At 67.5% G+C, this 55,468-nt stretch carries 58 protein-coding genes (1 of these 58 cut by a window edge); 30 read left to right on the forward strand and 28 right to left on the reverse strand.

Annotated elements, in window-relative coordinates; translation table 11 throughout:
• From RM531_RS13990 to glnG, 3 genes are all read left to right on the forward strand, one after another.
• Positions 1-701 (forward strand): DUF4124 domain-containing protein (locus RM531_RS13990; protein WP_311660108.1); only part of this gene is annotated, 701 nt, incomplete at its 5' end.
• A gap of 122 nt (positions 702-823) precedes the next feature.
• Entirely contained in the window at positions 824-1,903 is a 1,080-nt protein-coding gene (gene glnL / locus RM531_RS13995; RefSeq protein WP_311660110.1) for a nitrogen regulation protein NR(II), read from the forward strand.
• On the forward strand, positions 1,896-3,332 hold the full coding sequence (glnG, locus tag RM531_RS14000; RefSeq protein ID WP_311660112.1) for a nitrogen regulation protein NR(I): 1,437 nt from the start codon (positions 1,896-1,898) through the stop codon (positions 3,330-3,332). The genes glnL and glnG overlap by 8 nt, the downstream gene beginning before the upstream one ends.
• A 38-nt stretch (positions 3,333-3,370) precedes the next feature.
• Here the strand turns inward: glnG and RM531_RS14005 are convergent, their stop codons facing one another.
• Positions 3,371-4,498, reverse strand: coding sequence for a glycerate kinase (locus tag RM531_RS14005; RefSeq protein ID WP_311660114.1), 1,128 nt, complete (start codon positions 4,496-4,498; stop codon positions 3,371-3,373).
• A gap of 154 nt (positions 4,499-4,652) precedes the next feature.
• Here RM531_RS14005 and RM531_RS14010 point away from each other — a divergent pair, with 154 nt between their 5' ends.
• The 5 genes from RM531_RS14010 (at position 4,653) to RM531_RS14030 (ending at position 9,113) form a co-directional block, all read left to right on the forward strand.
• Complete coding sequence (locus tag RM531_RS14010) at positions 4,653-6,086, forward strand: sigma-54 interaction domain-containing protein (RefSeq protein ID WP_311660116.1); 1,434 nt, start codon at positions 4,653-4,655, stop codon at positions 6,084-6,086.
• 279 nt (positions 6,087-6,365) lie between these two features.
• A complete protein-coding gene (locus RM531_RS14015) occupies positions 6,366-6,806 on the forward strand; it encodes a helix-turn-helix domain-containing protein (protein WP_311660118.1) in 441 nt (146 codons plus the stop codon).
• Positions 6,799-7,656 carry a MinD/ParA family ATP-binding protein gene (locus RM531_RS14020; protein ID WP_311660120.1) on the forward strand — a complete coding sequence of 286 codons (858 nt, stop codon included), beginning with the start codon at positions 6,799-6,801 and terminating at the stop codon, positions 7,654-7,656. The genes RM531_RS14015 and RM531_RS14020 overlap by 8 nt, the downstream gene beginning before the upstream one ends.
• A gap of 20 nt (positions 7,657-7,676) precedes the next feature.
• Positions 7,677-8,396 (forward strand): RNA polymerase sigma factor FliA, encoded by a 720-nt coding sequence (locus tag RM531_RS14025; RefSeq protein WP_311660121.1) that lies wholly within the window; start codon positions 7,677-7,679, stop codon positions 8,394-8,396.
• Positions 8,397-8,618: 222 nt separating this feature from the next.
• Positions 8,619-9,113, forward strand: a complete 495-nt coding sequence (locus RM531_RS14030) for a gamma-glutamylcyclotransferase family protein (protein WP_311660122.1) — start codon at positions 8,619-8,621, stop codon at positions 9,111-9,113.
• Here RM531_RS14030 and RM531_RS14035 read toward each other — a convergent pair.
• Positions 9,110-9,970, reverse strand: a complete 861-nt coding sequence (locus RM531_RS14035) for a sterol desaturase family protein (protein ID WP_311660123.1) — start codon at positions 9,968-9,970, stop codon at positions 9,110-9,112. The two genes, RM531_RS14030 and RM531_RS14035, sit on opposite strands and share 4 nt — an antisense overlap.
• Positions 9,971-10,101: 131 nt before the next feature.
• Between RM531_RS14035 and RM531_RS14040 the strand changes: the two genes are divergently transcribed.
• Positions 10,102-11,067: a calcium/sodium antiporter gene (locus RM531_RS14040; RefSeq protein WP_311660124.1), complete on the forward strand. Its 966-nt coding sequence runs from the start codon at positions 10,102-10,104 to the stop codon at positions 11,065-11,067.
• Positions 11,068-11,097: 30 nt separating this feature from the next.
• Here the strand turns inward: RM531_RS14040 and RM531_RS14045 are convergent, their stop codons facing one another.
• Together RM531_RS14045 and RM531_RS14050 are read right to left on the reverse strand one after the other, a co-directional pair.
• Complete coding sequence (locus tag RM531_RS14045) at positions 11,098-12,204, reverse strand: glycosyltransferase family protein (protein ID WP_311660125.1); 1,107 nt, start codon at positions 12,202-12,204, stop codon at positions 11,098-11,100.
• A gap of 71 nt (positions 12,205-12,275) precedes the next feature.
• A complete protein-coding gene (locus RM531_RS14050; RefSeq protein ID WP_311660127.1) occupies positions 12,276-13,223 on the reverse strand; it encodes a chorismate transformation FkbO/Hyg5 family protein in 948 nt (315 codons plus the stop codon).
• Between the two features lie 155 nt (positions 13,224-13,378).
• Here RM531_RS14050 and RM531_RS14055 point away from each other — a divergent pair, with 155 nt between their 5' ends.
• Positions 13,379-14,332 carry an alpha/beta fold hydrolase gene (locus RM531_RS14055; protein ID WP_311660129.1) on the forward strand — a complete coding sequence of 318 codons (954 nt, stop codon included), beginning with the start codon at positions 13,379-13,381 and terminating at the stop codon, positions 14,330-14,332.
• 19 nt (positions 14,333-14,351) lie between these two features.
• On the opposite strand, the gene RM531_RS14060 is transcribed toward RM531_RS14055, so the two are convergent.
• The 3 genes from RM531_RS14060 to RM531_RS14070 are packed head-to-tail and all read right to left on the reverse strand — an operon-like array spanning position 14,352 to position 17,423.
• A complete protein-coding gene (locus tag RM531_RS14060) occupies positions 14,352-15,440 on the reverse strand; it encodes a glycosyltransferase family 9 protein (RefSeq protein WP_311660131.1) in 1,089 nt (362 codons plus the stop codon).
• Positions 15,441-15,498: 58 nt separating this feature from the next.
• A complete protein-coding gene (locus RM531_RS14065) occupies positions 15,499-16,740 on the reverse strand; it encodes a sensor histidine kinase (RefSeq protein ID WP_311660133.1) in 1,242 nt (413 codons plus the stop codon).
• Positions 16,737-17,423 carry a response regulator transcription factor gene (locus RM531_RS14070; protein WP_311660134.1) on the reverse strand — a complete coding sequence of 229 codons (687 nt, stop codon included), beginning with the start codon at positions 17,421-17,423 and terminating at the stop codon, positions 16,737-16,739. The genes RM531_RS14065 and RM531_RS14070 overlap by 4 nt, the downstream gene beginning before the upstream one ends.
• Before the next feature lie 62 nt (positions 17,424-17,485).
• On the opposite strand from RM531_RS14070, the gene RM531_RS14075 reads away from it, so the two are divergent.
• The 8 genes from RM531_RS14075 to RM531_RS14110 all read left to right on the forward strand — a co-directional run bounded on the left by RM531_RS14075 (position 17,486) and on the right by RM531_RS14110 (position 24,710).
• Complete coding sequence (locus RM531_RS14075) at positions 17,486-18,307, forward strand: HAD-IIB family hydrolase (RefSeq protein ID WP_311660135.1); 822 nt, start codon at positions 17,486-17,488, stop codon at positions 18,305-18,307.
• Positions 18,308-19,519, forward strand: a complete 1,212-nt coding sequence (locus RM531_RS14080) for a glycosyltransferase family protein (protein ID WP_311660137.1) — start codon at positions 18,308-18,310, stop codon at positions 19,517-19,519.
• A gap of 90 nt (positions 19,520-19,609) precedes the next feature.
• The gene (locus tag RM531_RS14085; protein WP_311660138.1) at positions 19,610-21,154 is read left to right on the forward strand and encodes an amidase; all 1,545 of its coding nucleotides are present in this window, start codon (positions 19,610-19,612) and stop codon (positions 21,152-21,154) included.
• Positions 21,151-21,837 (forward strand): nitrile hydratase subunit beta, encoded by a 687-nt coding sequence (gene nthB / locus RM531_RS14090; protein ID WP_311660140.1) that lies wholly within the window; start codon positions 21,151-21,153, stop codon positions 21,835-21,837. Before RM531_RS14085 ends, nthB begins: the two co-directional genes overlap by 4 nt.
• A 12-nt stretch (positions 21,838-21,849) precedes the next feature.
• Positions 21,850-22,467: a nitrile hydratase subunit alpha gene (gene nthA, locus RM531_RS14095; protein WP_311660141.1), complete on the forward strand. Its 618-nt coding sequence runs from the start codon at positions 21,850-21,852 to the stop codon at positions 22,465-22,467.
• A gap of 31 nt (positions 22,468-22,498) precedes the next feature.
• The gene (locus RM531_RS14100; RefSeq protein WP_311660142.1) at positions 22,499-22,876 is read left to right on the forward strand and encodes a nitrile hydratase accessory protein; all 378 of its coding nucleotides are present in this window, start codon (positions 22,499-22,501) and stop codon (positions 22,874-22,876) included.
• A 10-nt stretch (positions 22,877-22,886) separates the two neighbouring features.
• On the forward strand, positions 22,887-23,498 hold the full coding sequence (locus RM531_RS14105) for a HupE/UreJ family protein (RefSeq protein WP_311660144.1): 612 nt from the start codon (positions 22,887-22,889) through the stop codon (positions 23,496-23,498).
• A gap of 9 nt (positions 23,499-23,507) precedes the next feature.
• A complete protein-coding gene (locus RM531_RS14110; protein ID WP_311660146.1) occupies positions 23,508-24,710 on the forward strand; it encodes a CaiB/BaiF CoA transferase family protein in 1,203 nt (400 codons plus the stop codon).
• A gap of 151 nt (positions 24,711-24,861) precedes the next feature.
• Here RM531_RS14110 and purT read toward each other — a convergent pair whose 3' ends face one another.
• The 4 genes from purT to RM531_RS14130 all read right to left on the reverse strand — a co-directional run bounded on the left by purT (position 24,862) and on the right by RM531_RS14130 (position 28,070).
• Positions 24,862-26,043 (reverse strand): formate-dependent phosphoribosylglycinamide formyltransferase, encoded by a 1,182-nt coding sequence (gene purT, locus RM531_RS14115; RefSeq protein ID WP_311660148.1) that lies wholly within the window; start codon positions 26,041-26,043, stop codon positions 24,862-24,864.
• 58 nt (positions 26,044-26,101) lie between these two features.
• Positions 26,102-26,566 carry an FKBP-type peptidyl-prolyl cis-trans isomerase gene (locus RM531_RS14120; protein WP_311660150.1) on the reverse strand — a complete coding sequence of 155 codons (465 nt, stop codon included), beginning with the start codon at positions 26,564-26,566 and terminating at the stop codon, positions 26,102-26,104.
• Between the two features lie 200 nt (positions 26,567-26,766).
• Complete coding sequence (locus RM531_RS14125; protein WP_311660151.1) at positions 26,767-27,750, reverse strand: MerR family transcriptional regulator; 984 nt, start codon at positions 27,748-27,750, stop codon at positions 26,767-26,769.
• A 110-nt stretch (positions 27,751-27,860) separates the two neighbouring features.
• Positions 27,861-28,070, reverse strand: a complete 210-nt coding sequence (locus tag RM531_RS14130; RefSeq protein ID WP_311660153.1) for a hypothetical protein — start codon at positions 28,068-28,070, stop codon at positions 27,861-27,863.
• Between the two features lie 540 nt (positions 28,071-28,610).
• On the opposite strand from RM531_RS14130, the gene RM531_RS14135 reads away from it, so the two are divergent.
• On the forward strand, positions 28,611-29,030 hold the full coding sequence (locus tag RM531_RS14135; RefSeq protein ID WP_311660155.1) for a hypothetical protein: 420 nt from the start codon (positions 28,611-28,613) through the stop codon (positions 29,028-29,030).
• 24 nt (positions 29,031-29,054) lie between these two features.
• Positions 29,055-30,071, forward strand: a complete 1,017-nt coding sequence (locus tag RM531_RS14140; RefSeq protein WP_311660157.1) for a 6,7-dimethyl-8-ribityllumazine synthase — start codon at positions 29,055-29,057, stop codon at positions 30,069-30,071.
• Positions 30,072-30,088: 17 nt separating this feature from the next.
• Here RM531_RS14140 and RM531_RS14145 read toward each other — a convergent pair whose 3' ends face one another.
• From RM531_RS14145 to RM531_RS14155, 3 genes are all read right to left on the reverse strand, one after another.
• Complete coding sequence (locus RM531_RS14145; RefSeq protein WP_311660159.1) at positions 30,089-30,739, reverse strand: GNAT family N-acetyltransferase; 651 nt, start codon at positions 30,737-30,739, stop codon at positions 30,089-30,091.
• A gap of 10 nt (positions 30,740-30,749) precedes the next feature.
• Positions 30,750-31,319, reverse strand: coding sequence for an SRPBCC family protein (locus RM531_RS14150; RefSeq protein ID WP_311660161.1), 570 nt, complete (start codon positions 31,317-31,319; stop codon positions 30,750-30,752).
• Between the two features lie 116 nt (positions 31,320-31,435).
• On the reverse strand, positions 31,436-31,648 hold the full coding sequence (locus tag RM531_RS14155) for a cold-shock protein (protein ID WP_311651329.1): 213 nt from the start codon (positions 31,646-31,648) through the stop codon (positions 31,436-31,438).
• Between the two features lie 273 nt (positions 31,649-31,921).
• Between RM531_RS14155 and RM531_RS14160 the strand changes: the two genes are divergently transcribed.
• Entirely contained in the window at positions 31,922-32,191 is a 270-nt protein-coding gene (locus tag RM531_RS14160) for a hypothetical protein (RefSeq protein WP_311660162.1), read from the forward strand.
• A 28-nt stretch (positions 32,192-32,219) separates the two neighbouring features.
• Here the strand turns inward: RM531_RS14160 and RM531_RS14165 are convergent, their stop codons facing one another.
• From RM531_RS14165 to RM531_RS14220, 12 genes are all read right to left on the reverse strand, one after another.
• Positions 32,220-32,792 carry a DNA-3-methyladenine glycosylase I gene (locus RM531_RS14165; RefSeq protein ID WP_349255450.1) on the reverse strand — a complete coding sequence of 191 codons (573 nt, stop codon included), beginning with the start codon at positions 32,790-32,792 and terminating at the stop codon, positions 32,220-32,222.
• 2 nt (positions 32,793-32,794) lie between these two features.
• Positions 32,795-33,427, reverse strand: a complete 633-nt coding sequence (locus RM531_RS14170; RefSeq protein ID WP_311660164.1) for a glutathione S-transferase family protein — start codon at positions 33,425-33,427, stop codon at positions 32,795-32,797.
• Positions 33,424-33,825 carry a nuclear transport factor 2 family protein gene (locus RM531_RS14175; protein ID WP_311660165.1) on the reverse strand — a complete coding sequence of 134 codons (402 nt, stop codon included), beginning with the start codon at positions 33,823-33,825 and terminating at the stop codon, positions 33,424-33,426. Before RM531_RS14175 ends, RM531_RS14170 begins: the two co-directional genes overlap by 4 nt.
• A 283-nt stretch (positions 33,826-34,108) precedes the next feature.
• The gene (locus RM531_RS14180) at positions 34,109-34,969 is read right to left on the reverse strand and encodes a hypothetical protein (RefSeq protein WP_311660167.1); all 861 of its coding nucleotides are present in this window, start codon (positions 34,967-34,969) and stop codon (positions 34,109-34,111) included.
• 69 nt (positions 34,970-35,038) lie between these two features.
• Positions 35,039-36,307, reverse strand: a complete 1,269-nt coding sequence (locus RM531_RS14185; protein WP_311660169.1) for a porin — start codon at positions 36,305-36,307, stop codon at positions 35,039-35,041.
• A 423-nt stretch (positions 36,308-36,730) separates the two neighbouring features.
• Positions 36,731-38,041: an MSMEG_0569 family flavin-dependent oxidoreductase gene (locus tag RM531_RS14190; protein WP_311660170.1), complete on the reverse strand. Its 1,311-nt coding sequence runs from the start codon at positions 38,039-38,041 to the stop codon at positions 36,731-36,733.
• A complete protein-coding gene (locus RM531_RS14195; RefSeq protein ID WP_311660171.1) occupies positions 38,038-38,325 on the reverse strand; it encodes an MSMEG_0570 family nitrogen starvation response protein in 288 nt (95 codons plus the stop codon). Before RM531_RS14195 ends, RM531_RS14190 begins: the two co-directional genes overlap by 4 nt.
• Positions 38,318-39,307 carry a sll0787 family AIR synthase-like protein gene (locus RM531_RS14200; protein WP_311660173.1) on the reverse strand — a complete coding sequence of 330 codons (990 nt, stop codon included), beginning with the start codon at positions 39,305-39,307 and terminating at the stop codon, positions 38,318-38,320. The genes RM531_RS14195 and RM531_RS14200 overlap by 8 nt, the downstream gene beginning before the upstream one ends.
• On the reverse strand, positions 39,307-39,861 hold the full coding sequence (locus RM531_RS14205; protein ID WP_311660176.1) for an MSMEG_0567/Sll0786 family nitrogen starvation N-acetyltransferase: 555 nt from the start codon (positions 39,859-39,861) through the stop codon (positions 39,307-39,309). Before RM531_RS14205 ends, RM531_RS14200 begins: the two co-directional genes overlap by 1 nt.
• Positions 39,862-39,876: 15 nt before the next feature.
• Positions 39,877-40,956: an MSMEG_0568 family radical SAM protein gene (locus RM531_RS14210; RefSeq protein ID WP_311660177.1), complete on the reverse strand. Its 1,080-nt coding sequence runs from the start codon at positions 40,954-40,956 to the stop codon at positions 39,877-39,879.
• The gene (locus RM531_RS14215) at positions 40,895-41,929 is read right to left on the reverse strand and encodes a Nit6803 family nitrilase (RefSeq protein WP_311660178.1); all 1,035 of its coding nucleotides are present in this window, start codon (positions 41,927-41,929) and stop codon (positions 40,895-40,897) included. The genes RM531_RS14210 and RM531_RS14215 overlap by 62 nt, the downstream gene beginning before the upstream one ends.
• 19 nt (positions 41,930-41,948) lie before the next feature.
• On the reverse strand, positions 41,949-42,431 hold the full coding sequence (locus RM531_RS14220) for an MSMEG_0572/Sll0783 family nitrogen starvation response protein (protein WP_311660180.1): 483 nt from the start codon (positions 42,429-42,431) through the stop codon (positions 41,949-41,951).
• 277 nt (positions 42,432-42,708) lie between these two features.
• On the opposite strand from RM531_RS14220, the gene RM531_RS14225 reads away from it, so the two are divergent.
• Positions 42,709-44,112, forward strand: a complete 1,404-nt coding sequence (locus RM531_RS14225) for an aminotransferase-like domain-containing protein (protein WP_311660182.1) — start codon at positions 42,709-42,711, stop codon at positions 44,110-44,112.
• Between the two features lie 80 nt (positions 44,113-44,192).
• Positions 44,193-45,017, forward strand: a complete 825-nt coding sequence (locus RM531_RS14230; protein ID WP_311660183.1) for an enoyl-CoA hydratase/isomerase family protein — start codon at positions 44,193-44,195, stop codon at positions 45,015-45,017.
• Between the two features lie 184 nt (positions 45,018-45,201).
• Here the strand turns inward: RM531_RS14230 and metE are convergent, their stop codons facing one another.
• Positions 45,202-47,481: a 5-methyltetrahydropteroyltriglutamate--homocysteine S-methyltransferase gene (gene metE / locus RM531_RS14235; protein ID WP_311660185.1), complete on the reverse strand. Its 2,280-nt coding sequence runs from the start codon at positions 47,479-47,481 to the stop codon at positions 45,202-45,204.
• A gap of 109 nt (positions 47,482-47,590) precedes the next feature.
• On the opposite strand from metE, the gene RM531_RS14240 reads away from it, so the two are divergent.
• Positions 47,591-48,490, forward strand: coding sequence for a LysR family transcriptional regulator (locus RM531_RS14240; RefSeq protein WP_311660187.1), 900 nt, complete (start codon positions 47,591-47,593; stop codon positions 48,488-48,490).
• 89 nt (positions 48,491-48,579) lie between these two features.
• On the opposite strand, the gene RM531_RS14245 is transcribed toward RM531_RS14240, so the two are convergent.
• Positions 48,580-49,413: a class I SAM-dependent methyltransferase gene (locus RM531_RS14245; protein ID WP_311660188.1), complete on the reverse strand. Its 834-nt coding sequence runs from the start codon at positions 49,411-49,413 to the stop codon at positions 48,580-48,582.
• A gap of 166 nt (positions 49,414-49,579) precedes the next feature.
• Between RM531_RS14245 and RM531_RS14250 the strand changes: the two genes are divergently transcribed.
• From RM531_RS14250 to RM531_RS14275, 6 genes are all read left to right on the forward strand, one after another.
• Positions 49,580-50,290, forward strand: a complete 711-nt coding sequence (locus tag RM531_RS14250; protein ID WP_311660189.1) for a winged helix-turn-helix transcriptional regulator — start codon at positions 49,580-49,582, stop codon at positions 50,288-50,290.
• A 304-nt stretch (positions 50,291-50,594) separates the two neighbouring features.
• On the forward strand, positions 50,595-53,039 hold the full coding sequence (hsdR, locus tag RM531_RS14255) for an EcoAI/FtnUII family type I restriction enzme subunit R (protein ID WP_311660191.1): 2,445 nt from the start codon (positions 50,595-50,597) through the stop codon (positions 53,037-53,039).
• A 71-nt stretch (positions 53,040-53,110) separates the two neighbouring features.
• Positions 53,111-53,347, forward strand: a complete 237-nt coding sequence (locus tag RM531_RS14260) for a hypothetical protein (protein ID WP_311651344.1) — start codon at positions 53,111-53,113, stop codon at positions 53,345-53,347.
• Positions 53,334-53,672 carry a type II toxin-antitoxin system PemK/MazF family toxin gene (locus RM531_RS14265; protein ID WP_311651346.1) on the forward strand — a complete coding sequence of 113 codons (339 nt, stop codon included), beginning with the start codon at positions 53,334-53,336 and terminating at the stop codon, positions 53,670-53,672. Before RM531_RS14260 ends, RM531_RS14265 begins: the two co-directional genes overlap by 14 nt.
• Entirely contained in the window at positions 53,669-54,028 is a 360-nt protein-coding gene (locus RM531_RS14270; RefSeq protein WP_349255452.1) for a HigA family addiction module antitoxin, read from the forward strand. Before RM531_RS14265 ends, RM531_RS14270 begins: the two co-directional genes overlap by 4 nt.
• Before the next feature lie 16 nt (positions 54,029-54,044).
• A protein-coding gene (locus RM531_RS14275; protein ID WP_311660194.1) for an N-6 DNA methylase crosses the window boundary here: on the forward strand, positions 54,045-55,468 show its 5' portion. 43 nt of this gene lie beyond the right edge of the window; the window shows 1,424 of its 1,467 coding nt (coding positions 1-1,424); its start codon is at positions 54,045-54,047; its stop codon lies off the right edge, out of view.

Consider the following 55,468-nt stretch of genomic DNA (forward strand, 5'->3'; position numbering starts at 1 on the left):
TGGGATTCCCGGAATCCCGTCGCGCCATTGCCGGGGGCGGCAACGTGGCCCCGTTGTTGTGGTCGAAGTCACGCAAGCTGCTACATTCCGGAATCATGAAGCTCGCAGTCACCCTTGTTGTGGCCACCCTGATCGCGGCGCCCGCCGGCGCCGAGGTCTACCGGTGGGTGGACGATCAGGGCGTGACCCATTACAGCGATCAGCCGGTCAAGGGCGCCAGCAAGCCCGACCTGCCCCGGTTGCAGTCGATGCAGGCGCCGGCCGCAGTCGCCGCGGATAAGAAGAAAGGCGCAACCACCGACGGCGATGCCGGCAGACTCAACCTGGTGCGACCCGGCACCGACGAGACCTTCCGCGACGCCCGTGGCCTGGTGCCGGTGCAGGTGGAGCTGGAGCGCGATCTGGCCGAGGGCGAAACCCTGCAGTACGTGCTCGACGGCGAACCGGTCCGGGGCACGGACGGGCGCCGTACCAGCCTCCAGCTACAGGGCGTGCCCCGCGGTACCCACGCCATCAGCGCGGTGATTCTGCAGGGCGAGGAACCGGTCGCCCGTAGCCAGGCGGTGACCTTCCACATGAAGCCCCCGTCAGCGCTGTCCCCGGCCAATCGCCAGGACGCCGATGCCGGCGCACCGACCTCGCCGGGCAGTACCGGTGCCGCCGGTGCGCCCGCGGCACCTCGCCTGGGTGGTGGCCCCTGACCCGATACTGCTAGTGCCTCGGCAGACCTGCCGGTTATGCACTAATATGGTGCGACGCGGCCCGTCGATCGTCGGTATCACGCCGTTTCCCGGCTGGCCCCGCTTTTGCTTGCGGATGAACCATGAGCGTGCCCGTGTCGTACCAAGCCCCGTCTGCCGACATCATGTTCGACAATCTCGCCACGGCGGTGATCTGCCTGGACGAGGACTTGCGGGTGTGGGCAATCAACCCGGCGGCGGAAGTGCTGTTCGGCGTCAGCGCGCGCCACAGCCGCGGGCTGCGCATCGACCGGGCCATCGTCGCCCTGGCCTGCCAGCGCGAGCGGCTGGAACAGGCCCTGAGCGAGGGCGCGGCCTACACCGAGCGTGAGCTGCGGCTGCCCCATAGTGGCAGCGGGGACGGCGTCACGGTCGATTGCACCGTCACCCCCTTTTCCCACGGGGACCAGCCGGCGCTGGCGCTGGAGTTCCTGGCGCTGGATCGTCATCTGCGCATTTCCCGCGATGACCAGATGCGCAACCAGAATCTGGCCAACCGCGAAATGCTCCGGGGACTGGCGCACGAGATCAAGAATCCGCTCGGCGGCCTGCGCGGGGCGGCCCAGTTGCTGGAACGCGAAATCGCCGATCGCGACCTGAGCGATTACACCGGCGTGATCATCCGCGAGGCCGACCGCCTGCAGAATCTGGTCGACGGGATGCTGGGGCCGCGGCAGCCGCCGGATCTGGTGGACCTGAACATCCACGAAGCACTCGAGCATGTACGCCGCCTGCTGGCGGCCGATCTGCCGCCGGGCGTGACCCTCACCCGCGATTACGATCCCAGCCTGCCGCGGCTGCGGGCGGACCGGGAGCAACTGATCCAGGTGTTGTTCAACCTGATCGGCAACGCCGCCCAGGCGGTGGGCGAGGCCGGCGGTATCCTGCTGCGCACCCGGGCCCAGCGGCTGTTCACCATCGGCGGCCATCAGCACCGGCTGGTGATCCGCATCGACGTGGCCGACGACGGCCCCGGCATCACCGAGGATCTGCTGCCCCGCATTTTCCTGCCGATGGTGACCTCGCGTGCCGAGGGCACCGGCATGGGCCTGCCCATCGCCCAGTACCTGGTGCATCTACACGGGGGCATTATCGAGTGCGAATCCCGCCCCGGTGACACCACGTTTTCGGTTTTCCTGCCCCTGGAGACGGCCGATGAATGAGCGGCCCCTCAGTACCTGGGTGGTGGATGACGACGATTCCATCCGCTGGGTGCTGGAACGCGCCCTGACCGGTGCCGGCATTGCCACCCGCAGTTTCGCCGGCGGTATCGAACTGCTGGAAGCCCTGGCCACCGAGCAGCCGGACGTCCTGATCACGGACGTACGCATGCCGGGTATCGACGGGCTGGAGCTGCTGGAGCGGGTATGCGAGTCCCATCCCGCGCTGCCCATCATCATCATCACCGCCCATTCCGACCTGGACAGTGCCGTTTCCGCCTATCGCGGTGGGGCCTTCGAGTATCTGCCCAAGCCGTTTGATCTGGACGAGGCGGTGGACCTGGTGCGTCGCGCCGCGGCCGCCTCGGACGATGGCGGCGCCCAGCTGCGGCCCGCGGTGGACGGCGGCCACGCCATCATCGGCGAGGCACCGGCCATGCAGGAGGTGTTTCGCGCCATCGGCCGGCTGTCCGGCTCCAATATCACGGTGATGGTTACCGGCGAGTCCGGCACCGGCAAGGAGCTGGTGGCCCAGGCGTTGCACGAACACAGTCCGCGGGCCGCCCAGCCGTTCATCGCCGTGAACACCGCCGCCATTCCCAAGGACCTGATGGAATCGGAGTTCTTCGGCCACGAAAAGGGCGCGTTCACCGGCGCGGCCGGCCAGCGGCGCGGTCGCTTCGAGCAGGCCAATGGCGGCACCCTGTTCCTGGACGAGATCGGCGACATGCCGCCGGAACTGCAGACGCGGCTGTTGCGAGTGCTGCAGGACGGCCAGTTCTATCGCGTGGGTGGCCACAGCGCCATCTCCGTGGACGTGCGCATTATCGCCGCCACCCACCAGGATCTGGAAAAGGAGGTCGCCCGCGGCGCCTTTCGCGAAGACCTCTTTCATCGCCTGAACGTGATCCGGCTGCGGGTGCCGCCGTTGCGCGAGCGCCGTGAGGATATCGTCCTGTTACTGGATTTCTTCCTCGATCGCGCCGCCCGCGAACTCGATGCGGAAATCAAGCACCTGCACCCCGACGCGACCGAGTTTCTCACCGCCTTGGACTGGCCCGGCAATGTGCGGCAACTGGAAAATCTCTGCCGCTGGCTGACCGTGATGGCGCCGGGCCGGGAGGTGATGCTGGACGACCTGCCCGACGAACTGCGTGGCGCGGAAACCGCCACCCAGGCGCACACGGGCAATGGCAGCACCACCGAAACGGGCAGCGGACCCTGGGATGAGCAGCTGGCCCGGTGGGCCCAGCGGCGCCTGGCCGAGGGCGGCGACCACATTCTCGATGAAGCGCTACCCAGCTTCGAGCGGGTGATGATCCGCACCGCCCTGGCGAGAACCGGCGGTCACCGGCAGGAAGCGGCCCGGCTGCTGGGCTGGGGCCGCAATACCCTGACTCGCAAGATCAAGGAACTGAACATGGAGCTGTGACCGGGGCGTCGATGCGGTATCCCGGCGCGCGAGCGGGATCAGAGATTCCTCAGCAACCAGCGTCCGGCCTCGGCTCCGGCCGCCTCCAGCCAGTGTTCCGCCTCGCGCTGAGCGCTTTCCGCATTTCCGGCGAGATCGGTCAGCGCCCACTGGGCCCGGAAGCGTTCGGCCAGCGGCCCGCGGGCCCGGGCCTCGATATCACCCGCCACCAGCAGCGCCGGCAGTTGCCGACCTGCGGCCAGCTCGGCGACGGCGACGGGCAGCTTACCGTGCAGGGTCTGCCGGTCGGCCCGGCCCTCCCCCGTCAGGACAGCCGCCGCCCCGGCCAGCAACGGCTCCATCCCGGCCAGCGTGAGCATCGCCGGCGCGCCGGCAACCAGGTCGCCGCCCAGACAGGCCAGGGCGAACCCGAGCCCGCCGGCGGCCCCGGCCCCGGGTTGCTCGCCGATCGCGACCGCATCGAGCTGTCGGGCCACGTGATCCAGGCCCCGTTCCACCTCGCGCAGCATCGGCGGCGTCAACCCCTTCTGCGGCCCGTACACCCGGGTGGCGCCGCGCGGCCCGCCCAGCGGATTATCGACATCGCAGAGCACGGTCAGCGACAGATCGGCCGGCAGGGCGGGGGCCGTGACCTTCGGACACCCGCACAGACCGGCGAGGTCCGGGGTGACCGGATCTCCTGCCGGGTCCTCGGCCTGCCCGCCCAGGGCCAGCAGCAGGCCCAGGCCCCCGTCGTTGCAGGCGCTGCCGCCCAGCGACACCGCGATCCGCCGATACCCCGCCGCCAGCAGCTGCTGCAGCAACTGACCGAGGCCGGCGCTGCCGCGCTCGGCGAGTGGCGGCCGGCCGCCGGCATCGATCAGGCCCAGACCCAGCACCTCCGCCGATTCCACGAACGCCCCGTCCGGGCCCAGATCCAGCCAGCGCGCATTCACCGGCCGGCCGTGCACGCCCCGGACCGCGGCGTGATGCAATCGGGCATCGGGTCGGGCCGCGGCCACGCAATCCAGACTTCCCTCGCCGCCGTCGGCCAGGCCCAGGCAATGGGTGTCGAATTCGCCCACGCGCTGCATCCCCGCCGCCAGGGATGCCGCCACGGCCGACGCCGGCAGGCAGCCCTTGAAGCTGTCCGGAGCAATCACGATGCGCATGGGGTGGTCGGGCACGCCGGTGGGGGAAACCCCGATTCTGCCCCGCCCGCCCCGGCGCGGCCAGCCGGGTCGCGGCGGGGCCCCGACCGGTCTGTATAATCGGAGCCAGCCGCGATAAAACAATCCCGGGCATCAGGGTCGCCCCGGACACGTCGCGGTGGGGGAACGCATGGTCGGGAATCCCGCACACGAACAGGAACAGCGCATGCTTGTGGTGGGCGCCGAACTCGATGCGGCCCGCTCGATCATGGATATGCTCGGCTTTCTCAAGCGCCGTCCGGCATTCGTGACCTTCGACGATCTGGCCGACGAGCTCGAGACCGAGTCGCTGCCGTTCTCCGCCGCGACCCTGGTATCCGACGGCCGTGTGGGGCTGGGCGAGCATCAGTCGGCGATCGACGGCCTGGCCGCGCGGCTGCCCACCCTGCTGGTGCTGGATTATCCCCGCGGCGACGGCGACGACAGTTACCGGCACGGCAAGGCAGCCGGGTTCGCCAGTTGCATGCACGCGCCGATCGCACTCAATCAGCTGCGTTTCGAGCTGGACCGGCTGCCTGCCCCGCGCGGCAACGGCCGGGCGGTTCGCCGTACCCGGCCGCAGCATACCCTGGTGGGCCAGAGCTATCCCATGCGCCGGGTCCGGCAGCTGATCGAACGGGTGGCGGCCACCGATGCCAGCGTGCTGATCCTGGGTGAATCCGGCACCGGGAAGGAACTGGTGGCCCGCGAAGTCCACCGCACCTCTAACCGCGCCGCCGGGGCCTTCGTGCCGCTCAACTGCGGCGCCATTCCCCGCGATCTGCTGGAGTCGGAGCTGTTCGGCCACGAAAAGGGCGCCTTCACCGGTGCGATCACCGCCCGACCCGGCCGCTTCGAGATGGCCGAGGGCGGCACCCTGTTCCTGGACGAGATCGGGGACATGAGCCTGGACATGCAGGTGAAGGTGCTGCGGGTGCTGCAGGAGCAGACGTTCGAACGGGTGGGCAGCAACAAGACCCTGACTGCCGACGTACGCATTCTGGCCGCCACCCATCGCAACCTGGAAGCCGAGATCGAGCGCGGCAATTTCCGCGAGGACCTCTACTACCGGCTCAACGTCTTCCCCATCGAGGTGCCGCCGCTGCGGGACCGCCCCGAGGATGTCGAGCCCATCGTGGGCAGCATCCTCGCGCGGCTGGAGGCCGAGGACGGCATCAGCCTGGATTTCACCGACCAGGCCCTGGTGGCGCTGGCCTCCTACCGCTGGCCGGGCAACGTCCGTGAACTGGGCAACATCGTCGAACGTCTGCGCATCCTCTACCCCGACGAGCGGCTGGATATCGACCGCCTGCCGAGCCGCATCCTCGGGGCGGACAACGTCGTGCTCACCTCCGGGGATGATATCCGCAACATGGAGCGGGCGCCGGGCGATGTCATCAACGGCGTGCGTCTGACGTCGGCGGGGGTGGATCTGCGCGCCCTGACCACCCGCCTGGAGGTGCGCCTGATCACCCAGGCCCTGTCGCTTAATGACGGGGTGGTGGCCCGGGCGGCCAAGATGCTGGGCCTGCGCCGGACCACGCTGGTCGAGAAGATGCGCAAGTACGACATCAGCAGCGACTAGCGACATTCGCCGGGCCGCCACCCGAGGGTGATGGCCGGCCGGCATGCCGGTGCGGGCTAGCCCGGACCCGCTTTGATCGACCGCCTGTATTCCGTCGCCTCCGGGTCAAACCGCCATCAAACCGTCGGACAGGACCTGCATGACCCGTCGGGAATTTGACGAGCCTGCCCGGCGTAAATTCCAACTTATTGATTTCATGAACTAAAAAAATCGGCATACCGATTGCTCCCTTCACTGCGTCGGCCGAAACCGCGGCCGGCGTCGAAGGAGCAATCGGACATGACGCAAAGCCAGACTTCACTGCCCACCGCACACGATCCGACATCGGGCGTGGTGCCGCGTGCCGTGAGCCTGCTCCGTCGCCATGCCGACGGCCGGCCCCCGCAGTTGACCGCTGCCGCCCGCCGCCAGCTCGAGGCGCATGCCTGGGCCAGTGAGGCGGCGCTGGAGCGCTGCCTGCAGCGCGCCCTGGTGCTATGCGATGGCCGCGCCATCGAGCCTCGCCATCTGGGGCTGTCCGGCTCGGCCGCCGATCATCTGCGCCGGGAGCAGCGGCGCATTCTCAACAGCCTGCGCGCCGCCCGCGGTCTGCGCCGTGACGCCGCTGCGCGCCTGGGCATCGCCCCGCGTGTACTGCGTCTGAAGCTCGCCGAGCTCAAGGCACAGGGCATCGGCCTGCCCGCGTTCGCGCCGGACGAGGCGGAGCTCCGCCATGAATAACCACTGGACGACCGCCAGTCCGGACCCGGTCCAGGTGATCGCGGTGGCTGGTGCCGGCAATGGCATCGGCCGGACCAGCGTGGCGGTGAATCTGGCCGGGGCGCTGGCCAATCGCGGCCACCGCACCATGCTGCTGGACGGGGACCCGGCGCTGGCCGATGTGGCTTCCGCCCTCGATCTGCAGCCGCGTTACGGCCTGGCCGATGTGGTTGCCGGCAGTTGCGAGCTGGCCAGCATTCTTCTGGATGGCCCGTCGGGTCTGCGGGTGGTGCCTGCCAGCACCGATCGGGGCGGCGTCACCACGCTGAGCGCCGCGCAGAGCCGTGGCCTGATCAGCGCTTTCAGCGATCTCGACGAAACCCCGGACGTGCTGGTGGTGGATACCGCCGCCGGCGCCGGGACTGCCACCCGCCAGTTCGTCCAGGCCGCCGGCGAAGTACTGGTGGTGGTTGGCGGTGAACCGGCCGGACTGCGACACACCCGGGACCTGATTCGTGCCCTGGGCGGCCGCGCCGGCCACAACCGGTTCCGGATTCTGGTCAACCGCGCGGACGACGGTCCCGGTACCGAGCTGGGCGAGCGCCTGGCCCGGCTGACCGAGGCCGAGGCCGACGTGGCGCTGCATTACGTCGGCGCGATTCCCGAGGACCCGCTGATCGAACGTGCCCGGTCGCTGGGTCTACCAGTGGTGAACGCATTCGCCCACAGCCCGGCCAGCCGCGCCTATAAGCGCCTGGCCCGGCGCATCGACTCCTGGGCGCCGCCACCGCGGCATCGCGGCGGCGTCGCTTTCTTCATCGAGCGGATGCTCCGCTCCAACCAGCCCATGCAATGCCAGGCCTCGACCTGAACCAATCCGACGAGGGACTCATGAAAACAGCCAATGCCATGTACGCGCCTGCGCAACAGTCCAACCCGCTGGTCGCCGAGCACATCGATCTGGTCAAGCGGATCGCCTATCGGCTGGTCAGCCGGCTGCCCGACTCGGTCCAGGTGGAAGACCTGATCCAGGCCGGCATGCTCGGCCTGCTGGAGGCGCACGAGCGCTACCGCGACGGTGAAGGCGCCAGCTTCTCCACCTTTGCCGGCATCCGCATCCGCGGCGCCATGCTCGACGAGATCCGTCGCGGCGACTGGACCCCGCGGTCCGTACACCGCGCCGCCCGTGCCGTGGCCGAGGCCCAGAGCACGGTGGAATCCCGCTGCGGCCGGGCCGCCGGCGAATGGGAAATCGCCGCCGAGATGGGCGTGAGCATGGCCGATCTGCGGCGCACGGTCAGCGACGCCTCGAGCGCCTATCTGACCAGCCTCGATGATGCCGGTCCCGACGACACCACCGCCGAAGTGCCCGCTGGGGACGCGACCAGTCCGCAGCAGCGCTTCGAGCAGGAAAGCCTGTATCGGGCGGTGGTGGACGCCAGCGACACCCTGCCAGAGCGCGAGCGCCTGCTGATGACGCTCTACTACGACCAGGACCTCAATCTGCGCCAGATCGCCGAGCGGCTGGGGGTGTCCGAATCCCGCGCCTGCCAGTTGCACGGTCGTGCCATTGCCCGGGTGCGCGAGCGCCTGATGGCCTGGGCGGCCTGAATTTCCAGTCGACGCTTCTCCTCCAATCCGTTTCTCCCTCCTCCTCGGGCCGCGCAAGCGGCCCTTTTTTTGCGCTTCGTCCCGCCGCGGGGTGCTATGGTTACGGTTGACCGTTTTCCAGGGGGAATGACAGGCGCGCGAGTCCCGTACCGGCACGCGCCGCCGCAGCCGGGCCCATGCCGACCGGCTCGGGGATTCGCACGGCGACTGTGTCCAGTCTCGATGCACTACTTTGCCTACGGTTCCAACATGCTCACGGCGCGGCTGCGTCAGCGCGTTCGCGGTGCGCGTCCGCTGGGGCCGGCGCGGCTCAAGGGTCATGCCCTGCGTTTTCACATGAATGGCGGGGATGGGTCCGGCAAGTGCAATGCCTTTGCCACCGGGCGGCCGTCGGATGTGGTCCACGGCGTCATCTTCGAGATCGACGATCGCCGCCTGCGCAAGCTGCATGCGGCGGAGGGCCCGGGCTACGAGTTCATCCAGGTTCAGGTGGAAACCGACAACGGCAGCCTGCCCGCCGGCACCTACCGTGCGCGCAACGCGTGGCTGGACGATGCCATGGCCCCCTATACCTGGTATCAGGCGTTCGTGGTGGCCGGCGGCCGCGAGCACGGGCTGCCCGGCGAGTACATCGCCCAGATCGAGAACATGTTCGCGCGCCGCGACGCCAATATCTGGCGGGCCTTCCGCAACCGGATGGTGCTGCGCCGGGCCTAATCCGGGTTCGCGTCCGGCGGGCGATGCTCGCGCCGGTTGATCGGATAGCTGTGGGTGGGCCCGACGAAGGGCTGGATCAGCATCCGGTCCAGGCGTTCCCATTTCTGGTCGCGGAACAGGTTGATGCCGATGGTCATGCCGTCGTGCCCGTCGCGCGGTTGCGGCTGGTAGGTGCCCAGCAGCCGATCCCACCAGGGCAGATTGAAGCCGAAGTTGGAGTTGGTCTCGTCCGGGTGCCAGGAATGGTGCACCCGGTGCATGTCCGGCGTGACCACCACCCAGCGAAGCAGCCGGTCGAGGCGCGGGGGCAGCGACACGTTGCCGTGATTGAATAGCGAGGTGGCGTTGAGCAGCACCTCGAAGATCAGCACCGCCACCGGCGGGGCGCCCAGCGCCGCCACCATCGCGATCTTCAGCGCCATCGACAGCACGATCTCGATCGGGTGAAAGCGCAGGCCGGTGGTGGTATCGAAGGCCAGATCCGCATGGTGCATCCGGTGCAACCGCCACAGCCCCGGCACCGCGTGGAACAGCACGTGCTGCAGGTAGATCACGAAGTCCAGCAGGACCACGGCCGCCAGGATGGCCAGCCACCCGGGTACGTCGAACACGTTGAACAGACCCCAGCCGCCTTCCCGGGCCAGCAGGGCAACCCCGACCGCCGCCGCCGGAAACAGCAGCCGGACGATCACGGTGTCGAGGGCCACGATGCCGAGGTTGCCGGACCAGCGCAGCAGGCGCGGGATGTCGTCGCGGCGCCTCGGCGAGGCGAACTCCCAGACGACCATGACGGCGAGCACGCCGCCAAACACGCCCAGGCGGATCCAGGGTTCGAACTGCATCATCGCGTCGATCATTGGTCCATTCTAGTCCGTTACGGCCAGATACGGACCGGGGTAGGCGGCCGATGCGTGCGCGCAGGCATATCCTTTCGCGGGTTGCCGTCGCATAATCGCGCCGCCTGATTTTCACTCGAACAAGCAACGTCATGCTGATTGCCGCGCTGGCTGTCCTGGCCGGGTTGATACTGCTGGTGTGGAGCGCCGATCGGTTCGTCACCGGGGCCGCGGCGGCGGCCGGTCACGTCGGGGTGCCGCCGCTGCTGATCGGCATGGTGATCGTGGGCTTCGGGACCTCGGCGCCGGAAATGGTGGTGTCGGCGCTGGCCAGCGCCCAGGGCAATCCGGGCATCGCGCTGGGCAATGCCTATGGTTCGAACATCACCAATATCGCGCTGATCCTGGGGCTGACCGCCGTGATCGCCCCGATTGCGGTGCACTCCCAGGTGCTCCGGCGCGAGCTGCCGCTGCTCGGGGCGGTGACGCTGCTGGCGGCCTGGCAGCTGTGGGACGGCGCGCTTTCCCGGCTGGATGCCGTGGCGCTGCTGGCGGCGTTCGCGCTTGTCATGGCCTGGACCATTTATCAGGGCCTGCGCGACCGCGACGACCCGCTGGCCGCCGACATGACCCGGGAGCTGCAGGCCACCGCCATGCCGCCGGGCCGGGCGCTGTTCTGGCTGGCGCTGGGATTGGTGCTGCTGGTGGCGGCCTCGCGGGTGCTGGTCTGGGGCGCGGTGACGATCGCCCAGGGTTTCGGCGTGAGTGATCTGATCATCGGGCTGACCATCGTGGCGGTGGGCACGTCGCTGCCGGAGCTGGCGTCGTCATTGATCGCCGCCCGCAAGGGCGAGCACGACATCGCCCTGGGCAACATCGTGGGCTCCAACCTGTTCAACACCCTGGCGGTGGTGGGCATTGCCGGCAGCATCCACCCGATGGCGGTGGAGCCTGGGGTGCTCGGCCGCGACGTGCTGGTGATGGCGGCGTTGACCGCAATCCTGTTCGTCTTCTGCCTGGGGCGGCGCGGCACCGGGCGCATCAATCGCTGGGAGGGCGCGGCGCTGCTGGGCGCCTACGCCGGTTACCTGGGCTGGCTGATCGGCGGGGTGATCTGAGCCGTTCGACGGTGTCGAGCTGACGCCTTGTCAGTAAGCGCCGGTCACGCGTGACAACAGTGTCGGCTGTGGCCGGCCGGCGCGCAGGGCGCGGATGAAGCGGCCCAGGGCTGCCTCGGCTTCCGGCAGCCCGTCGCGGCGGTGGGGCGTGGTGTGGGCAGCGTAGTGGTCCAGCCGCTCCAGGAACCGGCCGATGTCGTTGAGGCTGGGGCCGGTCAGGCTGGTCTGGGCGCCCACGCCCATGTTGACCACGGCCCGGGCATTCAGACGCTGTTCCACCACGTCCTCGGGCATGGTCAGGACCGGCTTGCCCAGGAACACGGCTTCGCTGAGCAGCTGGTTGCCGGCGGTGCTGATCACCCCCTTGCAGCCGGCCAGGTCGGCGACAAAGCCCTCGTTGGCGGGGGGCTTGAAGTGCAGATTGCCCTCCTGCCCGCGGCGCGGTACCCCGTAGACGATGACCTGCTCCCCGCAGGCACGCAGTGCGGTGTCCAGTGCAGTGGTGTACTGGTGTTCGCCCTTGTTGAGATAGGCCAGCAGATAGTCACCGCGCTCGGGCCGGATGTTGCGCACGGCGTCGCGCAGGATCGGCCCTACCACCTCGACCCCCGCCGTACGGGGCCTGGCCGGGTAGAAACTCGATACCAGCACCCGGTCCGGGTCGCCCATGAACAGGCGGTAACCCAGGGCATCGCGCATGCCGCGCCAGCGGTCCTCGGGGGCGAAATCGCAGTGGCAGAAGGCCATGATGCCCACGTGATCGAAGCTGATGCGGGGGATGCCGTGGTGACGGGCGAAACGATGGGTCCAGGTCTCGGAGTCGGAGATCACCAGATCCGGCGCGAAAGCCGCCAGCCGCTGCCAAACCGCCCGAGTCTGCGGCCCGGCCGCGAGCAGATCCGCTGTCAGACCGGCGTTGCGGGCCATGGTCAGGGGCGCGGACAGCCGGCCCTGATCGTCATACTGGTAGCCGATCACCGGCAGGGTTTCGCAGGGAAAGCGTTCGTGCAGGGCCGGGTAGGCGTCGGCGCCGGCGAATACCTTCACGTCGTGGCGTTGCATCAACCCCGGCAGCACTGCCGATGTGCGCATCGCGTGACCGCGACCGTAACCCATCACCCCGTAGGCAATCCGCATGGTCATCTCCGGTTCATAATCGCCCGGACAGCGTAGGGGGCGCATGTGACGCTGCGGTGACGGCGCCCTGGTTACGCCGTGGCCAGGGCTTCCACCTCGACCAGCAGGTCCCGCCGGCACAGGTCGGCCTGGCGGCAGGTCCAGGTTAGCCTGGTCGGCAGCTGCGCGGCCAGAACCGTTTTCACGAGCTCGATATCGGCCGGGTCACGCAGATAGATGATCAGGTGTTCCAGCGTTGCCAGCCCCTTGCCGGCGAACGGCGCGCCGGCGGTTTCCAGCAGCGTGGCCACGTTGGCCAGCGACTCGTTCAGCTGGGCGGCCACGTCGCCGGGATGCTGGGTCTCGTGGCCGAGAATGCTGGCGGTGCCGGAGATGAACAGCTGGGTCTTTGCCGCCGGCCAGACCATGCGGGCGGCGCGGGCGAAGGCCGGGCGGCTCGGCCCGTAGCGGCGGGGGTAGTCGTAGGCGCGGATCTGCCGCGGGTTTTCCAGCGGCTGCGGGGGTATCCGGGTGAGCAGGCATTGCAGGTGCAGCCCCGGCAACTGGCTGCCCACCACGGTGGCCGCGGGCATCCGGTCGAGCAGCGAAGGATGATCCCGCAGCACCTCGAGCCGGCCCTGGCAGAAGCGCTTGTAGCGCTCCGTATCCCCTTCGCCGGCGTTGATGTCGGACAGGTAATGCCACACCCGCAGCAGATGGGGAAAGGCCAGTGCCTCGCGCAGTTCCAGCAACTGCCGGTAGACGCGACGGGCCAGGTCGGCCGCATCGGCGTCGCTTGCCGTGATCGACAGCGTGGCCAGACACACGGATTCGCTGGCAACGCAGGACCAGCCCGCGGTCTCACCGCGTTCCAGCGGGTTCGCGATGCGCCACTCGATGGCTGGATCGCCGGCCAGCCAGGGGACGATACCTGCCTCCGGCAGTGGCCGCTCGGGCGCCAGTTCGCCGGCGCCGCCCGCCGGCACCGACCACACGGGCGGTGGCGAAGCCGGGTTGCCCGATGGGTGATCCTGATTCACGAGTATGCGTTTCGCCTGACGGGGGAGCGGCGGCTGGCCTGCAGCCGTGCGGCCGCAATTCTAACCATGCGCCGGATTCGCTGCCATCCCGACCGGTGACAATCCGCGTCGGCTGGCGCAACATGACCCGCCGGGAAACCGGTCAAGGGGGAAGCATGATGAAATGGCTCGGACGAGGCCTGGCGCTGCTGGCGGGCGCCCTTATCGCGGCGCTGGTGTTTCTCTACATCGTATCGCCACAAACCGCCTATCAGCTCGCGCTGACGCTGGAGCGCGGCAACGCCGGCCTGGACGTCAGTGAGGTGTCGCTCGGCGATGTGACCCTGCCGGTGCTCGAAGGCGGCAGCGGACCGCCTCTGCTGCTGATCCACGGCTTCGGCGGCGACAAGGACAACTGGACCCGCCTGGCGGGTGAGCTGACCGATCACTTCCGCGTGATCGCCCCCGATCTGCCGCCGTTCGGTGAAGCGCCGACCGACCCCGATCGTGGCTATGGCTATGCCGCCCAGGTGGACCGCATCCACCAGCTCGTGCAGGCGATGGATCTGTCGCTGGTACACGTCGGCGGCAACTCGATGGGTGGCGCCATCGCCGGGGCCTATGCGGCCGCGCATCCGGAAACGGTCCGGTCGCTTTGGCTACTGGCACCCGCGGCGGTGGCCGACGCGCCGCCCAGCGAGCTGGACGAGCACGTGGCGGCGGGCGGCGAGAACCCGCTGCTGCCGGCCACACGCGAGCAATACTTCGAATTGATGGACTGGGTGTTTCACGAGCCGCCCTACATACCGGCCCCGGTCCAGTGGGTGCTGGCCCAGCAGGCGGTGGCGCAACGTGACCGGCGGTCGAGGGTGCTGGAACAGATTCACGCCGATCCGCTGGATCTGGCCGCGGCGCTGGACGGGGTGGGCGTGCCCACGCTGATTACCTGGGGCGAGCATGACCGCCTGCTTGCGGTCGGCGGTGCCCGAATCCTGGATCAGGCGCTGCCGGACAGCCAGTTGCACCTGATGCCGGCAACCGGCCATGTCCCCATGATCGAGCGGCCGGCGGCCACTGCCGCCGCCTTTCGCGAGTTTGCGGCCGGGCTGGAAAGACGCGGGGCCGAGTGACCGGTAATGCTCCGGCTGTTCAGGCTGAACGCCGCGTGTCCCGGCGGCGGTCGTAGCGCCACACGGTTTCCCGAGCCACAACCACCGGATGTAACGGCTCGTCGAGGCTGATGCAATCATTGCCGAGGGGCGCGAATCTGCTGGCCGGCGTGGCCCGGAACAGGCCCACCACCGGAATGCCTGCCGCGGCGGCCAGGTGCATGGGCCCACAGTCCGCGGACACGAACACGTCCAGCCGCGCCAGCAGTGCTGCGAGTTCCATCAGGTCTGTGGTGCTCACGGCCGCCTGATCCGCGTGAACGGGCAGGCCGCCAGGGGGCACGATTTCGATCAGCAGTGGCGGGTCGCCGCCGGCATGCAGCGCGGCACGCCATTGTTGCCACCACGCGTTCGGCAGTTGCTTGTTGCCCGTCGCGCGGGTGAAGAAACCGATCACGGGCCGGTTGGCAGGGATGCTGCCGAGTGCCCGCCGCAAACGGGTTTCGGCGCGTGCGCGGGTTGGCGCATCCGGGTACACGGCCAGTGTTGGTTGGCTGGCTGGCGCCCTGCCCGGCAATGCCGTCAGCAGATGCAGCAGTTGCAGGGCGCTATGTGACGCCACACTCGGCAGGGCGACCGCATGCGTCAGCCGCAGGCACTGATCGGGCCCGGCGAAACCCAGGCGGTGGCTTGCGCCGCACCCTGCCAGCAAGATGCGGTTGGTGGTGGAAAGGCTGTTGGCCTCCACCGCCAGGTCGTAGTGCAGGCGGCGCAGCTCGCGGATCAGCTTCAGCATCGCCCGGGGTGCGGCCCCACGGGCGGGCAGTTCATGAACGTGGCCGATACCCGGCAGGCTTTGAAGCAGACTGCCATGGACGCATCCCTTGATCACCACGTCGATACGCGCGTGCGGGTAACGGTCTGCCAGACCCTGCAGCAACGGGATGAGCAACAGCGTGTTGCCCAGCCGCGAATTGCTCTGGCAGACGAGAATCCGCCCGGGCGCAGGCAGGGGGCCGGTGCGCGGATGGGGCGTGCCACAACACCGGGTGATCCACCGGCTGATGCGTCGGCGCAGCGCCTGACGCAGCGGGCGGATCAGCGCCCGGATTCCGGTTGTTCGGGGCATGCCTTGCGAGATGGTTGGGCTATGGTGCAAGGCTGCCCGGGTGGTGGTTAAGTCAACGTTAAAACGTGATGGCAACTCGCGTGCCGCGATTCTCGTCCGATTGCAGTCGGATGTGCCAGCCGAAGCGTTCGCACAGGCGCCGGGTGATGTAGAGGCCGAATCCCGACCCCGCTGTCGCGCCGGCGTGGAAGGCGCGCTCGAGGGCACGTTCGCGAATCGGCTGCGGCATTCCGGGGCCATGGTCGGTGATCTCGAGACAGCGACCCCGCAGGCGCAGCACCACCGGTCCCGTCGGCGCGTGGCGCAGTGCGTTGCCGACGAGGTTTTGCACCACCGTGGCCACGGCCACCCGCGGCGCTGTCACCGCCAGCTCGTCATCCAGATCGAATTGCAGGCGCGTGGCGGCCTCTGGGGTGAAGGCAGCATCGGCTGCCACGGTGCGTGCGACCTCGTCCACCCGGGTGGTTTCGTCGCCTTGGTCCTCGCGTGCCAGCAGCAGGAGCGCGTCGGCGAGTTCGGACATCTGTCGGGCGGCGCGGAGAATGCGCTCGATCTGGGCACGGAGTGCGGGGTGGTCCGCAGTACGGGTCTCGAGTAGTTCCGCCGTGGTCAGGATTACGGCCAGCGGTGTGCGCAGTTCATGACTGGCATCGGTGGTGAAGTCGCGCTCGCGTTCGACCAGGCGTTCGATCCGTTCCAGATGCCGGTCCAGAGCGCTGGCGATGATGATCGTTTCGTCGGTATCGCATTCCGTGGCCAGCCGCTGCCCCTGCGTCTGCGCCGGCAGATTCTGCACGCAGTGGGCCAGCTGTGCGATTGGGGCGATGGTCAGGCGTGCGGCAATAATGCCGGCAGCGCCCGTCAACAGGAGCGCCAGGGCCACATTGACCCACAACAGCAGGCCGAAGACGTCTTCACGCCTTTCAATCGCCGTGATGTCGTAGGCCACGTAGAGCCAGCGCTCATTGAGCGGTCGGCGATACACGTGATAAGTACCCCCGCGCCAGCCGACTTCGTCATAGTGACCTGCCGGCGCCGCACGGATGGCTGCCGGCACCGTAGGGTCTTGTGCATTCTCGGCCACGAACATTTGCAGGGAGGACGTCCGCGGCAGGGCCACGTCTTCGCCGGCCAGCATGGCGCGCGCGATGGCATCGCCCTCCCGCTGGGTGATTTCCATGAGCACGCTGTCTTCCAGCCAGTCGGAGACGATGACGGTGGCAAGTGTGCCCAGCATCAGCACCGCGCCGACGATGATGACCAGCGCACGGACGAGGCGGAACTGGAGGCTTTTCCTCACCTGCGTGACGGCGATACGGGTGCGAGTCGATAACCCATTCCGGGCTGGGTTACCAGGGCCGGCCCGGGGCCGCATGCGTGAAGGCTGCGCCGCAGGGCGTGTATGTGCGTACGCAGGGCGTCGGAATCCGGCTGATCTTCGCCCCAGAGTTCACGCAGCAACCGCTGTCGGCTCACCGCCTGCGGGGATTCACGCATCAGGGCGGCCAGCAGCCGACGCCGAAGCGGCGTCATGCAAAGGCTGCAGCCGTTCAGCCTGGCCTGGCCGGCGTCCAGGTCCAGCACCAGACCGTCGACCCGTAACTCGCCGGCGGCACGCCGGCCGCGTCGCAGCAGAGCTGTTAACCGTGCCTGCAGTTCCGGCAGGGCGAACGGCTTGATCAGGTAGTCGTCTGCTCCGGCCTTGAATCCGGCCAGACGATCCTCCAGCCCATCGCGGGCGGTGAGCATGAGTATGGGCGTGGCATCGTGGCGTTCCTCGCGCAGCCGCCGGGTCAGCGTCAGGCCATCCATGCCGGGCAGCATCAAGTCGACCACGAGGGCATCGTAGGAATCGGTTAATCTGGTGTGCTCCCAGGCCCGGGGGCCGGTGTCCGCCCAGTCCACCGCCCACCCTTCGTCCTCCAGAAACTCGCAGATACTGGCAGCAAGATCGGCATTGTCCTCAATGATCAGCACTTTCATGTGTCCATGGACCGCAAAAGCCGGGCGATTACGTCTGTCCCGTGACCAATCCTGACGGAATCATGCCACGCTGGGTTGTTTACACCGACCTCGATGGCACCCTGCTCGATCATTATGATTACGGCTGGCAGGCCGCTGTCCCGGCGCTGACTGCGCTGGCCGTCCGAGACGTTCCGGTGGTGCCGGTGACCAGCAAGACTTTGGCCGAGATGCAAGTGCTGCGGACGCGGCTGGCCCCGAACACCCCTTTTGTGGTGGAAAACGGCGGCGCCGTGGCGGTGCCGACGGGTTATTTCGGCGCCGATCGGGGCACGGCCGTGGCGGGCGGTCTGTACGTCGAACGTCTGGGGCCGGGCTATGCTGACATTGTCGACGTCCTGATCGCGCTGCGAGCCGAGGGTTTCGCCTTTACCGGCTTTGCGGACATGGATGCAACGGCGGTTGCAGCCTGCACCGGCCTGGTGCAGGCCGATGCCGAACGGGCCCGTCAGCGGCTGTGTTCCGAGCCGTTGCTTTGGCAGGGTAGCGACGAGGCGCTGGCCGAGTTCCGAGTCCGGCTGGCCAATCACGGCCTGACCACGCGCCGCGGCGGGCGCTTCCTGCACGTGATGGGTCAGTGCGACAAGGGCGACGCATTGCGGCGGCTGCAGGCCCACTTCGGCGGTGAAACGGCACCGATCTCACTGGCGCTGGGCGACAGCCCCAACGATTTCGACATGCTCGTCGCCGCCGACCGCGGCGTGCTGGTGGCGCGGCCGGATGGCAGCCATGCCGCGCCGCCCGACCCGCCGGGTCTGGTGCATGCGCCGGGCATCGGCCCCGCCGGCTGGAACGCCGCGGTGCTAGATTGGCTGGCAGAGATTTTCGACAATGGGAACGACTAGATGGCGGATTTCCATCAGAACGGCATCATCACCACGCTCCACCGGCTGGGCGATCGCTCGCTGGAGTCGCTGGAAAACGAACTGGTGACCTTCGGCCGCCGCCGGCCCATGACTCTGGTGTTGCCTTGCCTGTACTCCGAGCTGGAGGGCACGGCCCTGCCCCGGATTGTCGAGGCGCTGAAGCAGGTGCCGTATCTGGAGGAAATCGTCATCGGCCTGGACGCCGCCGACGAGCGGCAGTTCGCCCACGCCCGCGAGTTCTTCGCCTGCCTGCCGCAGCGTCACCGCATCCTGTGGAATGACGGGCCGCGCATGCAGGCCATCCTGCAGCAGCTCTCCGACGAGGATCTGGCCCCCGCCCGGCCGGGCAAGGGGGCCAACGTGTGGCTGTGTCTGGGCTACTTCCTGGCCTCCGACCGCGGCCGGGCACTGGCGCTGCACGACTGCGACATCGAAAGCTACACCCGTGACCTCCCGGCCCGGCTGTTCTACCCCATCGTCCACCCCAACTTCGTGTTCAAGTTCGCGAAGGGCTACTACGCCCGGGTGGCAGACGGGCGCATGCACGGCCGGGTGGCGCGGCTGTTTGTCACCCCGCTGCTGCGGGCGCTGAGCAGCGTGGCCGGGCCGCTGGATTTTCTCGACTTCATGGACAGCTTCCGTTATCCGCTGGCCGGCGAATTCGCGATGAGCGCGGGGGTGGCGGAAACCATCCGCATTCCCGCCGACTGGGGGTTGGAAGTGGGCATTCTCGCCGAGGTTCACCGCCACTACACCGCCAACGCCGTGTGCCAGGTGGATATTGCCGAGACCTACGAGCACAAGCACCAGGAACTGTCGGCCGAGGATGCCAGCAAGGGCCTGGCCCGCATGAGCAGCGACATCGCCAAGGCGCTCTACCGCAAGCTGGCCACCCACGGCGTGGTGCTCACCCCCGAGACCATCCGCACGGTCAAGGCCATGTACCTGCGCAATGCGCTGGATTTCGTGGAACGCTTCTACTTCGATGCTCAGATCAACGGCCTGACGCTTGACCGGCACGCGGAGGAAAAGACCGTGGAAGTGTTCGTGGAAAGCATCATCAACGCGGGCGATCAGTTCCTGGCCAATCCGATGGAAGTGCCCTTCATCCCCACCTGGAACCGGGTGCGGGCCGCGATTCCCGGCCTGCCCGCGGCGATGTACGAGGCGGTGGAGGCGGACAACACGTGACCATGCTCCGTCTTTGACACCCATCGCGGGGTGTGATTAATTGCCGAGTGGGGGTGTCGACATCGTTGTAAATCTGCCAGAGGCTGCGTCATGACCGATGCCCACCCGGCCGTTCGGCCCCCCACCGCCGCGGCGATCGAGGATATCGCCCGCCGCTATCGACTCGATCTGTCGGCCGAGGATGTGGCCGGCTTTCTGGGCCTGATGGCCGGCCCCCTGGCCTCGTTCGACCGCATCGACCAGCTCACGGCGCCGGCCGCGATCAATCGCTATCCGCGCACGCCGGGCTACCGGCCGCAGCCGGAGGACAATCCTCTAAACGCCTGGTACTGGAAGAGCGAGATTCCCGGCGCCGAATCCGGGCCGCTGGCCGGCCGAACCCTGGCGGTCAAGGACAACGTCTGCGTGGCCGGCGTGCCGATGATGAATGGCACCCGGGTGCTCGAGGGTTACGTCCCGGATGCCGACGCCACCGTGGTCACCCGGGTGCTCGACGCCGGGGCCACCATTCTCGGCAAGTCGGTATGCGAAAGCCTGTGTTTCTCCGGCGCCAGCCACACCAACGACACCGGCCCGGTGCGCAACCCGCATGATCCCGGCCGTACCAGCGGCGGTTCCTCGGCAGGTAGTGGCGCGCTGGTGGCCGCCGGCGAGGTGGACATGGCCATCGGCGGTGATCAGGGCGGCTCCGTGCGCATCCCGGCCAGCTGGTGCGGCATCTACGGCCTCAAGCCGACCTGGGGGCTGGTGCCCTACACTGGTGCGTTTCCGATCGAGATCACCCTCGACCATCTGGGCCCGATGGCCGCCACCACCGCCGACGTGGCGTTGCTGCTGGAAGTCATGGCCGGGCCGGACGGGCTGGACCCGCGCCAGTCGGCCCAGCTGGCCCCGGCCGGCTACCGCAAGGCGCTGATCGGCGATGCCGAGGGCCTGCGTATCGGCATCGTCAGCGAGGGGTTCGGCTGGGAAGGTGCCTCCGAGGCCGATGTGGACGAGGCCGTGCGCGCCGCCGCCGGTCGCTTCGCCGATCTCGGCGCCAGCGTCACCGAGGTCTCCGTGCCCTGGCATCGGGACGGCATCCACCTGTTCAACGGCATCGCCTTTGAGGGGGCCACCAAGCTGATGGTGGAAGGCAACAGCATGGGCACCAACTGGAAGGGTGAGTACAACGTCGGCCTGCTGGACGCCTTTGCCCGCGGCCGCCTGACCCGGGCGGACGACCTGTCGGAAACCGTCAAGCTGGTGACGCTGCTGGGTCAGTACCTGCAGGACCGCTACCACGGCCGCTACTACGCCAAGAGCCGCAATCTGGCGCGCTCGCTGGAGGCGGCCTACGACGCCGCGCTGGTGGACTGTGATCTGCTGGTCATGCCCACCCTGCCGATGAAGGCCACGCCGATCCCGCCGGGCGATGCGCCGCGCGAGGAGGTCATCGGCCGGGCGCTGGAAATGGTGCCCAACACCGCCCCCTTCGACGTCACCGGCCATCCGGCGATGAGCCTGCCCTGCGCGGTGGCCGACGGTTTGCCCATCGGCATGATGCTGATCGGCCGCAAGGGGGAGGAGGCGACCATCCTGCGCGCCTCCGACGCCTTCGAGCGCAACGTGTTCGCCCGTCCGGTCCCGGCATGAACGGCGTTCACGACATGGGCGGCCTGCACGGCTTCGGCCCGATCCGGCCGGAGACCGGCGAGCCGGTCTTCCACCAGGCCTGGGAACAGGACGTGTTCGCGTCCGTGATCGCCCTGATGGCCCAGGGCGTCTACAACCTGGACGAGTTCCGGCACGCCGTGGAACGTATCGGCGCGGCCCACTACCTGGACAGCTCCTACTACGACCACTGGCTGTCGGCCGCCGAACTCGTGCTGTGCGAGAAGGGCCTGATCGACCCGGCCGAGCTCGACCGGCGCATTGCCGACATCAAGGCCGACCCGGATGCCCATGCCCGGCCGCCGGCGGGCGATGCGGACCCGCTCGCCGAGGCTCTGACCCAGGGGCTGCAGGCCGGCCTGCCGGCCCATCGGGAAGTCGCGGCCGGGCCCCGCTTCGCCGTGGGCGACCGCGTGGTCACCAACAATCTGCAGCCGCCCGGGCACATCCGTCTGCCGGCCTACGTGCGTGACAAGCCGGGGGTGGTGGTCATGACCCACGGCGCCCATGTGCTGCCCGATACCCACGCCCACGGCGGCGACGAGTCGCCCGCGCATCTCTACACCGTGCGCTTCGATGGCGACCGGGTGTGGGGCGAGACCGCGGCCGACCGGCCGGCCGCCAACCACGTCGATCTGTGGGAACCCTATCTGTCACCCGCCTGAAGGCAAGCCTCGATGAGCGATCACCATCACGACCACGGCCATCACCCGCATCCGATCAGCGACGTCCAGGCTCGCGCCCGGGCGCTGGAATCCCTGCTGCGGGACAAGGGTCTGCTGACCCCGGGCGCCGTCGACACCCTGGTGTCGGCCTACGAACAGGACATCGGGCCGCTCAATGGCGCGAAGGTGGTGGCCCGGGCCTGGACCGATCCCGACTACAAGCAGCGGCTGCTGGAAGAGGGCTCGGGTGCCATCCGGGAACTGGGATTCGGCGGCCTGCAGGGCGAGCACATGGTGGTGGTCGAGAACACGCCCGAGGTGCACAACGTGGTGGTGTGCACCCTGTGCTCCTGTTATCCGTGGCCGGTGCTGGGCCTGCCGCCGGTCTGGTACAAGTCGGCCCCCTACCGTTCCCGCGTGGTGCGCGAGCCGCGGGCGGTGCTGGCCGAATTCGGTACCGAGCTCGGCGACGACGTGGCCATCCGGGTGTGGGATTCCAGCGCCGAAATCCGTTATCTGGTATTGCCGGAACGGCCGGCCGGAACCGAGCATTTGAGCGAGGAAGAACTGGCCGGGCTTGTCACTCGCGATGCCATGATCGGTGTTCAGAAGGTCGAGGCGCCGGCATGACGCCGAATCGGCTGGTGAACCCGAACCTTCGGTGGCACGGCGCGATCATGGCGAACTGGAAGTGAACGAGACGTCCTCAATCGACGACAGCATCGCGCAAATGCGGGGCGAGGCAGCCCTGCCGCGCGCCAACGGCGAGCTGGTGTTCGAGGATCCCTGGCAGGGGCGGGTGTTCGGTATCGCGGTGCAGCTGCACCAGGAAGGGCGTTACGACTGGGCGGCCTTCCAGCAGCGGCTGATCGACGAGATCGCCGCCAGCGGGGACCAGGATCGCAGTGCCAGCGATTACTACGGCCACTGGCTGGCCGCGCTCGAACGGCTGGCGATCGAGCAGGGATTGGTCGATGCCGATGAACTCGCGCAACGGGTGGATGACTACCGCCACGGGCGCCGGGACGAGGTCTTCTAGGGAGCACCTGATGGGAATGTCGAGAATCGCTGCGGCCACGTTACCGGCCCTCTGCCTGCTGGCGTCGCCGGCGTTCGCGCACCACATGGAATCGGGCCAGACGCCCACCGGGGCGCTGGCGGGCCTGCTGTCCGGACTCGGCCATCCGCTGATCGGCTGGGATCATGCGCTGTTCCTGCTGGCAATCGGACTGCTGGCGGCGGCGACCGGGGCGGTGCGCGCGATGCCCGCGGCGTTCGTGCTGACGGTGACGGTGGGTGTGGCGGTTCAGTACGCGCTCCCCGGCCTGCCGGTGCTGCCCTGGCTGGCGCCAGCCACGGTACTGGCGGTGGCGGCCGGCATGCTCGCTCGGCCGGGTACGCCGCAGTCGCTCTGGATCTCGGTGATCGCGGTCGCCGGCCTGATTCACGGCCAGGCCTACGCCCAGGCCATCGTCGGCGCCGAGCCCACCCCGCTGGCCGCCTATCTGCTCGGGCTGGCGCTGGTCCAGACGGCCCTGACCGTGGCCCTGGCGCTGCTCGTTCAGCGCGTGCCGGGGCTGGCGGCCCGGGCCGGTGGCCTGCTGCGTGCGACCGGTGTCGGCATGCTCGGTCTGGCCGCCGTCTTGCTGGCGACGAGCTAGAAACCGGCGATGGCCGGCCCGCTGGCGGGCGTTCGCGTTGTTGATCTGACGGCCATGGTGTCGGGCCCGCTGGGCACCATGTGGCTCGCGGACCAGGGCGCCGACGTGATCAAGATCGAGCGCCCGGATACCGGCGACTACACCCGGCTGGCGCCCAACCAGCGCCACGGTTTCTCCGCGGGCTTTCTGAACAACAACCGCAACAAGCGCTCGATGGCGCTGGATCTGAGCCAGCCAGCCGGGCGCGAGGTGCTGCTGCGGCTGGTTCGCGAGGCGGATGTGTTCGTGCAGAACTTCCGACCCGGCGTGATCGAGCGCATGGGGCTGGGCGAGGACGTCATCCGCCAGCACGCGCCGGACATCATCTACACCTCCGTCAGCGGTTTCGGTTTCACCGGCCCGTATGCCGCCAAGCCCGTCTACGATCCGCTGATCCAGGCCCTGTCCGGCCTGGCCACGGTGCAGGCCGGATCGGATCAGGCCCGGCCGCGCCTGGTGCGCACCATCCTGCCCGACAAACTGACTGGTGTGGCCATGGCCCAGGCGGTGAGCGCGGCGCTGTTCGCCCGCGAGCGCGGGGCGCCGGGCCAGCATGTGCGGGTGTCGATGCTCGACGCGGTGATCGCCTTCCTGTGGAGTTCGGACATGGCCAGTCAGACGTTTGCGGATGGCGATATCTCGCAGGCCGAGGCCGCCAGCTTCATCGATCTGATCTACGAAACCGCGGACGGCGGTCACATCAGCGTGGCGGTGCAGACCGATCGTGAGTGGGAGGCCCTGACCCGGGCGCTGGACACGCCGGACTGGCTGGATGATCCCCGCTTTTCCACGCCGGCGCTGCGCCACGACAACATCGACGAACGCCTGGCCATGACCCAGGAACGGCTGCGCGCGCGCGGCGCCGAGGAATGGCTATCGCGGCTGGAGGCCGAGGGCGTGCCCTGCGCGCCCGTGCTCACTCGCAGCCAGTTGCTGGACCATCCGCAGATCGCGGCCAATGCCATTGTGGTGGCAAGCGAGCACCCGCAGGCCGGGCCGCTGCGGCAGGCGCGAACGCCCGCGGTGTTCTCGGCGACACCGGCCGAGCGGTTCGAGGGTGCACCGGGGCTCGGGGCAGACACGCGGGCGGTGCTGGCAGAGCTGGGGTACGGCGACGACGCAATCGAATCGCTGGTATCGACCGATACAGCCGGGGTGCCGCCGCGTCAGTGATGACTGGCTGGCTCTTCAGTCAGGCCGGCTGAAGCCGGCCCTACGCAGGTAGTCTCTGTTTGTAGGGCGGGCTTCAGCCCGCCGTTGAGAAGTATCCCCTCTCCGCTTTTCAAGGGGCGAGGGGACGTGACACGACCGATGGGCCGACGCGTCAGAGCTGGACGTCGATCTTATCGATCACGCCCCGCGCCGCGGCCCGCGCCGCCTCCAGGCTGTCGCCGCGCGCCAGCCCCACCCCCATGCGACGCTCGCCGGCCACCTCGGGTTTGCCGAACAGGCGCAGTTCCGTGTCCGGCTGGCTCAGGGCGGCGTCGAGATTGGCGAAGGCCGTGCGCGTGGAGTTGCCCTCGACTACCAGCGCGGCCGAGGCCGCCGGTCCGCGCGACCGGATCACCGGCACCGGCAAGCCCAGGATGGCCCGGGCGTGGAGGGCGAATTCCGACAGGTCCTGTGAAATCAGGGTAACCAGCCCGGTGTCGTGCGGCCGCGGCGACACTTCCGAAAACCACACCCGGTCGCCGGCGACGAACAGTTCCACCCCGAACAGGCCGCGCCCGCCCAGGCCATCGGTGATTACCCGGGCCATGCGTTGCGATTCGGCCAGGGCGGCGTCGCTCATCGGCTGGGGTTGCCAGGATTCGCGGTAGTCCCCGTTGACCTGCCGATGGCCGATCGGATCGCAGAAGCTGGTGCCGGCGCTGTGGCGCACGGTCAGCAGGGTGATCTCGTAGTCGAACTCGACGAACCCTTCCACGATCACTCGCCCGGCACCGGCACGCCCGCCGCCCTGGGCACAGGCCCAGGCCGCGTCGATGTCGGCGTCGGTGCGGACGGTGCTCTGGCCCTTGCCCGAGGACGACATCACCGGCTTGACCACGCAAGGCAGGCCTACCGCGGCCACCGCCTCGCGGTACTCGCTTTCGGTTGCCGCGAACCGGTAGGGTGAGGTAGCCAGGCCGAGTTCCTCCGCGGCCAGGCGGCGGATGCCTTCGCGGTTCATGGTCAGCGAGGCGGCGCGGGCGGTGGGGATGACCGACCACCCCTCGGCCTCCAGGGCCATTAGCGTGTCGGTGGCGATGGCCTCGATTTCCGGCACGATCAGATGCGGGCGTTCACGCTCGATCAGGTCGCGGACTGCGTCGCCGTCGAGCATGTCCAGCACCTGCGAGCGGTGGGCCACCTGCATCGCCGGGGCGTCGGCATAGCGATCCGCCGCGATCACCTCGCAGCCGTAGCGCATCAGCTCGATCACCACTTCCCGGCCGAGCTCGCCGCTGCCCAGCAGGAGGACGCGGGTGGCGGTATCGGTCAGCGGCGTGCCGATGGTGGTCATGGCGATCGTCCTCGACAGCGGGCGGGGCCCGGTTGCAGGCGGCCCGTCGGCCGCGGGGTCAGCCGGCGATTTCGCCGTTTTCCTTTTCCTCCGGGGTGGCTTCCCGCACCTCGGTCACGGCCACGCTGAAATCCAGCGGCTGGCCGGCCAGGGCGTGATTGCCGTCCACGGTGACTTCCTCGCCTTCGATTTCCTTGACCGTCACGATCATCGGGCCGGCGCTGGACTGGGCCTGAAAACTCATGCCGGGCTCCAGATTGTCCACGCCCTGGAAGGCGTCCCGCGGCACGTTCTGGACCAGTTCCTCGCGGTAGGGGCCGTAGCCCTCTTCCGGGTCTACCGTGACCTGGAATTCATCGCCGGCGCTGTGGCCGGCCATGGCCTTTTCCAGGCCCGGCACGATGTTGCCATGTCCGTGCAGATAGGCCAGCGGTTCGCGGCCTTCTGAACTATCGAGCACGGTGCCTTCCTCGTCACGAAGGGTGTAGTCGAAGGAAACGACGGTATTTTCGGCGACTTGCATGCGGCCCTCGGTTTCGGGCAAATGGCCGCACAGGGTAATGGCTGACGGCGCCGGGGAACAGGGCCGGGCTGGTCAGGCCGCCGGCATTCGGGTAAAAAAAGGCCGCAGGAGTGCTGCGGCCAAGGGCAGTGTGATCCCGGGTCAGGTATGAAGGGAACAAACCCCCGGGATCACGGGCGGGACTGGATGATCGGTTCGCGCTAAAGAGCTTCCGGATCGATACCGTCATGTCGGAGCACGCGTACCAGCGCCTGCTCCATGGCCACCCGGGCGCGCCCGGTGGCCGCGCGCAGGAAGGCGTGGGTGTCGGCATCTTCGGGTGAACGGTCCTCGCATTGTTGCGAGTAATCCTCGAAGGCCAGTAGCGACGTGAGCAGTTCGGACAGATGCTTGGGGCACTCGCAGATGAGTGTCGGCTGCATTGCGGCCAGACGACGCAGCGTTTCCCGGCTGAACCGCGGGGGTGGCGCATCTCGATCTGCTGAGGCGTCTGCCGTTTCGGTCGTTTCCGTGGTTTCCGCACCCCGCAGATGCCGCGCGGCCAGAATCTGACGCAAATCGCTGGCCGGCAGCGGCGAGCGCAGCAGCGACACCCTGTGCCGGGCCAGCCTCTCACGCAGATGGCGCGGCAGGAAGCGGTGCAGCAGCAGCGTGTGGCTGGGCTGCAGGGTGTCGATCAGGCGGATCAGATGGGCGACGTCGATCTCGTCCAGGCTCTCGCATTCGGCCACCAGCATCGGCATGCCGCCATCCCGGTCCGGCCGGAAACGGCTGGCCGCGTCGGCCAGCGACGCCGCCTCCCCGGTCAGTCGGAAATCGCTGGTGGGTAGTTGCGGCTTGAGCTTGTCGACGGCCAGCGTGCCGGCCACGTACAGCGCGACCGAGCGCCGGGCCGGGCGGCCGTTCTCAGCCGCCGCCAGCCGCTGTTCCAGCGCCGGTACGTCCAGACTCGAGATGGCCCCGATCGCTTCACCGGCATCCACCAGCCGGCGCAGGAGGGACAGCTTGCGAATGTCGGCCTCGGAGTAAACGCGGTGGCCGCCGCCGCCCCGCTGCGGCCGCACGACGTCATGGCGACGTTCCCAGGCGCGCAGGCAGTCTGCCGTCAGCCCGGTGCGTTGTGTCACCGCCCCGATGCGGTAGCCGTTCGGCTCATCCATCCAGTTGTCGGCTGAGGCTTCCATCGGCGGTGGCAATCCTGATCGCCAATTCGATTCGACCAAGCATTACGCAGCGAGCCGGAGTTGTCAATGTAATGTCCAGATAAATAATTTATCGTCGATATATTGTCTAGCTATGAGTCGCCGTCAGTCTTAGAGGAATCCGTATCGCCGGGCCGACGGCGCAGCTCGTCCGCCACCTCGCGCGGGAAGCTCCAGTCATCATGGTTGTAGCCCAGGTTCTGCATCGCGCGGGCCAGTGCCAGCAATTGCGCCCGGCTGCCGCGGGAGGCCAGGCCGCTGCCGTAGCGGGCGACGAAACACTCAATCCGATTGAGCAGCATCTGGAAGTCGCGGGCGTCGTTGCCGCTGGCCGATTTCTGCTGGGCCCATGGGGACCCTCTGGTTCATTCCCCGCGACCTGCGTTTGAGTCCCAAGCCCCGTCACAACAAGGCGCCCGGCGCCGGTCGTGGCAGGCCCCACGGCCAAGCCGGGCAACGCCGGTGTGGCGTGGCTTGGGCCAAACCGCGAAGCGGCCGGGCCTTTGCGCGCGTCTGGACGGCGTCATTCGTCGCTTATTTGCAATAAGCAAACCGCACTCCTCATTCCTTGCCAGCCACGCGCAAAGACTCCGGCGCAGGCCGCGCGGAATGAACCAGAGGGTCCCTCGCGCACTCTAAAAATCCATCGAGGCGACCATCATCGAGCCACCCCGGCTGCCGAAGGTGACCATGGTGAGATCCCCCATGCGTCGGGCCATGGCCCCCTTCATCACCTTGTCGAACAGATTCATCCGGCCTCATCGCGTTGACGGGTGCCGTCAGCATACCGGGCGCGTCGCGGATTGCTATGCTTGCGGCACATCAACAGGGGGAGCGCATTCATGGTCTGGCTGAAGTCGTTCATCGCCGGGTTTGCCGCCACGCTGATCTGCCACCAGGGGTTGTATACGCTGTTCTGGCTAGGTGGTGCCGTGCCCAATCCGCCGTTCGCGATGGCCCCGACCTGGCCTTTCGGCGTGCCGGCGGTGATTTCGCTGGCCTTCTGGGGCGGTCTGTGGGGGCTGCCGGTCTGGTGGTTCATCCGTGATGCCGTCGGGCGTCTGTACTGGCTGCGGGCCCTGATTCTGGGCGCTCTGGGGCCGAGTGCGGTGGCGCTGTTCCTGGTCTTTCCGCTCAAGGGCATGGGCGTGGCCGGCGGCTGGGACCCCACCCTGATCATGGGCGCGCTGATGCTCAACGGCGCCTGGGGCCTGGGTGTCGCCTGGGGCATGCGCTGGGCCGGGGAAGCCCGGACCATCTGATCCGCCAAACAATCGAGCTCATTCATGGATGAACGTTGCCGGGCGCTGCTGGAAGCGCATGTGGCCTTCGAGCTGCGCCAGTGGCAGGGCAAGGCGCTGGACAAGCAGGTGGCCGCGGAGGTGCAGCATCTCTGGGACTGGCTGGCCGGGACCCCGCTGGAGGCGCTGCTCGACGCTGCGACGGTCGGCGATCTGGTCCGCGAATCGGTGCTGGCGCGCGAGCCGGGGCCGGGTCTGGCGGCGGGGATCGGGGCGACCGCCCGGCGCGTGCTGGACGATCCCCTGCATGCCGACACCCGGGTGGCGGACGTGCTCGACCAGTCCGTTTTCGAAGCCGGCGTGGTGCTGGCCGCGGACATGGAGGATGCCCGCCACGCCCTGATCCGGGGCGTGGCGCGGAGTCCGGTCTACGCCGCCGTGGCCTCCGAGGTGCTCTACCACGGCATCCGCGACTATCTGTTTTCCGACCGGGCGCTGCTGCGGCGGATTCCGGGGGTGTCGTCGCTGCTGAGCGCCGGCGCCGGGGCCGTCAGCAAGCGGTTGCCGCAACTGGAAGTGCAGGTGGAAAAGCAGGTGCGGGCTTACCTCGAGGCGAATCTGTCGCGCACCCTGGCCCAGAGCGAGACGTTTCTCGCCGAGGCGCTCACCGACGAGCGCATCCGCGCCCTGGGTGATCAGATCTGGGAGGCGCTGGCCGACCGGCCGCTGCTGGCGGCACGGGTGCTGACCGATGACGATGTCGACGCGCTGGCCGATTTCGGCGTCGTGGTATGGAACCAGCTGCGGGACACGGAATACGTGGATGAACTGGCCGCCCGGGTCATCGATGCGATCTACGCAGAACACGGATCGCGGCCGGTGACCGATCTGCTGGCCGATGTCGGCGTGGATGCGCCCGGCCTGGCCGCCGATGCCCGGCGCCTGATCACCCCGATAGCGGCCCGCGCCCGGGCCGACGGGTCGCTGGAAGCCCTGCTTCGCCGGCGGCTGGAACCCTTCTATGCCTCCAGCGCCGCCGCGAAAGTGCTGGGCGGGAAATAGACCACGGGTTTTTCCGCCTAATCCACGCCGGTAAGCACCCGCCGGGCGGCATCCGCGGCGCCGTCGCAACTGTGTCGCAGCAGGCTGTCCAGCAGTTCGGCCCGGGCCAGTTCGCAGGTGGGCAGTTCCACCTCGGCGCGCAGCAGTCCGGCGGTTTCGGTCACGAAGGTGCCGCCAGCCTCGGCGAACAGGTTGTACATCGGCCGGTTGTCGCGCATCAGCGTGGCGCGAAAGCGCTTCACGCCGTTGGCCACCGCGCTGGCGGTGAGCAGCCGCAGCAGCAGACTGCCGAGCCCGCGACCCTGGTAGTCGTCGATCACCGCCACGGCTGGTTCCGCGACATCGCTGCCCGGCCGGTCGCGGACATAGCGGGCCACGGCGATGCCCGGTTCACCCGGCTCATCCAGGCTCAGCGCCGCCCAGGCGAAGTGGTCGTCGTAATCGATTTCGGTGAAGTAGCGCAGCATCCGCTCGGTCAGCACCCCGGTGGGCGCCAGGAAGCGGCGGTAGCGTGAGTCCGGCGACAGCCGTTCGAAACCGGCCTGCAGGCGTTCCTTGTCGTCGGCCGCCACCGGCCGCAGCCGGATGCGGGTGCCGTCCCGCAGGGAACAATCGCGGGTGTGTGCCACGATGAATTCGTCGTCGACGGCGGGCTGATGGGAGGCCATGGCTTGCCTCTCACTCCGGGCCGTCGGCCCGCTCATTTGCCAGTCGGTTGATGCCGGCCGCCCCGTCGGCCAGCTGCCGGGACAGGGCGCGACGAACGGCTGCGGTCCCCAGCATGGGCGGTACCCAGAACCCGGGGACGAATTCCGTGGTCCACGCCAGTTGCGTCTGGTCCTGCGCCCGGCTCAGGTGCCAGCGGGTGTGGCCGCTGGCGAGATCGCTGCGTTCGGGCAGGATGTCGCTCTCGATCGTGTGCGGCGGCTGCTCGTGGAGTCGCTCCACCGTGGTGACGTCGCGGCAGAAAAACGCCAAGCAGCTGCGCGTGACCACCCGCACCAGCGTCCCGGGGCCGCCCTCGTCCAGGCGGCGGCTTTCAAGGATATGCGGGGAAATGCGATCCAGCGCCGAAAAGTCCGTGATCACGGCGTACACGGCGGCGACCGGCGCATCGAGCAGGAATACGGCCCTGGCGCGGAATGTGTTGCCCTCGCGCGTGACATCCATGGTGCGCGTTTCCACACCCTGCGCGCTGGTGGTGGCCAGCAGGCAGGCAGCCAGCCCGATTGCGCGGGGTTGTGACATCGACGACTCAACCGGAAGGCCAGTGACTCAGCATAACGCGCCTGACCGCCGTCGGGTGATGCAAAAAAAACCCCGGCCGAAGCCGGGGTTCTCGGTGATCGTAGCGATCGCCGGGTTCAGGCGGGACGAATGTCCGAAGCCTGCGGGCCCTTCTGGCCCTGGGTGATCGTGAACTCCACGGTCTGGCCTTCGGCCAGCGACTTGAAGCCATCACCGACGATCTGCTTGGCGTGCGCGAACACGTCCTTGCCGCCGCCGTTCGGGGTGATGAAACCATAACCCTTGGCGTCGTTGAACCACTTCACGGTACCGGTAATCACGTCAGACATGACGTTTCCTCTTGGTTAATCAATAAAAGTGCGGGCCCGAGGGTCCGCGTTATACAAGCGATCAAGAAACGTGGTCTGCTGTCACCGGGTAAACACCGCCGCGAGGCGGGTAACTGAAAACCGCAGTGGGCACGGCTCGAACGAATGCAAGGTCGACTATACGCCCAACGCGGAGCGACGTCGAGTCATGCGCGTCGATGGCCTTCCCCACGGCTGCGCGGACGGCGACCATGGCCGTTAACATCAGGACACGCATCGGCCGGAGGGCCTGGAATGAGCAAGCGGATGACGGTGTACATGACGACGGCACTGCTGATGGCGCCCGGATTACTGCTGGCCGCGGACACCCGGGTGCCGCTGGACCAGGTGCAGGTCGTGCCCGCCGAGGACGCCGGTGATGCCGCGGTGGCCTCGTCGCCGGACGCGCCGGTCGGGTCGCTCGACAACCCCGCGCCGGGTCAGTCGCTGGAGCGCGGTGACAGCCCCCGCATCGGCGACGACGCATCCGGCGAGGGCGGCGACGCTGGCAGCCGCATGGAGTGAGCCGGCCGTCGCGCATCCCCGCGACCCGTCATTCGGCGTCGGCGAGGTCCGGATATCGGAAACAGTCTGTGACGTGATCCATGACCACGCCCACCGCCTGCAGGTAGGCATAGCAGATGGTACTGCCGACGAACTTGAAACCGCGGCGCTTGAGGTCCCTCGACAGCGCATCGGATAACGGCGTGGTCGCCGGTACCTGATCCAGCCGCTGCCAGTGGTTGATCACCGGCTGTCCGTTCACGAAACCCCAGAGGTAATCGCTGAAGCCGCCGAACTCGGCCTGCACGTCGAGAAACGCCCGGGCGTTGCCGCGGGCGGCCGCGATCTTGGCGCGGTTGCGCACGATGCCGGGGTCGTCGCGCAGGGCGGCCAGCTGGTCGTCGGTGAAGGCCGCCACAGTCGCCGGGTCGAAGCCGGCGAAGGCGCGGCGATAACCCTCGCGCTTCTGTAGCACCGTCCACCAGGACAGCCCGGCCTGGGCGCCCTCCAGAATCAGGAACTCGAACAGCACGCGGTCATCGGTGACCGGCACGCCCCACTCATGATCGTGGTATTCGATGTAGAGCGGTTCCTCGCCGCACCAGCCGCAGCGGGTCGCCATTATCAGGCGCCGGTGCTGGGACGCTGGCTGACGGTGTCGAACCAGCGCTGCAGGTGCCCCGCGTTCTCCGGAATCGGCAGCCGGAATTTGCGCCAGAAGTCGATCGCGCAGAAGGCGGTGATGTCCGCCACCGTGAAATGGGCTCCGGCCAGGAATTCGCGGTCGGCGAGCTGCTGGTCGGCATGTGCCAGAAACTCGCCGTAGCGCATGCGGCCGCGCTCGGCCAGCTCGGCAATCTGCGGGGTGGCCCCGGCATAGCCCGGCAGGGCGCGATCCTTGAACGCCGGGTGCGCGTTGCGCACGTGTTCGCCGCCGGCCTGGATGCCGTTATGGTCGGCCTCGCGCTCCCACATTTCCGCCAGGCCGGTTTCGCGGGCGTCATGCCCGAACAGGCCCGACCCGGGCTGCGTGGCTTCGAAGTAACGGCAGATGGCCATGGCCTCGCCGATGTGGGTGCCGTCGTCGAGTTCCAGCAGCGGCACCCGCCGGCGCGGATTCAGCTTCAGGAACCAGTCATACAGGTCCATCTGGTCCGGGGCGCCGGCCTGCACGATCTCCACCTCGATACCCCGCTCGGCCAGATACATGCGTACCCGGCGCGGATTGGGGGCGATGGACCAGTCGTAGAGCTTCATGCGCGTGAGCCTCCCTGTTGCAGCATGGCGCCCATGCGTTGGTGGATGAGGTTGATGGCCTTGAGCGGGCGCAGCATGACCTTGAAATCGACGATGCGCCCATCGTCGTTCCAGCGGATGATGTCCACCCCGTTCACCGCGATATCGTCGATGGTGACGCTGAACTCCAGCATGGCATCGCGCTCGCCGCGAATCTCTCGCACGTAGCGGAAGCTGTCGTTGAAGAACACCTGAAATGCGGCGGCCAGGTAAGGCAGCGTCCGCGCCCGCCCGGCCTGGGGGGTGTGCACGACCGGCGAGTGGAAGACCACATCATCCGCCAGCAGGGCATGCAGCCCGGAGGGGTCGCGCTCAGCTACCAGCTGATGCCATCTCGTCAGGGGGTCGATATCCGCCAAGTCCGTCTCCCGCCGCATCGTTGCGCCGAGTATGGCGATTGCCGCAGGCCGGGGGAACCCGCCGTCGGTTGGGGTGGCAGGCAACGGGCCGGACCCTCGGCGCTGTCATGCCGAGGGTCCGCGCGGGTCTAGGGCGATGCTGAAAAAGGACCCTCCTGTCCTTTTCAGCACGCCGAGACCGGCGCAGGTCCGGTCTCGGCTTCGCCCGGTCAAGCCCTTACGTGCTTGACCGGCGGCGGGACATCCCTGTCCCGCGCTAGGGGGCTGCTTTTTCAGCAGCCCCCTAGCGTTCCAGCTCGTCGAGGATCGCCCGTGTTCTCTGGTCGCGGACGTCATCGCTGATCAAGCCGTCGCGGTGGAGGTCCCGGAGCAGCTCGAGACGGGCGCGCACGCCGGCCGTCTCGTCGGACGAGGCCGGCGGCGAGGTGGCGGCCGTCGGGGTAGGCGCCGGCGTCGTCGGCGCATTGACGGCCGGAAGAATCACCCAGTCGTCGCGCCCGGCGGCCAGGCGGGTGGGTTCCTCGGGTTGCAGTGCGACCTTCAGCATGCCGGCCGTGTCACGCCGTGCCGGCGCCATCGGTTGCAGGGCGCGGTCCGTGCCCTCGCGATAGGGTTGCTGCGCGGCGCCGATGATCAGATTGATGCCGTCGCCGGTGCGAAAGACGCGCCCGGTGGTCCGGTATCGCTGGCTCGCGAGCAGCCCCGTGCGCCGGGTGACCAGGAAGTCGAACACGATGTCCTGATCCGGTCCGGCGCGGGCCAGGCCGCGGCCGACCGCATCGGCAAATGCGGCGCGGCGTGCTGGCGGGATCAGGTGTTGCGGCGCATTGCCGTTGTCGGTCACCGCCACGCGCCCGAACGATGCCGCGAGCGCCTCGACGTCCAGGGTTGCCGGATGATCGTTGGGCGGCGCCCGGTCCGGCCGGGGCGACAGCGTCACGGTCAGCTCGTCACTGAGCCACTCGATGTGCGCGACCAGGCCGTCGATGTCGCCGGGCCCGGCGTCGATGATCGGGGGCGCCGCGATGGCCGGCGTGGCGATCAGGCAGAGCAGCATCAGCCAGTTGCGCCCGGGCCGGTGGCCGGTCCCGGCCGGTCCTTGCAACGTGCGGTCGGGTCGATTGAAGCGGTCATCGATACCCATGGCATCTCCTCGAAAAGGGCCGGCTCCGGCCACGGGAGCATGGCGCGGAGCCGGCAGGATGGCGGTCGCTCAGAACGAGATGAAGAAGCCGGCGTTGATGTTGTCGGTTTCCACCTCCCCGCCCGTGTTGTTCTCAGCGGTTGCCGTGGTGTACTCGGCGGTCAGGGTCACGTTCGGGGTGAGCGTGTGATACACGCCGAAGGTGGTGGCGGTATTCGACTCCAGCAGGGTGCCCGGGTCGCCGGCGGTCTGATCCAGATCGCTGTAGCCGTAGTTGGCGCCGAACTTGGTGTTGCCCAGGGTGTAGGTCAGCTGGAACAGGGCCCCGTCGGAATCCCGCTCCTCGCCGTTGGCGGCGAAGCCGTCGATGAAGTACGAATAAATGCCCACGCCCTCGCCGGTGTAGTAGTAGGCAAACGCCGAGAACGGCCCGATGCCCATCTGGGCGAACACGTCGAATACCTGGCTATCGCCCGACTGGGTCCCGGTCACGCCGGGGATGCCCTGCAGTTCGTGATCCTGCATCAGCGCTGCCGCGCTGAACTTGTAGCTCAGTTCGCCGCTGCTGCCGGTGTAGCCGATCTTGCCGTGAAAGCCGGGCATATCCTTCACGCTGCCGGCCGATCCGGCGCCGGTGCCGGAGGCGCTGATGGCATCGATCGGCTGGAAGATGCCGATGCTGCCGGACAGTCCCCCGAAGTCCGGGGTCGAGTAGGTAATCTGTGCCTGGGGCGTGGGAAAGAGGTGCCCGAAGCCGATGGAGCCCAGCGAGGTGTTCTTGGGTGACCGTGCGGTGGCCACGCTGGCGACCCCCACCGAGATCAGCGTGATGTCGTTGAGGATCGCGTCCAGGCCCACCGTCAGGTAATCGCGGCCGACCTTGATGGTGCCGAAGCTGTCGCTGCCGATGGTGCCGTACACCTGGCGGATATCCAGGCTGGTGGAGGACAGTGCACTGTTGCGGCCGAGCGGCGGCAGGTTGGGCCCGCTGCCACTGCCGAAGTCATTGCTCACGATGCCGGGATAGAAGCCGAACTTGGCGCCGATTTCCAGGCCGTTCTGGTTGGTGTGCGCCCCGAGCACGATTCCGGCCGGGAGGTTGCCGGAATTGACCGAGGACGCACTGTCCTCCTCGCCCGGGCCGACGGCGCACAGCAGGCTTCCATCGACTACCGCGGCGCTGTCGTCGCACTGGGTATTGGTGTAGTTGACGCTGAGATAGCCGTTGGCGCTGAAAGACCAGTCCCCCGCCTCGAATGTGACGGCCGAGGCCGTGGCCGACCAGACAAGTAGCGAGCTGGCGGCAATGCCGGTAAGCCGGCGTGCATGTGAAGACATGATTTCATCCCCTTGGTTTGCGATGACAAACGAGGCGATCGGTCCGGATCAGCGGACTCGCCTCGATAGGTACATCTAACGCAATGGGGATGCCATTCAGGGCGCCGTTTAGAGCTTATATTGTATTGTTAAAAATAGTTATAAATCATTTTATTATCGAGCTTGGCAAGGCGATCTATTTAATAATAAAATGTTTTTTAAACAAATACCTAGCGACTTTGCCGCGCCAGCGTTTCCAGTTCCCTTCTCGATTCGGTGAGTGCGTTATAAATCATTATTTAATTGCCTGAATGCAATTATTGTCCAATAATCGTATTTAAGTACATTCATTTCGGTTCAAAGGCCCTTTTTTGGGGCCCGATAATACGCATAAAAAACCCGGCCATCGAGGCCGGGTTACCCGGGTGCCGGGTCTGGCCGGTTTCAGGCGACTGCAGCGCGCGTCCGGCCCTGCCGGCATTGGCAGCGTTCGGCAACGGCTTCGACCACGACGCGGGCATCCTCGCCAACCGCGGCGAAGCGGCCCGACCCCCAGGTATTGAGCCAGGGCAGCCCCAGGAAATAGGCGCCCGCCACCGGCGACACCCCGCGGCTGTGAACCGGGTCGCCGGCCCCGTCGAACAGCGGCAGCTCTACCCAGCTGAAATCGCTGCCGAATCCGGTGGCCCAGATCACCGAGCCGATGCCGCTGGTAGTGAGGTTCAGGTGGGTTGGTTCCACCTCGGGTTCCCAGGGCGGCTGGTATGGCTCGCCCGCCGGCGCGTTGATGCCCTGGCGTTCGATGTATTCGTCGATGCTGCGGCAGATCTTGCGGTAGGTATCGTCGGCGCCATCGAGATTTCGGCGCAGGTCCTGTTCGATATGGAGCACCCCGTCGGGCGGGATGTCCGCCACTCGTCCGTAGAGCTGCATGCCCTCGAGGGCGAACTGCCGCAGGTCGATATCGCGACCCCCGTCACGCCCGGTGAGATAGTGATTGGCCTTGTGGCGCAGGTTCCGGGCGGGTTCCGGATGCTCGTCCACGGTCACGTCGTAGGTGCCCATCCGTTCCAGCCAGTCCACCGAATCGCGGCCCCGGTAGACCCGCGGCGCCCGCGGTGCGCTGCTGACGCAGAGGTGGACGCCGCGGCCGGCCAGGTGCAGGTCCTCGGCGATCTGACAGCCGGACTGGCCGGTGCCCACCACCAGCACGTCCCCCGCCGGCAGGTCGTCGGGGCGCCGGTAGTGCACCGAATGCAGTTGCCGCACGTTGCCCGGCAGGCGTTCGGCGATGCGGGGAATGCGGGGAACGTGATAGCCGTTGACCGCAAGAATGACCTGATCGGCGGTGGCGTCGCCGGCGGTGGTGTTCACCCGGAATCCGCCGTGCTCGTCGGCGGTGACGCGGTTGACCGTGACGCCCTCCCGCAGCGGCGGGTCCACAAACGCGGCGTAGGTTTCCAGGTATTCGACGATCTCGTCGCGCGGCATGAAGCCATGCGGGTCGTCGCCGTCATAGGGAAACCCCGGTAGCCGGCATTGCCAGTTGGGGGTGACCAGGCAGAAGGAGTCCCAGCGCTGGTGGCGCCAGGCGTGGCCCACCCGGTTCTTCTCGATCACCAGGTGATCGATGTCCTGTTGCTGCAGCCAGTAGCTGGCCGACAGCCCGGCCTGGCCGCCGCCGATCACCACTACCGGCCAGTGACGGCTGATTTCCGGGCCGTCGATCATGCTGTTGCGACGAAATCGGTTCATGGTTCGAATCCTTCAATGGTGACGCGGGCGTCCTGCCGGTCCGCGAACTCGGCGGCCCGGGCTTCGATCGCCGCCAGTTGTTCGGCGGCGGCGCTGCAGGCGTAGCCGTACTTGCGCCGGACGCGTTCGCTGGCCACGGTCAGGGCATCGCGGGTGCGCATCAGGAACTCGGCCAGCGGATAATCGGCACCGGCCCGGAGGTAGGTGGTAACGGCGCTGGAGGGGGAATAGCACTGACTGCGGCTGTCATCCGGCCAGCGCACGATGAATCGGGTCTCAGGCATGAGCGGCCTCCGGCATCCCGACGCTGACGGTCGCCGGTCCGCAGCCGATATAGGGCCGGCTGGCGAAGTCCCAGATGTCGCGGTACTCGTTATCGGCGCGCAGGCGCAGACGGCGGGTGTCATCGCAGCGACCGATGGCGGCGCAGGCAATGCCGCGCTCGGTGAACCGCCGGGTCACGGCATCGGCCCGGTCCGGCGGCGCCGACAGCACGAAACCGAAACTGGGAAACGTCTCGGTCAGCCAGCGCGGCGGCGCGGCACCGGCGGGCCGGGGAACGCGCCCGATATCCACGGTCGCACCCACGCCCGAGCATTCCAGCAGCATCATCGTGGTACCGATGACTCCGCCCATGCTGATGTCCTTGGCGGCGGCGCACAGGCCGTCCTCGGCCAGGCCGGGCAGGATCTCGAGATCGGCGCGCAGCCGCGCCGGATCGCTGCCGGTGCTGGCATCCCAGTTGGGCCAGGGTGCGCGGTAGCGGCCGCGAAGATCGACGGCGGCCAGCAGGATGTCGTCCGGCTGTGCATCGAAGCTGGTCAGCAGTCCGTTGGCACGGCCCAGCACCGATACCGACAGCTGCTCCTGCTCGCTGCTCGCGTTGCTATGGCCGCCCACCACCGGAACGTTGTAGACCCGCGCGGCTTCGGCGAGACCGGCAAGAATGGGACGGGCGGCTTCGTGGTCGCGGCTCCAGATCGCATCCACCACCGCGGTGGGCCGCCCGCCCATGGCGGCGATGTCGCTGAGGTTGACCATCACCCCGCAGTAGCCGGCGAAGTACGGCGCTTGCGTCACGAAGCCGTTGACGAAGCCCTCGATGGCGAACAGCAGCCAGCCGTCGCCGTCGGGAATGGCGGCGCAGTCGTCGCCCACGCGGATGCCCTGCGAGCGCTCGCCGAGCGCGGCCAGCACCGGGGCGATGTCGGTCTTGCCGGCAATGCCCGGGCTGTGGCGGACGGCATTGGCGATGGCGTCCAGCATCACGCCGCCTGCCGGCGGGTGGTGACCACGCCTCGGGCTGGTTCCACGCAGGGTGGATAGTGGGCCAGATCGGCCTGCATCAGGACATGGGGCCGGCCGCAGACGTTGATCCGGTGCAGCGACTGCCAGTGCAGCCGCTCGAACAGCGGCACATTTGCCTGCTGGACCTGGGCAAGGAACCGGCTGCAGCCCCGGGCGCGGGCGCTGCCCACGGCAATCCGGATGAGTTCGGTACCCAGCCGCGCCAGCCGCCGGTAGTCGTCGGCCACCGCCAGCCGCGAGCCGCGCCAGAGTCCGTCGCCATGGTCGTGGATGCGCACCGTGCCCACCACCTGCTCGGCCATGCCGGACCACCAGGACAGGGCCACGATCGGCAGGGCGCATTCGTCCAGCGCGTCGCGGTCGTCTTCCGCGAACAGGCCCTGCTCGCCGCAGAACACGCGGCGGCGAAGGGCCATGGCCTGGCGCCGTTCCCAGGGTCGGTCCGCCAGCTTGACGGTGAACCCCGGCGATACGAATGGCACCACCCTGTGTTCATGGGATTCGGGAAGCATGACCGTAATCCGCGATCAGTCTTCGTAGGCCGATAGCGACGAACACGCGCCGCAGCGGCCGCAGCCGGCCTTGATGTCGGTGGAGTGCATGCCCGCGCGCGAGAGCATCCGGCCCAGTGGCGCCAGGATGTCGTGCATGAACTGCGGGTCGGGGGACTCGTGGTTTTCCAACGGCGTGCCGGATACGGGGACGAACGGCACCACGAACGGATACACGCCGAGATCCACCAGCGTCTGGCTCATCTCGAGAATGGCCTCGCGGCTGTCGCCCAGACCGGCGAGGATGTAGGTGGAAACCTGGCCGCGGCCGAACACCGCCACCGCCTGTTCGAAGGCCCGGAGATACTGGTCCGGCGTGACCTGTGCCTTGCCCGGCATGATGCGTTCGCGCACCGCGGGCGTGACCGCTTCCAGATGCATGCCCAGCGAATCCGCCCCGGCCGCCTCCAGACGACCGAACCACACCGGATCATCCGGTGGCTCGCACTGGGCCTGGATCGGCAGATCGACCGCGGCGCGCACGGCGAAGGCCGAGTCGCAAAGGATCTTCGCGCCGCGATCGGTGAAATTGGGGGTGCCGGTGGTCATCACCATGTGCTTGACCCCGTCCAGCAGGACGGCGGCGCGGGCGACCTCGGCCAGATGCTCGGGCGACTTGCGGTTGATGGTGCGGCCTTCGGCCAGCGACTGGCCGATGGCGCAGAACTGGCAGGCGGTGCTGCGCCTGCCGTAGCGGATGCAGGTCTGCAGCACGGTGGTGGCGAGCACGTCGCTGCCATGCAGCTGGGCAATCTTCCAGTAGGGCACGCCGTCCAGCGTCTGCATCTTGTAAAAGCGCGGCTGTCGGGCGAACTGGATGGTGCGGATGGGCTTGCCGTCGCGGGTCAGCCGGCCCTGGCTGTCGGTGGCGAACGGCGAGCGCTTCGCGTTGCCGGTGTGCACGGGCACCATGACCGTCCGGCCGTCGACTTCCACGGCCTTGTGATCGGTGGGCCCGGCGCCGCCGCGCCGGCTGGGGGCACCGGTTTCGGTGTCAGCCAGCCGCAGACCGAGCGACTGCATCTCGGTGAGCAGATTCCGGCTCGGATTCGCCATGATCGGGTTCCTCGTCGATTGCGTCGGGGGTGGCCGCGACCGGATCGCGTGCCACGGGCGCGTGGCAGCGGTCATCCAGCCGCAGGCTGAGCAGTTCGGGGCGGGCGTAATGGCCCACCGAGTCCATCATCCGTTTGCGCTTGGTGTTCAGCGCCAGGTCGATATCCGCCACCAGGCGGCCGGGGCCGTCGCGCAGCGGCTCGACCACATGCGAGCCGTCGGGCGCGATGATGGCGGTATAGCAGCCACCGGAGACGCCCTTCTGCAGTTTGGGGTCGTCGGTGATGCTGTGAATCTGGTCATCGTCGAGCCAGGACGTGGCGTTGACCACGAAGCAGCCCGACTCCAGCGCGTGATGCCGGAGCGTGACTTCCTGCTGCTCGGCGAAGATCGGCCCCACCAGGGAGCCGGGGAACTGGCTGCAGTGGATGGCCTCGTGGTCGGCCATCAGGGCATAGCGGGCCAGCGGGTTGTAATGCTCCCAGCAGGCCAGTGCGCCGATGCGGCCGACCGCGGTGTCCACCGCGTGCAGGCCGCTGCCGTCGCCCTGACCCCAGACCATACGCTCGTGATAGGTGGGCGTGATCTTGCGCCGCTTCAGGGCAATACGGCCGTCGGCGTCGAATATCAACTGGCAGTTGTAGAGCGTGCCGTGATCGCGCTCGTTCACTCCCAGTACCACCACGATGCCGTGTTGGCGTGCCGCCGCGGCCACCGCATCGGTGACCGGGCCGGGCACGGTGGGCGCGTGCTCGTAAAGCGCCAGATGGGGACGCCCCATCGCGACGGGCGGGAGTACGAAGGACCAGTAGGGGTAGTAGGGCACCGCGGTTTCGGGGAAAACCACGAGCTTCGCCCCCTCGCTGGCCACCGCCGCGATTTCTTCGAGCACACGCGCCACCGTGCCGTCGGGCGAGTCGAGCACCGGTTGCAGCTGTACCGTGGCGACCCGCACTTTCTGCGTATCAGACATTATCGGAGCCGTCCTGCGCCTACATCGTCCAGGTGTGGACCACGTAGGCGTTGTCGCGCCGGTGCAGCAGCTGCAGGTCGAGCACGTCCAGCGGATTGATCGGCCGGATGCCCTTCACCAGCGCCGGTTCGCCGTGACCGTAGAGCGCCTGCAGCGCAAAACGGCAGGCGTAGACCTTGCCGCCCTCGTCCATGAACGCGGTCAGCTGGTTCTCGAAGTTCTGATGGCCGGGAAAGGCCTCGTCGCCGATAGTGGGGAAGCCCCGCTGCACGCCCAGGGTCACGCCTGGCCCGTAGAGCAGGATGCTGGTTTCGAAACCCTTGCGCTGCAGGCGCTTGGCCTGAAGCATGTTGACCAGGCCGATGGAGCCTTCGAAGGCCACGGTGTGGAAGGTGACCAGGGCTTTTTCGCCCGCTTCGGCCTGGACGTCCTCGAAGACTTTCTCCTCGTAGTCGACGAAGAAGTCCCCCTTCTTGTAGGCGGGTGCGGTGACTGCAGGCATAACGTGAACTCCTGAACGTTGCGTTTTGATGACCGGCCGGCAGGCGCCGGACAAACCCGGGCGGCTACTTGCCGTGCATCTGCAGTCGCAAGCGTTGTGCCACTCAATTGGCTCTTGTATGCGATCAATATGCGATCATTGGCATGATTCGTGTGGTAGCCATGGTTCCGGGCAGGCGGATTCCCCGTCATCCGTTGGCCACGGGGTCGCGGCGCGGGGTGATTACGCACTACCATGAAGCCATACAGGCCATACTGGCGCACAACCATGGGGCAGCATGAACAATGATCTGAGGCGGTGGGCCGCACGGGTGCCGGAAATTGATCGCCCGACTTACCATGCAATCGCCGATGCGATCGCTGAGGACATCCAGGCCGGTCGTCTGCGCGGCAGCGAGAAGCTCCCGCCCCTGCGGGCGGTGGCCGAGGCACTGGGCATCAATTTCACCACCGCGGCCCGCGGCTATGCCGAGGCGGCCCAGCGCGGGCTGATCCGCGGCCAGCCGGGCAGCGGCAGTTTCGTGCGGGGCGAGATCCCGGCCGAACCCATCCGGCGCACCAGCCCGATCGGCACCATCGACATGTCGATGAACATGCCCCCCGAACCCACCGACCCCGATCTGATCGAGCGGCTGCGCGGCGGTCTGGCCAGTCTGGCCCGGGAAGATGACCTGTACGGGCTGCTGCGCTACCAGGAATTCGGTGGCGCCCGGGCCGACCGCGAGGCCGGCGCCCAGTGGCTGGCGCATCGGCTGCCGGATGTCGACCCGGCCAATCTGCTGGTCTGCCCCGGCGCCCACGGGGCGCTGCTGGGGCTGTTCGCGGCCCTGGCCCGGCCGGGTGACGTGATTGCCTGCGAGGCGCTAGGTTACCCCGGCATCAAGGGCATCGCGGCCCATCTGGGCATCCGCCTGGCCGGGCTTCCCGCCGACCGCGACGGCCTGGACCCGGAGGCCTTCGCCGGGCTATGTGCCGCCAACCTGCCCAAGGCGCTGTACATCAATCCGACCCTGGCCAATCCCACCACCGCGACGCTGTCGATGGAGCGCCGCACCGCCATCGCCGAGATTGCCCAGCGCTACGGTGTGCCCATCATCGAGGACGATCCCTACGGCTGTCTGCCGGCCAGGCGCCTGCCGCCGCTGGCCACGCTGGCGCCGCAGCTCACCTTTTACGTGGCCGGGCTGGCCAAGGTCCTGGGCGCGGGGCTGCGCATCGGCTATCTGGTGTTGCCGAACGTGCGGTACACCGCGCGGCTGACCACCACCCTGGCCAGTCTGGCGGTGATGGCCAATCCGGCCATGATCCGGCTGGCCACCCGCTGGATCGTGGACGGCACGGTGCGCGCCGCCACCCTTGCCATACGGGAGGAGTCGCGGGCCCGTCAGCGCCTGGCCGCACGGGCCCTGGCCGGCATCGACTACTGGGCCCAGCCGGAAGGTTTCCACCTGTGGCTGCCGGTCCCCCGGCCCTGGACCCGGGTGGAGCTTGGCACCCGTCTGCGTCAGTACGGGGTGGCCGCGGTGGAGTCGGATACCTTCGCCATGCGCAGCCCCGCCCCCGAGGCAATGCGCATCTGCCTGGGCGGCCGTTCCAGCCGCGACGAGTGCCACCGGCAGCTGGAGATCATCCACGACGCCATCGAGCATCTGCCGGCCATGGCCGCCGGCGCCGACCTCTGATCTGGCGCCGACCCGCATTGCACCGCCCGGCCATTCAGCCGAGGATGCAACCGGGGTGACTGCGATGGTCCGGAGGCAGCATGGATTACTGGCAGATCGAACAGGCTGACGGCGTGGTGGTGGCGGCTTACCACAATCCGCCGATGAACTATTTCTGCGCCGAGGGTGCCCAGGCGCTGGCCGGGTTGATCGAGGGCTGGCGCGACGACCCGGCCGTGCGCGTGGTGATTGTCACCGGCGGCGTTCCCGGCAAGCTGATCACCCACTACAGCGTGGAGGAGCTGGAAGCCCTGGCCGCCGATCGCGACGGCATGCGCGCCATGGGTACGGCCCTGAATGACGGCTACCACGCCATGCTGTCGGCGCTGGAGAATCTGCCCAAGCCGGTGATTGCGGCCATGAACGGCGATGCCATGGGCGGCGGATTCGAGCTCTGCCTGGCCTGCGATATCCGCATTGCCCAGACCGGCGATCACCGTTTCGGCCTGCCCGAGGTCAAGCTCGGCATCCTGCCCGGCGGCAGCGGCACCCAGCGGCTGAGTCGTCTGATTGGCGCCGGCCGCGCCATCGAGTTCATCCTGCGGGGCCGTGTCGTGCCGCCGGACACCGCACGGGACCTCGGACTGGTGCACGAATGCGCCGACGACGCCCTGGCCAAGGCCCGCGAGATCGGCGCCGACCTGGCCGCCCTGCCGCCTCGGGCGGTCGCCCGCATCAAGCACGCCGTCTACGCTGGCAGCGACACCCATCTGACGGCGGGCTTGTCGATGGAGGCCGCCGATTTTCTGGACACGATGCTGTCGGATGACGGTCTGGCGGCCATGCGGGCCTATCTGGCACAGCCGCTGGACGCACGGCGGGACTGGCTGGAGAAGCCGGACGCGCCGGATTACACGGGGGGCTGACCGGTGGCCTTGGGCTGCAGGCGGAATGAATTCCGCCCTACACTGGCATTGAGCCCTGCGGTAGGGCCGATTTCAATCGGCCTTTCCGGTCGATGCCTCGGGGCAGACAATCGCAAAAAAGAAGCCGGCCCGCGGGCAACGGGCCGGCTGGATTGCCGGGACATCGGCGAAGACAAATCGCGGGTCAGGCGGCCTTGTCGCGCAGGCTGCGGGCGGCGTCGACCATGTTCTGCAGCGCCGGCGACACTTCCGCCCACTGCCGGGTCTTGAGCCCGCAGTCCGGGTTGATCCAAAGCCGTTCGCGCGGAATCCGCTCGGCCGCCTTGCGCATCAGGTCGATCACCTGATCCGGCGCCGGGATGTTGGGCGAGTGGATGTCGTAGACACCCGGGCCGATCTCGTTGGGATAGGCGAAGTGGTCGAACACATCCAGCAACTCCATGTTGGAGCGCGAGGTCTCGATGGTGATCACGTCGGCGTCCATGTGCGCGATCGACTCGATGATGTCGTTGAATTCCGAGTAGCACATGTGGGTGTGAATCTGGGTCTCGTCACCCACGCCGTTGGCGGTGATGCGGAAGGATTCCACCGCCCAGTCGAGATACGCCTGCCACTGCGAGCGCCGTAGCGGCAGACCCTCGCGCAGCGCGGCCTCGTCGATCTGGATGACGTTGACGCCCGCGGCCTCCAGGTCCAGCACCTCTTGGCGGATGGCCAGCGCCAGCTGCTTGCAGGATTCCGAGCGCGGCTGATCGTCGCGCACGAAGGACCAGTTGAGCATGGTGACGGGTCCGGTGAGCATGCCCTTGACCGGCTTGTCGGTCAGCGACTGGGCGTAGCGAATCCAGTCCACGGTCATCGGCTCGGGGCGCTTGATGTCGCCGTATAGGATCGGCGGCTTCACGCAGCGCGAACCGAAGGACTGCACCCAGCCGTGCTGGGAAAAGACATAGCCTTCGAGCTGCTCGCCGAAGTACTCGACCATGTCGTTGCGCTCGGGCTCGCCGTGCACCAGCACGTCCAGGCCGAGCTTTTCCTGCTCGCGGATGGAGCGCTCGATCTCGGCCTTCATCTGGGCGACGTAATCCTCGCGGGAGAGATTGCCCTTGCGATGCTTGAGCCGCGCCTGGCGAATCTCCTTCGTCTGCGGGAACGAGCCGATGGTGGTGGTCGGGTAGGCCGGCAGGTTCAGGTGCTGGCGCTGGGCCTCGGCGCGCTCGCTGTAGGCACTGTCGCGCTTGCCCATGTCCGGGGTGATGTCGCGCGCGGCCTGCTTGACCGCCGGATTGTCCACGCGGTCGGAAGCGCGGCGGCTGGCGATGGCCTCGGCGTTGCGGTCCAGCGCCTGGCGCACGGCGTCGCGGCCCTGGTTCAGGGCGCCAGCCAGGACCTCGAGCTCGCCCAGCTTCTGCAGCGCGAACGCCAGCCAGCTCTTGATCTCGGGGTCCATCTTCGTCTCGCTGTTCAGGTCCACGGGCACGTGGAGCAGCGAGCAGGACGGGGCCAGCCACAGGCGGTCGCCTAGATTCTCGGCAATCGGCTCCAGCCAGTCCAACAGACCGGCGAGATCGGCCTTCCAGATATTGCGACCGTCGATCACGCCCAGCGAGAGCACCTTGTCCTCGGGTAGTGCGGCGACGATCCGATCGACCTCGTCACGGCCCTTGACGGCATCGGCGTGCAGACCGGCCACGGGCAGGTTGCAGGCCAGGCCGATGTTGTCGGCCAGCTCACCGAAATAGGTGGTGACCATCAGCTTCGGTGCCGCGCCGGCCAGCGTGTCGTAGGCCTTCTGAACAGCCTGCTTCCAGGCGTTATCCAAGTCATAGACCAACACCGGCTCGTCCAGTTGCACCCAGTCGATACCCTGCTGGCCGAGCTGATCAAGCAGCTCGCGGTAGACCGGCAGCAGGCGATCCAGCAACGCCAGCCGGTCGCTGTCGTCGGTGGCCTTGGAAAGCCACAGATAGGTGACCGGGCCGACCAGCACCGGCTTGGGCGTCACACCGGCGGCCTTCGCCTCGGCCACCTGGTCCAGCAGGTCATCGGCATCCAGCGTGAACGCGGTGTCGGCGTCCACCTCCGGCACGATGTAGTGGTAGTTGGTATCGAACCACTTGGTCATCTCGCCGGCGCGCACGGCATTCGCGTCATCATCCCCGGCCGAGCGGCCGCGGGCTACGCGGAACATGTTGTCCAGCCGGCTGCCGTCGAGCTTGCTGACCCGCGCCGGCACGTTGCCCAGCCGGAAGCTGGTGTCTAGCAGGTGATCGTAGAACGAGAAATCGCCCACCGGCACCAGACCCAGGCCCGACTGATGCTGCCAGTTCTGCCGGCGCAACTCGGCGCCCCTGGTCAGGAGCTCGTCGGCGCTGGATTCGCCCTTCCAGTAGGCCTCTTCCGCGAACTTCAGCTCACGCTTGCCGCCGATGCGGGGGAATCCGAGATTGTGGGTCGTCGCCATGATCGTCCTTCAGCATTCAAGTGGGGAACGCAGGAATCGTAGGCGCGCTAGCCAATGAATAAAAATGGTATTTTTTCATTAAGCCATTATTTATTCTCATGGATAAGCAATGATCGAACGCACCCACCTCCGCATCCTCCGCAGCATCGAGCGCGATGGCTCGCTGACCGCGGCTGCGGCGTCGCTGCACCTGACGCAGTCGGCCCTCAGCCACGCCATCAAGAAGCTGGAACAACACTCCGGCGCGCGGATATGGGAACGGGACGGCCGCCGCGTGCGCCTGACCCCCGCCGGCGAGTACCTGCTGAACACCGCCAACCGGCTGCTGCCGCAACTCGAACGCGCCGACGAGGTGCTGGCCGAGTACGCCGCCGGCGAGCAGGGGGCGCTGCGCATCGGCATGGAATGCCACCCCTGCTACCAGTGGCTGCTGAAGGTGGTCGAGCCCTACCTGCAGGCCTGGCCGGGCGTGGATATCGACGTGATGCAGCAGTTCCAGTTCGGCGGCATGGCCGCCCTGTTCAGCCACGACATCGACATCCTGGTTACCCCCGACCCGCTGGACCGCCCCGGCGTGCTGTTCGAACCGGTGTTCGACTACGAGCAGGTCCTGGCCGTGGCCGCCGACCATCGTCTGGCCGGCCGCGACCACATCAAGCCGTCCGACCTGAACAACGAAGTGCTGTTTTCCTACCCGGTCGATGCCGACCGCCTGGACATCTACACCCGTTTCCTCACGCCCGCCCGCTGCGCCCCGCGCAGGCACAAGAACGTCGAGTCCACCGACATCATGCTGCAGCTGGTCGCCGCCGGCCGCGGCGTCGCCGCGTTGCCCCGCTGGCTGATCGCCGAATACGCCGACAAGCTGTCACTCGAAGCCGTCCGGCTCGGCCGCAGGGGCATTCCCAAGCAGATTCACCTGGGGGTGCGCAAAGGCGACCGACGTAACCAGCATATCGAGGCATTTCTGCGGCTCGCGCAGACGGTTAGTGAATTTGACGGCCACTGACTACGCACGCCAGATGACCTGGTCAGATCTTCCAGCGGCAAACATCGGACTCGGCGCCCGATTGTTTTCGGGAGGCAGCAGCCCGGCGGTCAGCACCGCCGCGCGACGACTTCGAGGTATTCCGCCTCCACGCGGGTGCCGCCGTCGTTGGCCTGGTTGTGTTGCTGCCAGTGGCTAGTCAGCTCTTCCTGCAGCGCCGCCTGGCCGGCAGGATCCAGCGCGGCGAAGGCCTTCTGCGCAGGGCCGTAATAGTCCCGGAAGAGGTCGACCACCGCCTCTGGTCCGAAGGGGTACTCGAACGGATAGGAGCGGCGGGTTACGGTCACGTCGGCGCCGGTGGCAAGGCGCTGGCGCACGGTGGCCTCGTCACCCCACTGCACCGGCGGCGCCATCAGCGGCGGGGGCGGTGCGTGCTTGCCGATGATCTTGAACATGCCGCCGACGAAGCCTTCGGGCGTCCAGTTGCCCATGACGATGCGCCCGCCGGGCCGGCAGACGCGCAGCAGTTCGCTAGCTACCCGGTCTGGCTGCGGTGCGAACATCGCGCCGAGCAGGCTCGTCACCAGATCGAAGCTGGCGTTGTCGTAGGGCAGGTCTTCGGCGTCGCCCTCGTCGAAGCGGGCGTCGACGCCTTCCTCACGCGCCCAGGCCCGCGCCTGCTCGACGAGATTCGCGGCGATGTCGACACCCGTGACCTGCGCGCCGGCACGTGCCGCCGGGACGCTGATCTGGCCGGCGCCGCATGCGACGTCGAGCATGCGCGTGCCGGGCTGGATATCGAGACGTTCCAGAAAATCCGCCGCGCCGCGCTGCAGATAGACCGCAAAGGCGCCGTAGTCGCCCGATTCCCAGGTTGTTTTCAGACGCTGCTTGAGCGCCTGCATTTCCGGATCAGTACCTGCCGTAGCCTCAATGCTGCTCATGGCTGTCTCCTTTGCTTGCTTTCTGAGTAGGGCCGCGGTCCTTGCGCGCGACCATTCCGGAAACGATCTCTCGCTGTTAGGCTCGATATCCAGTTCAAAAGCTGAACCGGCCAACGGCCGGCAAGCCGTGCTTGCACTGGGGCCGTGTCGGTGCGGGAGGGTGCGGATGGCGTCACAGCAGGGTTATGGCCAGTTCTGCCCGGTGGCGATGGCCACCGAGGTGCTAGGCACGCGGTGGACGATTCTCGTACTGCGCGAGCTGCTCTGCGGCAGCACGCGCTTCAACGAATTGCGGCGCGGCGTGCCACGCATGTCGCCGGCGCTGCTGTCCAAGCGGCTCGGCGAACTGGAAACGCACGGCCTGATTACGCGCCGGGTTGATGCCGAGAGCGGTGCACCGGCCTACCGGCTAACCGAGGCGGGCGAGGAGTTGCGGCCAACCGTCATGTCGCTGGGAAGCTGGGGCCAGCGCTGGCTGGAGTCGCAACTGTCGCTGCGCAACCTGGACCCTTCGCTGCTGATGTGGGACATGCGCCGGAACCTGAAGCCGGAGGCGCTGCCGGAGCGCCGCATCACGATTCAGTTTCTGTACCCGCAACTAGAGCGCGGACAGCGGAAGTGGTGGCTCATCATCGATCGGGCCGCGGAGACGGATGCGGTCGACCTGTGCATGATCGATCCCGGCCAGGAGGTGGACCTGTACGTGGTCACCGATCTGCGCACCATGACGGCCATCTGGATGGGCATCATGTCGATCCAGCAGGCCGTGCGGGACAATCGTCTTCAGCTTACCGGCGCCCGGGAACTGACGTCGCGCATCGGCGACTGGCTCGGGCTGAGCCCCTTTGCCGGTGAGCAGAAGCGGGTGTCTCCCTGAATTTCGTCGGCTCTTCGGAATCGGAACGCGCTTATCCTGACGCTGGCGACGAAATTCGCTTTCCGCATTGACGTTACTCGGCACCAGCCCGGTAATGGCATCCAGCACCGGTGGCGACGCTTGCTGGTCCGGCACCCCCCATGCGGCGCAGCTGACGGTTGATCATGTCGGTCACGCTCGCAGGTCTCACGGACTCATGTGCAACACCTGACGCGTTTGTTGCCTGTTCCCGTTCGGTTACAGTGCGGAATCACGCATTAGTCGCCCCGAGGGGCAACACGCCGACAGGCGTTTCGGGGGAGCATTGCAAAAGCGCGACCTGAGCGAACGCGACATCTGCAGCAAGTACATCACCCCGGCGCTGGAGACGGCCGGCTGGGATCGCATGCTGCAGATCCGCGAGGAGGTCTCCTTCACCAAGGGCCGCATCATCGTGCGCGGCAAGCTGGTGACGCGCGGCAGGGCCAAGCGCGCTGACTATGTCCTGCAGTTCAAGCCCAATATCCCCATCGCGGTCATCGAGGCCAAGGACAACAACCACAGCCTCGGCGACGGCATACAGCAGGCGCTGGACTACGCCGAGACGCTGGACGTACCCTTCGTCTTCACCTCCAATGGTGACGGCTTCGTCTTCCACGACCGCACCGGCGCCAGCCCGCAGCGCGAGACGACCCTCAGCCTCGACCAGTTTCCGTCCCCGGACGACCTCTGGGCGCGTTACCGCGCCTGGAAGGGTTTCAGCCCGGCGGCCGAGGCCACCGTGCTGCAGGATTATCACGATGATGGCAGCGGCAAGACGCCGCGTTACTATCAGATCAACGCCGTCAACAAGGCCATCGAGGCGATCGCCCAGGGGCGCGACCGTCTGCTGCTGGTCATGGCCACCGGCACGGGCAAGACCTACACCGCCTTCCAGATTATCTGGCGGTTGTGGAAAGCCGGCCGCGCCAAGCGTGTGCTGTTCCTGGCCGATCGCAACGTGCTGGTCGACCAGACCATGGTCAACGACTTCCGCCCCTTCGGCGGGGCCATGGCCAAGCTCTCCACCAATGCGAAAACGATTGAACGCGACGACGGCCGTCACGAAGAGCTGACCCTCGGGGTGGACCGGCAGCGGCGCATTGACAGCGCCTACGAGGTGTACCTCGGCCTGTACCAGGCCATTACCGGCCCGGAGGAACGCAACAAGCTGTTCCGCGAGTTCTCGCGTGACTTCTTCGACCTCATCGTCATCGACGAATGCCACCGCGGCAGCGCGGCCGAGGACTCCGCCTGGCGTGAGATCCTGCAGTACTTCTCCGGTGCCACCCAGATCGGGATGACGGCCACCCCCAAGGAAACGAAGTACGTTTCCAACATCGCCTACTTCGGCGACCCGATCTACACCTATTCACTGAAGCAGGGCATCAGCGACGGCTTCCTGGCTCCCTACAAGGTGGTCAAGGTGCACATCGATCACGACGTCCAGGGCTACCGGCCGCAGAAGGGCCAGCGTGACCGTGACGGCAACGAAATCGACGATCGTCTCTACAACCGCAAGGACTTCGACCGCGAACTGGTCATCGACGACCGCACGCAACTGGTCGCACAGAAGGTCACGGCCTTCCTGCGGGAAAGCGGCGACCGTTTCCAGAAGACCATCGTGTTCTGCGTGGACCAGGAACACGCCGCCCGCATGCGCCAGGCGCTGATCAACCAAAACCAGGATCTGGTAGCCCAGAACTCGCGCTATGTGATGCGCATCACCGGCGGGGACGCCGAAGGCAAGGAACAGCTCGACAACTTTATCGATCCCGAATCCACCTGGCCGGTTATCGTCACCACCTCGCGCCTGCTTTCCACGGGGGTCGACGCGCAAACCTGTCGCCTGATCGCGCTGGACCGCGAGGTGGGCTCCATGACCGAGTTCAAGCAGATCGTCGGCCGCGGCACCCGCGTGCACGAGGACACCCGCAAGTACTACTTCACCCTCATCGACTTCCGCGGCGCTACCAGCCACTTCGCCGACCCCGATTTCGACGGCGACCCGGTGCAGATCTACGCCCCCGACGAGGGCGACCCGGTTGCGCCGCCGGACGATGCGCCCACCCCCGCGATCGGCGAGGATTCGCCGGCCTACGCGCCGGGCGAGGACGAAACCGTGATCGACGGTGCGACCGGTGACGGCAGCAAACCCGACAAGCAGCGCAAGATCTACGTTGACGGCGTCGGTGCCAGCATCATCGCCGAACGGGTCGAATACCTCGACGAGCAGGGCAGGCTGGTCACCGAATCGCTACGCGACTTCACCAAGCGCTCGCTGCGCAAGCGCTTCGCCAGCCTGGACGATTTCCTGCGCCGCTGGAGTGCCGCCGAGCGCAAGCAGGCCGTGCTCGACGAGCTGGCTGCCGAAGGCCTGCCGCTGGACCCCATCGTCGAGGAACTGGGCAGCGAGCTGGACCCCTTCGACCTGATCTGCCATATCGCCTTCGACGCCAAGCCGCTGACCCGCCGCGAGCGCGCCGAGCAGGTGAAGAAGCGCGACATCTTCAACCGCCATGGCGATACCGCCCGCAAGGTGCTCGAAGCACTGCTCGCCAAGTACGCCGACGAAGGTGTGCTCAATCTCGACGACCCGCGCGTGCTGAGCATCCCGCCCCTCAACCAACTCGGTACCACTGTGCAGCTGGTCAACGCCTTCGGCGGCAAGGCCAAGTTCGAACAAGCCGTCCACGAGATGCAGGCGGCGCTGTATGACGAAGTGGCCTGAGCCATTTATCGCTAACGAACCGCAATCGGGGCCGGATTGCCGTGGTCATACCTTGGTGATACTATTTGCGCATGAAAGTAGCAGTCTCGGTACCAGAACCCATTTTTGAAGCTGCGGAACGTCTGGCCAAACAGCGCCGCGTTCCCCGCAGCCGGTTGTTTGCCGACGCCTTGAGCGAATACTTGGCCCGGCACGGCGCCGAAGGGATAACGGACAAGCTCAACGAGGTCTATGCCGAGCAAGATTCGGCGCTGGACCCGGCCTTGGCACGCGCGCAAAATGCATTAATCGACGATGAAGCGTGGTGAGCTCTGGTGGGCGTCGCTGCCGGATCCCGTGGGCTCCGGCCCCGGGTTTCGTCGCCCCGTGCTCATTGTTCAGGCCAACGCTTTCAACGACAGCCGCATTTCGACAGTCATCGTAGCCGTCGTGACCTCCAATCTTGCCTTGGAAAACGCACCAGGCAACGTGCGTCTCTCCAAGGCCGATTCCAGCCTGCCCAAAGCTTCGATAGTGAACATATCGCAACTCCTCACCCTGGATCGCTCACTGCTGACGGACCGCCTCAAGGCGATTCCCGGCAAGACGATGCAAAAAGTCGATGCAGGGCTCCAACTGGCGTTGGGGCTATGACCGCTATGCCCGCCGTAAAGCCGGGCGAACTGCTCCTGGAAGAGTTCCTGAAACCCAATGGCCTGACGCAGTACCGACTGGCCAAGGAAATCGGCGTGCCAGCCCAGCGTATTGGGGACATCGTGCACGGCAAGCGCGCTATCACCGCCGATACCGACCTGCGGTTGTGTCGCTTCTTCAGCCTCAGCAAGGGCTACTGGCTGCGTGCTCAGGCGGCGCGTGACATGGAAGTGACCGAGCAACGGATCGGCCGTGAGCTGGCCGCCATCACGCCATTGGCCAACCAAAAGCTGATCCACCTCGGAGGCACCCAGCCGGGCGCAAAAGCTGGTCCGCGTCGCCGTCCAAATCAATAACGCAAACTGCTGCCCCATGTCCGTCCGCACCCTAGTCAAGTCCATCCAGGACATCATGCGCCAGGACACCGGCGTGGACGGCGATGCCCAGCGCATCAGCCAGCTGTGCTGGCTGTTCTTCCTCAAGATCATCGACGACCAGGACAAGGAACTGGAACTGCTGCGCGACGACTACCGCTCGCCCATTCCGGCAAAACTGCAATGGCGCAACTGGGCGGCGGACCCGGAAGGCATCACCGGCGAAGAACTGCAGGCCTTCATCAACAACGAGCTGTTCCCCACGCTCAAGAACCTGACCGCCTCCGGCCAGCCCGGCGACCGCCGTCGCGTGGTGCACGACGTGTTCGAGGACGCCTACCACTACATGAAGTCCGGCCACCTGATGCGGCAGGTGATCAACAAGATCAACGGCATCGACTTCAACAACCTCAGCGAGCGCCAGCACTTCGGCGACATCTACGAGCAGATCCTCAACGACCTACAGTCCGCCGGCAACGCCGGCGAGTACTACACCCCGCGCGCCGTAACCGCCTTCATGGCGCAACAGATCGACCCGCACCCCGGCGAGACTCTGTTCGACCCGGCCTGCGGCACCGGCGGCTTCCTCAGCTGCGCCCTGCGGCACATGCGCGATCACTACGTGAAGCGGCCGGAAGACGAGGCCACCATGCAGAACGCACTGCGCGCGGTGGAGAAGAAGCCGCTGCCGCACATGCTCTGCGTCACCAACATGCTGCTGCACGGCATCGAGGACCCCAGCTTCGTACGGCACGACAACACGCTGGCGCGGCCCTACATCTCCTGGACCAAATCCGAGTACGTGGACATCGTGCTCACCAACCCGCCCTTCGGCGGGCGCGAGGAAGACGGCATAGAGGCCAACTTCCCGCAGCGCTACCGCACCCGCGAAACCGCCGACCTCTTCCTGGCCCTGATCATCCGCCTGCTCAAGCCCGGCGGTCGCGCCGCCGTGGTGTTGCCGGACGGCTCGCTCTTCGGCGAGGGCGTCAAGACGCGCCTCAAGGAACACCTGATGGAAGAGTGCAACCTGCACACCATCGTGCGCCTGCCCAACTCCGTGTTCCGCCCCTACGCCAGCATCGGCACAAACCTGCTGTTCTTCGAGAAAGGCACACCCACCACCGAGACCTGGTACTGGGAGCACCAGGTTCCAGAAGGCCAGAAGGCCTACTCCATGACCAGGCCCATCCGGCTGGAGCATCTGGACGACTGCGCACAATGGTGGGGCGGCCCCGATGGCAAGGGGCGCGAGGGCCGCGAGGAAGGCCCGCGCGCCTGGAAGGTCACCGCCGAGGAGATCAAGGCCCGCAACTACAACCTCGACATCAAGAACCCGCACACCGTAGAGGAAGACCACGGCGACCCGGAAGAGCTGCTGGAAGACCTAAACAACGCCGAGGCCGAAATCCAGGCCATCCG

This window comes from Spectribacter acetivorans (assembly GCF_031846305.1).
Taxonomy (GTDB): Bacteria; Pseudomonadota; Gammaproteobacteria; order Nevskiales; family Salinisphaeraceae; genus Spectribacter; species Spectribacter acetivorans.

Coding starts and splice junctions, on each gene's coding strand:
- RM531_RS14070 (WP_311660134.1), bottom strand. CDS start 17,423: ATGAAAGTGCTGATCATTGAGGACAATGCCGATCTTGCTGCCAGTATC.
- glnL (WP_311660110.1), top strand. CDS start 824: ATGAGCGTGCCCGTGTCGTACCAAGCCCCGTCTGCCGACATCATGTTC.
- nthA (WP_311660141.1), top strand. CDS start 21,850: ATGAGCGATCACCATCACGACCACGGCCATCACCCGCATCCGATCAGC.
- RM531_RS14190 (WP_311660170.1), bottom strand. CDS start 38,041: ATGAACCGATTTCGTCGCAACAGCATGATCGACGGCCCGGAAATCAGC.
- RM531_RS14215 (WP_311660178.1), bottom strand. CDS start 41,929: ATGTCTGATACGCAGAAAGTGCGGGTCGCCACGGTACAGCTGCAACCG.
- RM531_RS14160 (WP_311660162.1), top strand. CDS start 31,922: ATGAGCAAGCGGATGACGGTGTACATGACGACGGCACTGCTGATGGCG.
- RM531_RS14125 (WP_311660151.1), bottom strand. CDS start 27,750: ATGGAAGCCTCAGCCGACAACTGGATGGATGAGCCGAACGGCTACCGC.
- RM531_RS14110 (WP_311660146.1), top strand. CDS start 23,508: ATGGCCGGCCCGCTGGCGGGCGTTCGCGTTGTTGATCTGACGGCCATG.
- glnG (WP_311660112.1), top strand. CDS start 1,896: ATGAATGAGCGGCCCCTCAGTACCTGGGTGGTGGATGACGACGATTCC.
- RM531_RS14135 (WP_311660155.1), top strand. CDS start 28,611: ATGGTCTGGCTGAAGTCGTTCATCGCCGGGTTTGCCGCCACGCTGATC.
- RM531_RS14270 (WP_349255452.1), top strand. CDS start 53,669: ATGACCGCTATGCCCGCCGTAAAGCCGGGCGAACTGCTCCTGGAAGAG.
- RM531_RS14185 (WP_311660169.1), bottom strand. CDS start 36,307: ATGTCTTCACATGCACGCCGGCTTACCGGCATTGCCGCCAGCTCGCTA.
- metE (WP_311660185.1), bottom strand. CDS start 47,481: ATGGCGACGACCCACAATCTCGGATTCCCCCGCATCGGCGGCAAGCGT.
- RM531_RS14105 (WP_311660144.1), top strand. CDS start 22,887: ATGGGAATGTCGAGAATCGCTGCGGCCACGTTACCGGCCCTCTGCCTG.
- RM531_RS14140 (WP_311660157.1), top strand. CDS start 29,055: ATGGATGAACGTTGCCGGGCGCTGCTGGAAGCGCATGTGGCCTTCGAG.
- RM531_RS14155 (WP_311651329.1), bottom strand. CDS start 31,648: ATGTCTGACGTGATTACCGGTACCGTGAAGTGGTTCAACGACGCCAAG.
- RM531_RS14260 (WP_311651344.1), top strand. CDS start 53,111: ATGAAAGTAGCAGTCTCGGTACCAGAACCCATTTTTGAAGCTGCGGAA.
- RM531_RS14150 (WP_311660161.1), bottom strand. CDS start 31,319: ATGTCACAACCCCGCGCAATCGGGCTGGCTGCCTGCCTGCTGGCCACC.
- RM531_RS14250 (WP_311660189.1), top strand. CDS start 49,580: ATGGCGTCACAGCAGGGTTATGGCCAGTTCTGCCCGGTGGCGATGGCC.
- purT (WP_311660148.1), bottom strand. CDS start 26,043: ATGACCACCATCGGCACGCCGCTGACCGATACCGCCACCCGCGTCCTC.
- RM531_RS14180 (WP_311660167.1), bottom strand. CDS start 34,969: ATGGGTATCGATGACCGCTTCAATCGACCCGACCGCACGTTGCAAGGA.
- RM531_RS14220 (WP_311660180.1), bottom strand. CDS start 42,431: ATGCCTGCAGTCACCGCACCCGCCTACAAGAAGGGGGACTTCTTCGTC.
- RM531_RS14145 (WP_311660159.1), bottom strand. CDS start 30,739: ATGGCCTCCCATCAGCCCGCCGTCGACGACGAATTCATCGTGGCACAC.
- RM531_RS14030 (WP_311660122.1), top strand. CDS start 8,619: ATGCACTACTTTGCCTACGGTTCCAACATGCTCACGGCGCGGCTGCGT.
- nthB (WP_311660140.1), top strand. CDS start 21,151: ATGAACGGCGTTCACGACATGGGCGGCCTGCACGGCTTCGGCCCGATC.
- RM531_RS14060 (WP_311660131.1), bottom strand. CDS start 15,440: ATGCCCCGAACAACCGGAATCCGGGCGCTGATCCGCCCGCTGCGTCAG.
- RM531_RS14120 (WP_311660150.1), bottom strand. CDS start 26,566: ATGCAAGTCGCCGAAAATACCGTCGTTTCCTTCGACTACACCCTTCGT.
- RM531_RS14240 (WP_311660187.1), top strand. CDS start 47,591: ATGATCGAACGCACCCACCTCCGCATCCTCCGCAGCATCGAGCGCGAT.
- RM531_RS14230 (WP_311660183.1), top strand. CDS start 44,193: ATGGATTACTGGCAGATCGAACAGGCTGACGGCGTGGTGGTGGCGGCT.
- RM531_RS14080 (WP_311660137.1), top strand. CDS start 18,308: ATGGCGGATTTCCATCAGAACGGCATCATCACCACGCTCCACCGGCTG.
- RM531_RS14200 (WP_311660173.1), bottom strand. CDS start 39,307: ATGCTGGACGCCATCGCCAATGCCGTCCGCCACAGCCCGGGCATTGCC.
- RM531_RS14020 (WP_311660120.1), top strand. CDS start 6,799: ATGAATAACCACTGGACGACCGCCAGTCCGGACCCGGTCCAGGTGATC.
- RM531_RS14040 (WP_311660124.1), top strand. CDS start 10,102: ATGCTGATTGCCGCGCTGGCTGTCCTGGCCGGGTTGATACTGCTGGTG.
- RM531_RS14010 (WP_311660116.1), top strand. CDS start 4,653: ATGGTCGGGAATCCCGCACACGAACAGGAACAGCGCATGCTTGTGGTG.
- RM531_RS14245 (WP_311660188.1), bottom strand. CDS start 49,413: ATGAGCAGCATTGAGGCTACGGCAGGTACTGATCCGGAAATGCAGGCG.
- RM531_RS14025 (WP_311660121.1), top strand. CDS start 7,677: ATGAAAACAGCCAATGCCATGTACGCGCCTGCGCAACAGTCCAACCCG.
- RM531_RS14225 (WP_311660182.1), top strand. CDS start 42,709: ATGAACAATGATCTGAGGCGGTGGGCCGCACGGGTGCCGGAAATTGAT.
- RM531_RS14075 (WP_311660135.1), top strand. CDS start 17,486: ATGCCACGCTGGGTTGTTTACACCGACCTCGATGGCACCCTGCTCGAT.
- RM531_RS14165 (WP_349255450.1), bottom strand. CDS start 32,792: ATGGCGACCCGCTGCGGCTGGTGCGGCGAGGAACCGCTCTACATCGAA.
- RM531_RS14035 (WP_311660123.1), bottom strand. CDS start 9,970: ATGATCGACGCGATGATGCAGTTCGAACCCTGGATCCGCCTGGGCGTG.
- RM531_RS14170 (WP_311660164.1), bottom strand. CDS start 33,427: ATGAAGCTCTACGACTGGTCCATCGCCCCCAATCCGCGCCGGGTACGC.
- RM531_RS14205 (WP_311660176.1), bottom strand. CDS start 39,861: ATGCTTCCCGAATCCCATGAACACAGGGTGGTGCCATTCGTATCGCCG.
- RM531_RS14130 (WP_311660153.1), bottom strand. CDS start 28,070: ATGCTGCTCAATCGGATTGAGTGTTTCGTCGCCCGCTACGGCAGCGGC.
- RM531_RS14265 (WP_311651346.1), top strand. CDS start 53,334: ATGAAGCGTGGTGAGCTCTGGTGGGCGTCGCTGCCGGATCCCGTGGGC.
- RM531_RS14015 (WP_311660118.1), top strand. CDS start 6,366: ATGACGCAAAGCCAGACTTCACTGCCCACCGCACACGATCCGACATCG.
- RM531_RS14055 (WP_311660129.1), top strand. CDS start 13,379: ATGATGAAATGGCTCGGACGAGGCCTGGCGCTGCTGGCGGGCGCCCTT.
- RM531_RS14045 (WP_311660125.1), bottom strand. CDS start 12,204: ATGCGGATTGCCTACGGGGTGATGGGTTACGGTCGCGGTCACGCGATG.
- RM531_RS14210 (WP_311660177.1), bottom strand. CDS start 40,956: ATGGCGAATCCGAGCCGGAATCTGCTCACCGAGATGCAGTCGCTCGGT.
- RM531_RS14085 (WP_311660138.1), top strand. CDS start 19,610: ATGACCGATGCCCACCCGGCCGTTCGGCCCCCCACCGCCGCGGCGATC.
- RM531_RS14195 (WP_311660171.1), bottom strand. CDS start 38,325: ATGCCTGAGACCCGATTCATCGTGCGCTGGCCGGATGACAGCCGCAGT.